The organism is Winogradskyella wichelsiae (genome assembly GCF_013403925.1).
GTDB lineage: Bacteria > Bacteroidota > Bacteroidia > Flavobacteriales > Flavobacteriaceae > Winogradskyella > Winogradskyella wichelsiae.
Map to the genome: position 1 here is coordinate 1 of NZ_JABFDJ010000007.1, position 57534 is coordinate 57534.

The following is a 57534-nucleotide window of genomic DNA, read 5'->3' on the forward strand; positions in this document are numbered from 1 at the left end:
TTGAGCGAGAGACCAGGTTCGAACTGGCGACATTCAGCTTGGAAGGCTGACGCTCTACCAACTGAGCTACTCTCGCAGTATTGGTAAGCGGTGGCAAATATAAGACTATTTTATAAAAAATCCCTAATTTTTAGCTCTAGAATTTTAAAGTGATTAAATGTTTATTGTATTAGAAGATTAATCTTTTAATTCTAAGATAATTACAAAAATTGAATAATGCTGCTTGTTTAGCACAATTTATAATTCAAGGTAAAGACTAAGTGATTTATTTGCCTATTTAAGTATTGTTACTCTTTAAGGCTTAAAAAGGAAGAAGTAATTTGTAAACGTATAATAATCCTCCCCTTTATAAATAAAGGGGAGGTGTGTTTTTTATTTTTTTGACTCTGCAACAGAAACCTTACGGAATTCTTTTAAAAGTTTTTCTAATGCTAAAGATGATTTTCTAGCTCTAGTTCCAGCAGCTTTGTTACCACTTTCTACTTGTAAATTTGCATCAGTTTGAAATGATTCAATTGTGCTTTGGATGTTTTCGATTAATTCTTTCATATGTTCTTTGTTAAAATTTTAATTTGAAAAGGCGAAAATATAATTATTCCGTTGAATAACATATAAACAGGGGTTAAAATATATCTAAAAATTCATTTTGAATAACTGATGCTTCTAGGAATTAAAGATGTTTTAGCATGTTTATTTAATTCTATTTTTTTTAGTCTGTTTATTTACAGTCTTATAGGCTATTTATATAATCTGTTTAAGATCAATAATGATAAATAATATAGATATCTAAATTAAAAGCCCTAGCAGAGAATCTGTAAGGGCTTTTGCTATTATATATAAATATTTAGCTTTAATAAAAATAGAAAACAAACTATTTTTTACTTTTTTCAGATTGATTTTTAGTGCTAAACTTCCACACTAAAGCAACCAAAGCGATTGCTGGTATAACCAACCATGCCCATTCTCCCATAAAAGAGTCATGAGAATGATGATCAGATCCTGGGTGAGCTAATAAAATTTGCGAACTTATTACGAATAATAAAATTGAAAATACTTTTTTCATTGTTTAGAGTTTTATGAGTTAATATTGAGTTTGTTTATGATTTGAAAAGGCGTTTTGCCTGTTTCTTTAGCTAATCTTTGTATATCATCAAATTCAGGCTTTATCTTAATGTGTTGATTAGGTGTGGTAGTTTCTTTAACTGTAACCTCACCTAAATTGGTTTGTTGTTTATGCTGTGATCTAGGAAGTTCTATTCGATCTATAGGGAAATGTCTAAGACCAATTGTACTTGTATTATCAAATAGGTAATTAGATACATTTTTTAATTGATCTTTTGGGAGAATCACACTTAGTAAAAAACCAAATCTACCTTTTTTCATCAGTTGTTGTGTAATGCTAAAATCAAGAGCTCCTGAAGCTAATAAACCATTTTGAAAATCATTCCCAAGGTATTCTGGAGACATATCATCTATGGAAGTTTCTAGTTGAATGTGAGTGTCTTTTTCAACTTTCTCTTTAATTAAAGAAATACGGACTACGTTGGCGTTATGAAAATTCTTTTTACCAGGACCATAAGCCGTTTTTATTGGTGTGTAGGCTTTACTTTTAAAATCGGGATTAAGATATCTTAAAATAGCTGCACCTGTTGGTGTAATCTTCTCACCTTCTTCATTACCTGGATAAATAGGCATACCTTGAAGTAATTCTGCCGTAGCAGGTGCAGGAACTGGTAGCATACCGTGTTGTGTTTTTACAATTCCAAAACCAGTACAAACTGGTGTACAATAGACCTTCGAAATATTAAGTTTATCAATTAAAACTGCATTTCCAACAATATCTATAATAGAATCAACCCCACTTATTTCATGAAAATGAATGGTTTCTAATGGCATATTGTGAATTTTAGACTCGGCTTTTCCTATCATTAAGAAAATTTCGTGTGCTATTTTCTTTGCATTAGTACTGATATGCGCGTTATCTATTATTTTTTGAATATCACTTAAATGTCTATGTGCTCCATGATGGTGATCGTGAGAATGATCATGTGGATGCTCATCGTCATCATGGCTGTGCGAATGATCATGACTATGTGAATGATTATGAGAGTGTCCATGATCGTCATGTTCATGGCTATGAGCTGTGTCTCCTTTAACATTTAAATCTAAGACTTCAACATACTTACATGTAATCCCATTTTTATCGGCCTCTTGGATTTCTATTTTACCATCAGGTAAATGTAAATCTTTAGGTAAATTTAGTAATTGGTCGTAATCACCGAGCAATTCACTAAAAGCACTCAAAAACATGTTCCCTGAGAGTCCCGAAAAAGCTTCTATATATATTGTTTTCATTTTTCTATTAGTTTTAGCATTCTAAAAGCACTCATGGCGGCTCCATAACCATTATCTATATTTACTACTGTAATTCCGTTGGCACAGCTAGCAAGCATAGCACGTAATGCCGTCTCTCCATCTTTTGCTGTTCCATAACCTACAGAAGTTGGTACAGCAATAATAGGTTGGGGGAGAAGTCCTCCAACAACGGTTGGTAATGCACCTTCAAAACCTGCGACGATAATTAAAATATCAAATGTTTTTAAGATTTCTAATTTATCTAACAAGCGGTGTAAACCTGCAACGCCTACATCATGAATTATACGAGATTTAATTCCCATATATTCTAAAGTATAAAAGGCTTCATTGGCAACACCAATATCTGAACTTCCTGCGGAAACAATTCCTATTTTAGCAGATGTGTCTTTTGATATTTCTATGTGAGAAAGCATAAAAATTTCAGATTCCTCATCATAAAAGGCTGTTTTAAATGTTTTTAATAACACTTTTGCTTTTTTAGCTTGCAGCTTTGTTACGAGTACGTTTTTATTTTTTTCAACATAATCTTTCAATAAATCAGAAAGTAATGCCACGCTTTTTGAGGCTCCGAAGATGACTTCTTCAAAACCTAAACGGCGTTTTCTGTCTTCATCTATGATAAAGGCTTTATCCATTTAATACTCTATTTAATTTACCAGAAACAAATCCTTCTTCATCTATTGTGACTTTAGAGAAACCTAAGGCTTTTATTTCTTTAGTGATTTGGTTAAATTGACTTTTTAGTGCTTCTAATTCTGATACAGGAACTTCTATGGAAGCTTCTTCTCCTTTATATCTGACTCTAACATTATTGAAGCCAAATCTGTTTAAAACATATTCGGCATGCTCAATTTGTTTCAGTCTTTCATTATTTACAGCAGTTCCATAAGGAATTCTAGAACTTAGACACGGACTTGGTGGCTTAAAAGCGGTTTCTAAACCTAAGGAGTTGGCCATTTCTATAACTTCTGCTTTTGTAATATTAAGTTCGGCTAAAGGAGACTTTATTTGGTGATTTTTAGCGGCTTCTAAACCGGGACGATAATCTCCTAAGTCATCTAAATTAGTGCCGTTTAAAATGGTGTATTCAGGATAGCGTTCCTGAATAATATCTACCATAGCTTCGTAAAGATGCGTTTTACAGAAAAAACAACGATTTGTCGGATTTGCTGTATAATTAGGATCTTCTAATTCGGTTGTTTTTATAACTTCTAAGTTTATATTATGCGACTTACAAAAGTCAGTTGCAACTTTAAAATCCTCAGATTTTAGACTTTCTGAATTAGAGATTAACCCAATAGCAGCATCACCAAGCACTAATTTTGAAACATACAAGACAAGGGAAGAATCTACACCTCCTGAAAATGCTGTAACAGTTCCTTTATGGTCTTTAAACCATTGTTTTAGCAATGCTAATTTTGACATATATTAATTTTTTATTTTACTGAATGGTTAAATGATTAAGCTTTATTACCGTTTTCATCAACAGTATAAACTTTAAAACCATCTACATTTGATTGGTCTATCTCAAAAGTAAAAGGCTTATCTTTTAGAACTTGGGGTTGATGTTTAACGGTACCTAAAACGTTTCCATTAGAAACAATTTCGTAATGAGAAATTGGGTTTTCTGCTGCATAAGCGGTTTGCCATGTTATTTTGGTTGTTCCGTTAACGGTTTCTTGCTTAAGGTCTCTAGGCCCTGTCATGTCTATTCTATCAAGCTGAAAGAAATTTGTTCGTTCTCCTGCTGCCTTTGCTGTTTTTGCCTCTATTTCAAGTCTTCTTTCTTTTGACATTGCATCTGGTTTTACTTGAGATGCATAATAATTTTGAGTTAACTGACATTTAAGAGGATCTTCATCTATTTGACCAATTCCTATAATTAAGGTATCTACACCAGGTGTGGTTAATACGTATTCTATAAGCTCGCTACTTGGTAAATCTGTAGAACCTACTTTACGATAAATTTGATCTGGATCTCTAGAGAATCCAGGCACTTCTTTATACATGGTTCCTGCTCCAAATACTTTCATTCCGATAACTCCCAAACCTTTAGCCTTGGCAAGTGGAATTACATTGTGTTTCATATTAAAATATAAGTGATCATTCGAGTTAATTGATACTAATAAAGCATCTAGTAATCCATATTTATCACGTTGCATAAAATCAATCATGGCTTCAGGATTGTTATGTCCTGAAAAACCAATATGCTTCAATAATTTTTCGTTTTTAGGATTTGTTCCGGTAAGATTGGTGCCATCTCTAAAATCTTTTAACACCACTAAAGCTCCAAAGTTTTCATCGGGTTTAATTGGTGTTTCAATACCTTTGTATAATATATCGTTCTCTTCAATAGCTTGTAAAGCATGAACCATAACGATATCTACGTATGAGCCTTCTGGATAGTTTCCTTTTCCATCACCAAAAAGCTGAGTCATGGTTCTTCTTATATCATCTGCAGCTGTTTGCACATCTTCACCATTAGACTTGTTTCTTACATTTTCAACTTCTTTCCATCCTGGTTTTCCCCATCGCATCAATGTTTTACTTGTAATGGTAATAGATTCTCTGAGCTTTTTATCGTAATTCGGTTTCCCCGGAATTAGGTTCATTTTTTCGAAAGCAGAGTGATAGTGCATTTGGCTTAGATCGTAAACATTTGAAGTATCAAAATAATTAATACCCAAATCAAAAGCTTTGGTAATAATTTGAACGGGATCAACATCATCTGGTGTCCATTGTATAGATGCTTGACCTCCTAATCCTAACGTAGTTACTTTATTTTTTATACGACCAAAAGGTCTCATCATAGGTGCTGGTGCTTTATCAGAGAAACTAGTTCCTAAAGGTAAAAACATTGCTCCAGCAGCAGCCATACTTGATAGTCTTATAAAATCGCGTCTTGAAACTGGGTACTTACTTTTCATGTGTTTAGGTTTTCGATGAGGTTCTAAGATAACAATACTTAAAGTGAACACGGATCAATTAAAACCTATTAAGTTTTTTTTAACATGATGTTTAGAGTAAAGGTTAATTCTATAAATATTTGGGTTAATATTGTAGATGTAAAGTGTTTTGAGTCGTGCTATATCGTTTAAGCATTAAGATTGTTTTAAGATTGTTTTAAGAGTGTTTTTTTCTGGTTTTATAGATGTTTGTTTTTGTTATTTAATTTTTAATTAGATCACTTTGAAATAAAACTTGTTCTTATCAGTTTAAATATTGAATCTAACAATAGGTGGGCTGAGATATTGAAATAATTGAAAACCTAGATTTAAAATTCGGATTTCTATTAGTGATACTGTATATTCACGCCCTTAATAATAAATTGAAGTTTTAAGATTATTTTCTAAATGTATTTTTTAGAATAAAAAGCCTTAAATAAATTGCTTTTAAAAAAATAAAATAAATGGATTTTACTAACCCTTTAGTATACGGAGTGCCGTGTTTTTTAGGTCTTATTGCTTTAGAACTTACTTATAGTAAGGTTTTAGATGATAAAAAAAACCTTTATAATTGGAAAGATTTAACTTCTAGTGTATTACTTGGTTTAGGTTCTGCAGTACTAGCTGCATTAATAAAAACACTTTCTATTATAGCAGTTTTTCATTTTGTAGATGAATTATTTAACCCGATAGTAAATGGAGTTAGAACTAATATTTTTGGATATGAATCGTTTGGTTATGCTTGGTATATCTGGCTATTATGTATGTTACTAGATGATTTTAGTTATTATTGGTTTCATAGACAAAATCATATGGTTCGATTTTTCTGGGCAGCACACATTGTACATCATTCTTCTGATAATTTTAATTTAGGAACTGCTGTTCGTAATGGTTGGTTTACTCTTTTTTATAAGCCTTTCTTTTATGTTTGGATTGTAATGATTGGTTTTCCTCCTGAAATGCTTGTTGTTTGTTTGGGGATTGAAGCTTTATGGCAATTTCAATTGCATACACAATATATAAAGAAGATGGGCTTTATAGAGAAAATTCTAAATACCCATACAATGCACCAAGTTCATCATGCTCGTAATTTAGAGTATATGGATAAAAATCACGGTGGATTTCTAAATATTTTTGACCGTATTTTTGGTACATGGAAAGAACTAGATGAATCTATTGATATTGAGTATGGTGTTTCTACACCACCAGATTCTTATAATGTATTTGTTATTTTAACACATGAATACAAGAACATTTGGAACGATATGAAGAAATCAAAAAACTGGTATCATAAGTTTAAATATATATTTGGACCTCCAGGCTGGAGCCATGATGGGAGCTCACTTACCGTTAGGCAAATGAGGCGTCAAATAGCAGATGAAGCTAAAAAAGGAAACGTACAAAGCGCCTAAATTGATTTTATAACTTTATTGATAGAAGTAGAGTACCTACAATCCATAATGTAGCGGATAAGATACCCCCAATAATTAGAAAGTGCTTAAATTTATAAGCTCCAGTTCCGTAAATAAGTGTATTGGTTTGATAGCCTACAGGTGTGAAAAAGCTAAAATTAGAACCAAACATTACGGCAAGTAAAAAAGCCTTAATATCTAAATTTAATCCGCTTGCTACTGCAATAGCAATGGGAGCCATGATTATTGCAGTGGCATTATTAGATATAACTCCGGATAAGAGTATTGTAATTCCGAAAAGTAAGCCTAGAACTATTGTTGGGTTCTGATTACTCATTAACGTTAATAAATGCTCTGATAGCCAAATGTCTGCTCCGCTATTAGTCATAGCAGTTCCAAGAGGAATCATGCCAGCGAGTAAGAATATAATTTGCCAATTTACTTTTTGATAAACACTCTCAAGTTTAATAATATTAGTTAAAAGCATAATAGCAACACCTAGCAAAGAAGCTGTTAATATCGTAACTACACTCGTCGCTGCTAATGCAATAACACCAAGCAATATTAATAAAGCTATAGCTGTTTTAGACTTAGCAATATTGGGCTTAAATTCATGTTCATTTAATATAGCAATATTTTCAATATTATAAAGATCAGAAATCTTATGTTCTTGCATCTCTAATAGAACACGATCACCAGGTTTTAGATTGATGTCTTCAATGTTTTTTCGTAATAAACGCTCTTTTGTGTTTCTTAAATTTCTTCGCTTTTTAATGGCAATAGGGAATGCACCTTCAAAAGAAATTCTTCTTAAACCTTTTAATGTTTTACCAATTAAGTTAGAGCCAGGTAGAATAAGAGTTTCAATGTAAGTTACATCATTTTCAACAGTGTCATTATCTATTCTATTAACGTTTTCTAATTGTTGCTTTTGTCGTTTTTCATTCAATACAAATCCATTTTTTTTAAGAATAGATTGAAAGTTTTCTAAATTACTCATCAACACCAAATTATCTTTAGCTTTTAATTTGATGTATTTTCCAGGGTCATTAATTACCTGATGATGTCTAATGAGTTTTAGGATTTTAGAATCTTCTTGATTTAGAAATTCAATATCACCAAATTTCTCTCCAATTAATGGGGAGTCTTTAGTTACCTTTATTGTAAAAACATAAGAATCAATATTATAATCTGTGGTTAGGTTATTCTTTTTCTTCTTTGGCAGAAAGCGAGAAGCGATCGTCATGATGACGAGCCCGACAGCTAGAAATATAAGACCATACCATGAAAATTCGAAAAAACTAAAAGATTCAACTCCTTGTTTTTTTGCAATAGCATTTACAATAAGGTTAGTTGATGTACCCATAAGTGTGCAACTACCACCTAGAATTCCAGCAAAAGATATTGGCATTAATAATCGAGAAGAAGAAAATCCATATTTTTCGGATAGTCTTGTAATTATTTTAATAAAAATAATAACTACAGCCGTAGTGCTAATAAAGGCCGATATACTCGCAGAAATAATCATAAACGCTGGCGTCAATAGAATAAGAGGTAATATCTTTAATTTTTTAATACCATCGGAAAGTAATTGAATGACTCCGTTTTCCTCGAGCCCAACAGCAAGTATCATTAAAGCTAAGACAGTAACTGTTGCAGGGTTAGCAAAGCCGCTAATAGCTTCTTCAGGTGTTGTTAATTGAAGCAACACCAAAGCAACTATTATAAAAAAAGCAATTTTATCTACAGGAAAAAACTCCGTGACAAATAAGATGATACTTATACCGATAATAATAAAGACTAAGATTATTGATAGCTCCATAGGTTTTAATGCTAGAATTTAAATTTAGTGACAGAAGAAGTAGAAGAGGTGCTCATTAAGATATTTGATTACTTTGATTACAAACCAAAAATCTTTAGGTGATTTTCTTTTTTAGATTAGTTTAAGCTGTATATGAGTTAATGAAGCTCAGTTCAATTATGGACCTTTGTGTTTTCAATCTAACATGATCTAAAATTTCGCGATTTCTTATGATTAAATTAAGCTACAACCACCGATTAATTAAAACAATAGCTTTCATTGTTCTGTCAATTTTTACAATATCTACAATTCAATCACAGGCATATACCAAACAAGAATTGCAAGATTCTATAGCTACACAACCTTATTTCTCAATACACAAGGATAATTTTTTTGTTACTGGTGTACCGACAAATAAGACCATAAATAGTACAACAGCAAATGCTAAATATCAAATTAGTTTTAAACAGATATTAACTCGAAGTAGATTACCATTAGATACTTATTTATATATGACATATACCCAAAAAGCATTTTGGAATATTTATGAAGAATCTTTCCCTTTTAACGACATAAATTTTAATCCATCGATTGCTTTAGGTAAAGTTTTTTATGATAAAGAAGAGCGTTTAAAAGGTATTGGAACTTTATCTTTTGAGCATGAATCTAATGGAAGAGATAGTCTTGCATCTCGAAGTTGGAATCGTATAAGTTTAGAATACATTACTGGTATTTCTAAAAATACAGTAGCAAGTTTTAAAGCATGGTTACCATTTTCTCACAAAGAAGGGAATCCAGACCTTTTAGAGTATGTCGGTTTAGGCGAGATTAATGTATCTCATACTTACCAACCAGATAAATTAATTTTTGATTTAAGATTGCGTAAAGGGTTAAATTTTGAAGCTAAAGGCTCCGTTAGAGCAAGGGTTTATTATAATCCTTTTGGAAACAATATTTCTAATCAATACTTAATGTTAGAATGGTATGTTGGGCAAGCAGAAGGGTTGTTAAATTACGAACAATCACAAAGTATGATTAGGGTTGGTTATGTGATTAGAACTAATGAATTTAAGTGGTTTAACGGTAAAAGTAAAAAGACTATAAATTAATTTCCTTTAATACGTTTCCATAAATCTGACATTAACTTTTTACCATCGCGCTGTGTTTTTTCTTGTTCAATAAAGTCAACATTTCCTGAGGCATCTACATCAATTAAGTATTTAAACACAAAGTTTTGAGATTTAGGTTCCATACTTAATACTCCAAAACGCAAATCGTTATAATATAATTTGTTATTAGATCTAGTAATAGTGTACCAGCCTTCAGATATCGCTATCATTTGTTTTACCTTTTTATTATGAATAAGATCTCCTAGTAATTCATGATTTTTAGGATACGTTTCAAAGGTGATCGGTTGTGTGTCTAAAAACGAATATGTGCCTAATAAATAAGTGTTTTCAGTTTCTACATTGGCATTCCATAGAATAGTATTTAGAGCAGATGGTCTCGTATCTATTTGCTTATAATTTATATTTTTAACTAGGAGCTCGTCTTCAAATTGTGTTAGGGCTAAATCTTTTAGAATAAATGTGAATGCTAAATAAGTTGTACTTAAGGTAAGACCGATTCCGTTGTATAAACGTCTTTTTTCTGAAGTTCGCTTTTGAAACATAGTCAGAATTAAAAATATTAAAAAAGGTAGTGTGTACAAGGGATCAATTACAAAAATGGTTTTGAAGGCTAATCTTAAATCTAATGGCCAAAAGAATTGAGTTCCCCACGTTGTATGAGCATCCAGCATTGGGTGTGTTATTAATGCCCAAAAGAATAACCAAGACCAACCTTTAAAGTTTTTGTATTTTTCATAACGTGAGATGATCCAACCAAAAATTGGAGCAAAAATTACAGAAAACAAAATAGAATGTGTAAATCCACGATGAATAGCCAAAGCAGAAACGGTATCTGTAAAGTGAGAAGCAAAAACATCTAAATCTGGAATTGTACCTGCAATAGCTCCATATAAAATAGCCTTATTACCTACTTTTTTTCCTAAAAGAACTTCGCCAATTGCGGCACCTAAAACTATTTGTGTGAGTGAATCCATAATATAACACGAAGATAATGTTTAGTATTAAGTTATACTAAAAAGTCATACAATAGGAAGGAGCAGACTAGATTATGAGTTTTAGTTAAGTCATATGCTTTAATATTTTGATTAAAATTTTAATAGGGAAAGAAGTAGCAATAGAAGCGTTTAAACCTATATTTAGAAAGAAGGGAAATCTTAGATACTATTTGTTTAGCTTAAAATTTGTTATTTCGATGGCTGCTGCTAGTGGTACTGATCATAATTATGAGTTAAACCGAAACTGAGAGCTTAATGTATAAATACTATCAATCTCTTAAAATTCCTCTTAACTTTTTGAAAATTATGTTTAAGTAAAAATTCTAATTAAATCTTTGAGTATATTAGAATTACCTTTTGTCATTATCATTAGACCAAGCTTCGTAGTTCTCATATTGTTCCTCATCTAGAATATTTTTTAAAATTTTAGATTCAGTTTCAATTCTGTGGTCCGCTGACAGTTTTTTGTAAGGGTCATCCATTTCAGAATCCCACCACTTTTGTAATTCTGTTTCATAACGCTCTTGCTGAGCATCACTCATTTCAAACCTAGAGTATAATTGCATTTGCCTTTCGGGATCATTAAGATTCCAATTTTCATTAATACTATCAGTTTTTGATTCATAAGTATAAGTGTCTTCTTCAAAATTACCATCTTCTTCGTAATTTTGAGTGTCAGTTAGTTCTTTATTCATTGGGTTTCTTGTGTTTATTTCTTTTTTTGAAGATTCATTTTTACAAGAAAAAGAGACTGCTAGTAATACCATGGCTAAGAATTTGTAATTCGTTTTCATTAAGATCAATTTTAAAATTCAATATAAAAATAATAGTATTAATTTTATTACTTAGCTCAAAACATCTAGATATTAACTCTTAAAAATATTTTCACCTGCTACATAGTAAACTTATTTATTCTTTATTTTAGGTATTAGCCGTTTAGTGGTGATACCATGGAGTACAATCGATAATAAAATAATAAAGGCGACTATAGAAAAAACAGGATTTATATCATTAAAATCACCATATTTAATAGCGTAGGTTAGATAGAATACAGAGCCAATGCCTCGAATACCAAAAAAGGAAATAGCCCATTTCTCTTTAGAGCCTAGTCCTGATTTATAGAGACTAATGTACCCCATTAATGGTCGCGCAACGAGGACTAAGAAAATACAGAATAATAGAGTAAGAATTGAATTGAAGTTTAATATACCGCCAATTATGGAACCTCCGAAGAAAATCATCCAAAAAATAATAAGAAACTTCTCCACATTAGTAATAAAACCTAAGCTTGGCTCACTTTCTGTCGTTTCGTTATTGGTGTGCTGATGATAATGAGCAAATAACCCTGCTAAGAAAACACTTAAAAATCCATAACCATCCAAGATTTCTGCTAGACCGTAAGAAATTAAAGTTAACGAAATCGCTACAAAAGCTTGGTGGATTTTTAGTATATTATATTGTGCCAATTTTTTAGTAAAATAACTATATGAAAACCCTATTACTATGCCAACAAGGACACCAACGATGATTTTGAAAAACATATAATACCATATCCACTCTTTCCATTCGTTAATCCCTAAGTTTTCATTTTTAGACCACAAAATAGCCAAAAAGACAAATGGAAATGCTAAGCCATCATTTAATCCTGCTTCAGCCGTAAGATTATATTGTATACCTACGTTTTTAGTGGCTACAGTTTGTTTTTTGTTAAGCTGTATTTCTGAAGCTAATGCAGGATCGGTAGGTGCTAAAATGGCTGCTAATAATAATGCTACTGGCCCATTAAAATTTAAGAGGTAATAAGAAATTAAAAATACAATGAGCATAAATAAGGGCATGGTAATACAAAGGAGCCTCAAAGGGTTTCTCCATTCTTTCCACGAATAGTTGAGTCCAATTTTTAAGCCAGCAACCATTAAGCTAATAATAACAACTAATTCTGAAAACTTTAAAGTCATATCAATATCCCAAACAGGATCTGGCCAAGGTAATGGTGTTTCTAAAAAAAACAAAAATCCTCCTAAAAACAATAAGGGAATTGTAAAACTAATTCTGAATTTTTTTAATAATATTGGTAGAAAACTAGCAAAAAGCGATGTGATTCCAACAATGAGCAGTATCGTGTAATAGGATTTCATAACTTATATCTTAAAAGGTAAGTAGTAGGTTATTAAAAGATTGCGAAAACATTGAATGTAAGCGCTAAAGTCATTGTTTTTCTTCTTTAATATTAATTCATAACAATTTATTTATAACTTATTTAAATTATCTAATCTGTTGATAATTATTTTAGTAACAGTTAAAGTGAATTAAAGTTTTTTTGTAACTAAGAAATAAAAAAACATAAGATGCAATAATGGAAGCTCTAAATTATTTTAGTAGCAAGGTGCAATATCAATTAATGGATGACCATAAACCTTATATAGAGTTGTAGAAGTAACCTTTATGAGCAGTTCAGAAGAAAGATTTAGAACTGCTACAGAAAAGAAAAAGAAGCCTTTTATAGCATCATTTGTTTTAAAATATTTAAATAATAAAGAATGTGAAGTGATGACTGTCTCATCACATACAGATTATTGTTAGGGTTAGGCATTCTTAAATAGTATCAGAAACCATCTAACTAACAAGAATTAAATGATCCTTTATCTAGTACTAAATAGCTTATGCTTTTAAAATAGAGCACAAAAAAAACCCAGAACAAAAGTTCTGAGTTTACTATTGTAGCGAGAACGAGATTTGAACTCGTGACCTCTGGGTTATGAATCCAACGCTCTAACCAACTGAGCTACCTCGCCATAATTAGCAATTTACATTTATAACTTCAAAATAAAGTATTTGAACATACCCGTAATTGCGGCTGCAAATATATAAAGTTTTCTGGATTCAGCAAATAATTAAATGCAAAAAAAATTAAATTAATTTTAAGTTTAAAACTCAAGTATATTTGTATATATTGAGCACATAATACAATGACTAATATGGACGACAAAGAAAAATTTGAAATGGAGTTTGTGATTCAAGCATCACCAACACTTATATACCAATATATATCGACACCTTCGGGGTTATCAGAATGGTTTGCAGATAATGTTAATTCTCGTGGAGAACTATTTACATTTATTTGGGATGGATCAGAGGAACAAGCAAAGTTACTCAGTAAAAAAAGTGGTGAACGTGTTAAGTTTCGCTGGTTAAACGACGATGAAGAAGGAGCAACATGTTATTTTGAGATTAGAATACAAGTCGATGAAATTACTAAAGATGTTTCTTTAATGATTACAGATTTTGCAGAAGAGGATGAAGTTGAAGAAGGTAAAATGCTTTGGTCTAACCAAATCTCTAGCTTAAAACAAGTTTTAGGCTCAGCATAAGAACTAAATAACTATTCTATTATATCTTTGTCTCGATTTAATTTCAAAATTAAATCGAGACTTTTTATTTAAACTTTTAACTTATTTGTTTTAAAAACAGTACAATTATAACGTTCTTAATGGATTAAGCAATAAGTATAAAGTGTTCTATTCTGTTAATCAATGGAGAATACTATTATTGAAAGGAAGAAGGATTATTTAAAAAGAATAATGAATAGATACAATTGTAAATAACCAATTTTATATGGTAAATTTTAATGGAACCCTACTATCGGAATCAGATGCTAAGCTCTCAATTGAGAACAGAGGTTATAAGTATGGTGATGCTCTTTTTGAAACTTTAAAAGTAGTTAATGGTAAAATCTTTTTTTGGGAAGATCATTATTTTAGACTGATGTCTTCAATGCGTATTCTTAGAATGGATATTCCTATGAGTTTTACAATGGAATTTCTTGAAGCAGAAGTTTTAAAGACTTTAGAAGTTAATGATTTATTGCAGTCTGCAGCCCGCGTTAGGATTAATGTAGATAGAGGTGAAGGAGGTAAATACTTACCTTCAGATAGTACGCAAGTTCACTTTAATATTATCACAGAACCACATAATGATCCATTTTATACTATAGATACTAATGCGAGCTGTATTGTAGATTTATATAAAGATTATTTTGTTGCGCCAGGATTTTTATCGGGACTGAAGTCTAATAATAAAGCCGTCCAAGTCATTGGAAGTATTTATGCAGAGGAAAATGATTTAGACAACTGTTTAGTACTAAACACAAATAAGAGTATTCTAGAGGCTTTAAATGGGAATTTATTTTTGGTTAAAGGTGATAAGATTAAAACACCACCGCTTGAAGAAGGCTGTCTTAAAGGGGTAATGAGAAAACAAATATTAGAGCTTTTAGCTAAAGATGTAAATGTTGTTATAGAAGAAGCAAGTATAAGTCCATTTGAACTTCAAAAAGCTGATGAATTATTTATTACTAATGTAATTAAAGGAATTGTGCCGATTACTAAATACCGTAAAAAAACTTACGGTAGTGAATTTGCACAGCAACTTCTTAGTAAAATTAATGCTAAACTGAGACTAATGTCATAAAATTAGTTAATTTAAATTTATTAATATTTTTTATCGCATTGATTTTATTTGTTAATTGTAGCTAGGGTTTTCTGGTGCATTAGACCATATACTATAATCTCCACCAAGTTCTAGCATTTTTTCTTTCCAGAAAGAATTACAAGATTTTGAAATGATTTCTTTATGATATATATTTTCAGATATTAACCAAGCATTAGATTTTAGTTCGTTATCTAATTGTTGCTCATCCCAACCTGAATATCCCAAAAAGAAACGAATATCATCGGTAGAGATTTCACCAAGGTTAATTAAGTTTAGCACAATTTTAAAATCACCTCCCCAAAAAATACCATGAGATATTTCTACACTATTGGGTATTAATTCTGGCGATTTATGAATAAAATAGAGATTGTCTTGTTCTACAGGTCCTCCATTGTACACAGGGAAATTAGAATCTGTACCTTCAATTAGGTCTTTAAGGTTATAATCTAGCGGTTTGTTTAAAATAAATCCAACGGAGCCTAGTGCGTTATGATCTGCTAAAAGTATCACAGCACGATTAAATGACATATCACCGATAATGGATGGTTCAGCAATTAGCAAATTGCCTTTTTCGGGTTTGTTCATCTTTGCTTTCTATTGTTTAGATTACTAAAGCTATGTTTTTTTTCTTAAAAAAGCAACTAATTAGCTTTTAAATTAAAGCAAAAAAAACCTGCTCATAGAGCAGGTTATGTATTTTGAGTATAAAAATAGCTTAGTTTACAGCGCTACTTAAGTCAGAACCTGCCTTAAATTTAACTACATTTTTAGCTTGGATTTTTATAGTTTTTCCAGTCTGTGGATTTCTTCCATCTCTTGCAGCTCTTTTTGAAACTGACCAAGAACCAAAACCTACTAAAGAAACTCTGTTTCCTTTTTGTAAAGATCCTTCGATGTCAACTAATAAAGAATCTAAAGCTTTTTTTGCAGCTGCCTTTGTAATTCCAGCATTTTCTGCCATTCCATTGATTAAATCTGTTTTGTTCATAAATATTAAGTTTAAATTGTTAAAATTTCGGATATCAGAATAAAAACTCTCTAAAAGCCGTACACAAAATTATTAGGAAAATTAAGCTACACAAGTAATAGCAAGGGAAATACGGGTTTTTGTTAATAACTTATGATATTTGTTAATAAACGACATGTATTTCATCTGGTTTTTTGTAAAACCAATGATTATAAGGGGTTACAGCAGTTTTGAACCATCAGAAAATTCAAACCCATTTAATAATGATTTTGTATCCATTTTTTTCTTTCCAGGAAGTTGAATTTCTAATATTTTTATGTAACCTCCTTGACACGCGACTTTTAACTCGTTTTTAGAGGAGAATAGCTGTCCCGCTTCAAAATTGTGCTCATCTTCAACTTTTTCTACACCGTAAATCTTTACAGATAAAGGCTTGTCTTCGTTGTTATCTAAATGGCACCAAGCTGTGGGAAATGGGTTTAATCCTCTAATTTTATTATAAATAGTGTCTATTTGTAGTGACCAATCAATTTTACAATTATCTCTATTTAGCTTATAGGCTGTTTTTAAATCTTCAGTTTGTGGTTGTATAGTGGTCGTTATGGAGTTTGTTTCAACTTGTTCTACAGTCTTAATTACAAGTTGACTTCCTATTGTCATTAAATTATCGTGTAATTCACCTACAGTTGTACTAGCATCTATATTGGTAGTTTCACTTTTAATAATGGCTCCAGTATCAATTTTTTCATCTATAAAAAAAGTGGTAACTCCTGTCTTAGTTTCTCCATTTATAATAGCCCAATGTATAGGTGCGGCTCCTCTGTACTGAGGCAGTAGAGAGGCATGAAGGTTAAACGTACCGTATGCTGGCATTTGCCAAACAACCTTAGGAAGCATCCTAAACGCTACTATAATCTGCAAATTAGCTTCTAGCGCTTTTAGCTCTTCTAAAAAAGCTTCAGATTTTAGGTTTGTTGGCTGTAAGATATTTAGATTTTTTACCAATGCAAATTCTTTAACTGCAGAAGCTCTAAGTTTTTGTCCTCTTCCTGCAGGTCTATCTGGTGCCGTAATAACCCCAACTACATTGTAATTATGGTCTATTAATGCTTTTAATGTGGCAACGGCAAAATCTGGCGTTCCCATAAATACAATTCTTAAATCACGTTTATCTGTCATGCTAGTGTATAAGTGTTAGCTTGTGTTAGTTTAATTTTTTTTAATGCTATAAGTTCTGAAAGGCTCTGTAAAAGATTTTGTTCTGAACATTTAATTTGATATAATAATTGTCTTGATGTTAAAGGATTTTCTTTTAAAGCTTCTAAAATTTCAGCTTCACTACTTTTAGGTGGATTATTTTTTAATTTAGAAGTACAAACAGAACATATACCACAGACTTTCTTAGGTTTTTCACCGAAATAGAGTAGAAGTTGCTGACTTCTGCAGACGGAATCATTCTTAATATAGTTAATGACAGATTCAATTTGCTGATGTTTTAAAGTATGTTGATGATTTATAGTTTTTGCAATAGGGTTAATAGTAACATCATCTTCGCGAGGTTTTAAAAATGTAACTTCAGAATCCGTATCTGCCATTTGTAGACTAATGACTTCATCTTTTTCTAAGCGCTGTAACTGGGCAATTACTAGTTTTTCTGGGGTTTTTGCTTTAGTTATAACTAAGTTGAGGTCTACTTTGGTATCGTAATCAAAAATTCCTCCATAAGTTCTCAATAATACTTTAACCAAAATATTTAAGTCTAAATGTGTTTCTAAATATTGAAATAAAACAGCATTAGTGGTTATAAACTGAATTTTAGTTCTAAAATTATAATATTGGTTAAGAGTTATAATAGCATTTCTATCTAATATTAATAGTGAATTATAAGTCATGCTAGTGTTTAACTTATAATGACTACAAAAGGATCTAAAATCGAATTGATGAACCGTATTCTCACCTTCACCATAAGAAACCTGAAAGTAGTTACACAACCTATTATAAACCGTTTTTACAAATTTCACGGAGGGAAGTGTGCTTAAAAATTGACTGCGTAGATGCTCTTCGTCAATATGTTGCTTTAAAATAAAAGCATGTGCTAATTCTTCATTTCTTCCAGCGCGTCCTGCTTCTTGGTAATAGCTTTCTAAACTTTCTGGTAAATTAAAGTGGATAACAGTTTTTACATCTGCTTTGTCAATGCCCATTCCAAAAGCAGTTGTAGCCACTATAATTTGCTTTTGTCCGTGACTCCATTCATATAGACGTTCTTGTTTTTCTTTATTTGTAATACCACCATGATAAAACGTTGAAGAGAATCCTTTTGAACTTAAAAAATTATGAATATTAGTGGTTGCTCTGCGGTTTCTTACATATATGATTGAAGAACCAGGATAAGTTTTTAGTAAATATTCTAATTGATATAGTTTATCATCGGTATGCACAACATTATATGCGATATTTGGTCTTGCAAACGAAGCTTTAAATATTTTAGGGTTTATAAAGTCGAGGTTAGCAACAATATCATCAACCACATTATGCTTTGCGGTTGCTGTTAGTGCAATGCAGTTAACGTGAGGGTGCATTTGTCTCAGTATAGTGATATCTTTATATGCAGGTCTAAAATCATTACCCCATTGACTAATACAATGCGCCTCATCTACAGCAATTAGATTTACTTTCATCTGCTGTATACGATCTTGTACTAATGTCTGCTGCAAACGTTCTGGTGAGAGATATAGGAATTTGTAATTTCCATAGATACAATTATCTAATTGTGTATCTAAATCTTTATAAGATAATCCAGAAGTTAGCGCAATAGCTTTGATTCCTTTTGCTTTTAAGGTATTGACTTGGTCTTTCATTAAAGCAATTAATGGAGATACTACAATACAAATGCCATCTTGTATAAGTGCAGGGATTTGAAAGCACACTGATTTTCCACCTCCTGTTGGTAAAAGCGCAAAGGTGTCTTCACGGTTTAAAACCGCATTAATAATTTCTTCTTGATACGGTCTAAACGAAGTGTGATTCCAATACCGCTCTAAAACTTCTAATGGATGCATTACCGCAAGTTTAAGGACTCTAAAATAAAATTAACTCTCGTATCTACATTACCAAAAGGAACATCAATTAATTGATAGCCAAAACGCTGATATGTTTTTATTAAATGATCATGAATTTCAATAGCTTCTTCAAAACTTTCATAACGTTCGCTATCGCTCGTAAAAATCTCTTGCCAAGGGGCTAATATAAATATGGCATCATATTTATGCTTATTGCAAGTAGTAACAAAATGGTTAGGATAGGTGTCACCTATATAATCCATATATGCAATAACGTCAGGCAGTCCTCTGTCTAAAAAAACGTTAGATTCTTTTTCATTAGCAGCCTCTTTAAATTGTTGTGCTCTGCCCTCTAAAAGTTTTTCGCTAAATAAGAGCGGTTCAGTTAGAAAAAGTTGTTCAATACCATCTGCTCTAGCTTGTAATGTAATTTGCCTCGATATTTCATCGTAACAAACATGACTACGTTTTTTTAATTCATCTATAATGGTAGTTTTTCCTGTTCCAGGTCCACCTGCAATAACAATTTTTTTTGGATTCAAATTGGCAGTATTTTTGATGTAAAAAATAAAATATAAAAATGTAAAGTTAAGCGTATCTTTACAACTGAAAAATTTCATTATGGATAATTCTAAAAAAACAGAAGAATTTTACGAAAAATTAAAAGCTCAATTATACGATACAGCCACTTGGCCTTCTGAATATTTATATAAATTTATTGTATTAACAGACAGTTCTGGTGTTAACCATATTGATAGTCTTTTTGATAATTTAGGAGCAGTCATAACAACTACAGCGTCTAAGAAAGGGAAATATACAAGTGTGTCTATCAACGTTAAAATGAAAGACCCTGAAGCTGTAATTACTAAGTACAAGGAAGTAGCAGAAAATGTTGAAGGAGTAATTTCCTTATAAAATATCTTTTTAGCTTAGTATTTTTTTGTACTTTGCAACAAAACCTAGAAGACTACAGGTTTAAATTTATACACTACACTTTTTTACATTTATAATTTTGATTGACGATTTAGAATACAACACAGAGCGCGAGCATTTAATTATTCCAGAGTATGGACGTCATCTTCAAAAGATGATCAATTATGCTAAATCACGTGAAACAAAAGAGGAGCGCAATAAAGTAGCTAAAGGTATTATCTCTGTAATGGGAAATATACAGCCGCACTTAAGGGATGTGCCAGATTTTCAACATAAATTATGGGATCAGCTATTTATTATGGCCGATTTTGAAATTGATGTTGATGCACCTTACGGAGAGCCATCAAAAGAAGAAATACTTGCGAGACCTGAGCCGTTAAAATATCCTCAAAATTTTCCGAAATATCGTTTTTATGGTAATAATATAAAAACAATGATAGATGTTGCAGTGGGTTGGGAAGATGGTGAGTTAAAGGAAGCTTTAACTTTTACAATCGCTAATCACATGAAAAAGTGTTTTTTAAACTGGAACAAAGACACCGTTGAAGATGCTGTAATTTATAAACATTTATATGAGCTTTCTGATGGGAAAATAGATCTTAAAGAAAGTAACGAAAATCTTAGCGACTCAACTAGTTTAATGCGTGCCAAGTCTAAATACGGTAGTAAAAGTACTTCTAATAAAAAGACGAGTAGTACAACGAAGAAAAAATATACTAATAATAGAAAACGTTATTAAAACGTATGAGTACATTTAAAATTGAAGGAGGTCATCGCTTAAAAGGGAAAATTCAGCCTCAAGGAGCAAAAAACGAAGCCTTACAAATCTTATGCGCAGTACTTTTAACTGCCGAAGAAATTAAAATTGATAATATCCCTGACATCATAGATGTTAATAAGCTTATTGCTTTATTAAAAAAACTGGGTGTTAAAATTAATAAATTAGATAAAGGGTCTTATACGTTTAAAGCGGATGAGGTTAATTTAGAATATTTAGAATCAGCAGAATTTAAAGAAGATGGAAAAGGCTTAAGAGGTTCTATAATGATTGTAGGTCCTTTATTAGCTCGTTTTGGTAAAGGATATATACCAAAACCAGGTGGAGATAAAATTGGTCGTCGCCGTTTAGATACACATTTTGAAGGCTTTATTAATTTAGGAGCAAAATTTCGATATAACAAAGAAGATTTATTTTACGGAGTAGAAGCAGATAAGCTAAAAGGAACTTATATGCTTTTAGATGAAGCTTCCGTGACTGGTACAGCTAACATTGTTATGGCTGCAGTTTTAGCAGAAGGAATAACAACTATTTATAATGCAGCATGCGAACCTTATTTGCAGCAGCTTTGTAAAATGTTGAACCGAATGGGCGCTAAAATTTCAGGAGTAGGTTCAAACCTTTTAACCATTGAAGGGGTTGATAGTCTTGGTGGAACTGAACATAGAATGTTACCTGATATGATTGAAATTGGTAGCTGGATAGGTTTGGCTGCTATGACAAAAAGTGAATTGACAATTACCAATGTAAGTTGGGACGATTTAGGGGTTATTCCAAATGTATTTAGAAAAATAGGAATTACTGTTGAGCGTCAGGGAGATGATATTCATATTCCCGCACACACAGACGGTTATGAAGTTCAAAGTTATATTGATGGCTCTATTCTAACGATTTCAGATGCACCATGGCCTGGTTTTACACCAGACTTGTTAAGTATTATATTAACCGTTTTAACTCAAGCAAGAGGTAGTGCTATAGTACATCAAAAAATGTTTGAAAGTCGTCTATTCTTTGTCGATAAATTAATAGACATGGGCGCTAAGATTATTCTTTGTGATCCACACAGAGCGACCGTAATTGGTCATGATTTTAAATCAACTTTAAAAGCTACAACAATGACATCTCCAGATATTAGAGCTGGGGTTTCTTTATTAATTGCAGCATTATCAGCTAAAGGAACTTCTATAATTCATAATATAGAACAAATTGATCGTGGCTATGAAAATATTGACGAACGCTTAAGAGCTATTGGTGCAAGAATTGAGCGCGTAGAAGGTAATTAAGGAATTAATTTAATAGAATAAAAAGCTTCAAGTTTAAACTTGAAGCTTTTTTTTGTAATTATAATTTTGAAAACGAAAAAAGCTCTGAAGACTAAACAGAGCTTTTTAAAATTGTTGTTTTGAAATGGTTATTTCGCTAAGACATTAATCGCCTTATTCTTATAACGCTATATTTATTGTTTTATTGTATTTTGTTTATTTAAAATGTAAATACCCTTTAAATATTGTTAATTTAATGCCGATTTATAAGTGCTTAAGCAACGTTCTCTTGCTTCTTTATGATCTACAATTGGCTGTGGATAAGTCAATTCTTGATAGTCAGGAACCCACTTTTTTAAGTACTCATGTTTTTTGTCAAATTTCTGAATTTGTGTTGTAGGATTAAAAATTCTGAAATAAGGTGCTGCATCAACACCACAACCAGCAACCCATTGCCAGTTGCCAACATTACTAGCCATTTCATAATCATGAAGTTTTTCTGCAAAATAAGCTTCACCAAGACGCCAATCCATTAGTAGATGCTTACATAGAAAACTACCAACAAGCATACGAATCCTGTTGTGCATAAAACCGGTTTCGTTAAGTTGACGCATGCCAGCGTCCACTAGTGGGTAACCTGTTTTTCCTTCACACCATTTTTTAAATTCGGTTTCGTTATATCTCCATTCAATACGTTCGTATTTCGGTTTAAATGCTTTATTCGTTGTATGTGGAAAATGCCATAAAATTTGTATAAAAAACTCACGCCAAATTAATTCTTGCCAAAATATTTCATTGTCTTCAGCAATGGCTTTTTTTAGCATTTTTCGAATACTTACGGTACCAAATCTTAAATGAGGACCTAATCTAGAAGTTGAATCTTTGGCAGGAAAATCTCGAGTACCTTCATAATTTTGAATTAATGTCGGTGTCACATTATATGGTACTATTTTTTGTATTGATGTTGTAAAACCTATATCAGTTAAAGTTAAATTAGGTAATCTGCTATTTTTAATTAAATTATTTAAATAAGAATTTGTGTAATATATTTCTAAATCAACGGTTTTAAAGGTTTCTTTCCACTTACGCATATATGGGGTATAAACCAAATAGGGATCTCCATCTTTTTTTACGACCTCGCTTTTTTCAAAGATAACATGATCTTTAAAAGTTTTTAAATCAATATTATGCTCTTCTAGTAATATTTTAATTTCACCGTCTCTATCCTTTGCATAAGGTTCATAATCATGATTGGTATAAACAGTATTAATATTATAATCTTTTATGAGTTGTTTATAAATAGCATCAGGTTTTCCTTTAAAAATTGCAATACTACTGCTATGTTTATCTTGAAGAGTTTGTCTCATTACCTGAAGTGTGTCATGTATAAATGTAACACGAGCATCATCTTTTGGTAAGTGGTCTAATATTTCTGTATCGAATATAAAAATTGGTAGTACAGGAAATTCGCCTTTTAAGGCTTCTTGAAAACCAAGATTGTCATCTAATCTTAAATCGCGTCGAAACCAAAAAATATTTACCTTTTTACTCATAGAATATATGTCTTATTGAACTTATTTTTATCCTTCATATTTACCAAAGAGTTCTTCTAACTTCTTGGTTCTGTAATTAAAAATTTCTTCCAGTTTAGGTTTCACTAATATGGGATGGACAAGTTGTCCTAAAATTCCCATAGGTACTTTGTAATCGATAATGTCTTCCATCTCAACTCCCCCTTCTATTTGTTTAATAAAATGTTTGTGATGCCAAAGTGCGTAAGGCCCAAAACGTTGTTCATCTACAAAGTATTCTTTGTCTTTAACGTGGGTTATTTCAGTTACCCATTTTGTTTTAATACCTAAAACTGGTGTAACAATATATTGAATAATTTGACCTGAAAACATGGGTTTATCTGCCCCTGAAAGAATATGGAATCCCATATAATCAGGTGTAATAGTTTTTAAATTAGCAGGGCTAGATAAGAATTCCCAAGCTTGCTCTACCGAAATTGGTAAATTTTGTTTTTTATGTAAGGTGTATATCTTCATAATAATGAAACAGAGTTAAATGATATGAAATTGAATGGGGTTAATTAATCTTTTGCACCAATGAATAATGCACATTAATTGTTAAAAACAACGTATGTATTTAAAGAAGTGGCAATACAAAGCCAAATGATATATGGTAATAAGAGATACTTTAGATATCGTAATTTATCGTCTCTAAACGTTATAAAAAGATAGAAGATTACCAAAGTTAATGATGCTATGTTTACCAATGCAAAAGTTGTTAATTGTTGATTGAAAAATAAGTAATTCCAACTAACATTTAAAACTACTGCAATTGCATATACAAACACTACAACTCTTGAATGTCTAATAGAAAAAAGAAAACTGAGATATACCGAAAAACAAAGCATAATTAAGGTCCATTCGAATCCAAAAACCCAACCAGGCGGTGTCCATGGAGCTTTATTTAAATTAGAATACCATTCTCCAGATATTGCATCTCCCATAAGCCAACTGCCAATTGCGAGGCCACCAAAATTGATGATAAGAAATAATATAAAGAGGTAGATTTTTTTCAATTTAAAGTTGTTTTAGTTTTTCTATTTTATCACCTATTATTTGAGCTTCAGCATACACTTTGTCACTCTCAGTTCTATTTGTTGTTGAGAGTTTATGCCATTGTGCCATGAGTTTTTCGTATTGCTTTTGAAGTTTATCTACTTCTGATGTTTTTTTAAATAGTCCGAACATTATGAGCAATTTTAATTATTAATACCTTTAGAATCTTATAACTTAAAACTAACAATTCCACAATCCATTTCAAATATCTGACCAGATTGAGAGGCTGCTTTATCAGATAATAAGAAGGCTGCCATATCTGCAACTTCTTCGGGTTGTAAATATTTTTTTAGCGGGTGGCGCTCGTTCATGTTTTCAATCATGCGCTCATTCCGTAAAAGTTTAGAAGCTAATTCTGTATCAGTTACTGTTGGTGCTATGGCATTAACTCTTATAGTTGGTGCTAATTCTGCTCCTAACGATTTTGTTAACCCTTCAATAGCAGACTTTGATGCTGCTACACTTGCATGAAATGGCATCCCTAATTTTGTTGCAACTGTACTAAAAAGTACAATAGAAGGTTTGCTGCCTTTTTTTAAAGCAGGGATGTATTTTTTTATCGCTTTTACAGCTCCAATAACATTGATTTCAAAGTCATCTCTAAAATCGTCAATGCTTAATCTAGTTATAGGCTTAAGATTAATACTACCTGGGCAATATACCAATCCATCTGCTTCTTCGATATTTGGTAATTCATCCGTTAAAATATCACATTTGTAATGTTTAAGATTGGGATGAGATTCTTCTAAATCCGTTCTGCTAATGTTTACGATTTCATCGTAAAAAGAAAGCAAAGATGTAACAATTGCTTTGCCAATACCTTTGCTTCCTCCAATAACTATTAACCTTTTCATCTTGTATAGATTAAGATGTTGCTGTTAAAGGTCTACCTTTTAATCGTTTTTCTATTTTTTGTTTGATAACAGTTAAACGCTTCATAATATCCATAAGTTTAGCGTCCTTTTCTTTTTTATATAATTCGTTGACTTCTAATATTAAGTCTTTGGCTTCTCTAGCTGCTAAAATTCTGTCACTTGTTGTTTTAAATGAGAATTTTCTGTTTTCAAATTCTAAAGCTTTTTCTACTGTTTTCATAGCTTAATTGTTTATATAGTTTTGTAATTCGACAATTTTTGAGACATTATTAAATTCGCCTCCATAATATGTAGTTACTGTGGTAGAAGCATCGTCTTTAACTCCTCTAGAAGAAACACATAAGTGTTTAGCATCTATGATTACAGCAACATCTTCGGTTTCTAAAACCATTTTTAGTTCATTTGCAATTTGGTTTGTTAAACGTTCTTGAACCTGAGGACGTTTAGCATAATATTGTACAATTCGGTTTAATTTTGAAAGTCCAATAACTTTCCCCGAAGATTTATAAGCGACATGAGCTTTTCCTATAATAGGAACAAAATGATGCTCACAATTAGAGTATAAGGTAATATTTTTTTCTACTACCATTTGATTATATTGGTATTTATTTTCAAAAAGAGCCACTTTTGGCTTATTTTTAGGGTCCAAACCTGAAAATATTTCTTCAATATACATTTTAGCAACGCGATCTGGTGTGCCTTTAAGAGAATCGTCGGTAAGATCTAACCCAATGACGTCCATTATTTCTGAAAATAATATTGCGATACGGTTTTTCTTTTCCTCGTTAGACATTTCAAAAGCATTTGGCTTCATTGGTGTATCTAAACTGGTAAATAAATGATCGTCTCCGATAGCTTCAGGAGAGAAACTATTAATAGAAATTTCATTTGTATTGGAAGTTGTATTTGTATTCATAAAATCTTTTTAATGTGCTGTCTTTAAGTACTCCAAACTTAAATCAAAGCACGAATTATCGTTTTGAAATAGAGTTATTTGATATTGTTTTTTGACGAGAGCATTTAAATCTACCTTTGTCAAAAGTTCTTTTTTTACTATGTTTAGTAGCCCTTCCTTGCACCCGTTTTCTCCACAATCTGAAGCTACTCGGCTTTAATTCTTTTCTCATTAAAGTAATCACCTCCTGTTCATTCAAATTAAATTGAAAGGTAATAGCATCAAAGGGGGTTCTATCTTCCCATGCCATCTCGATAACGCGATCTATAGTTGTTAAATCTAAATTCATAAGCTGTTAGGCATTGCGTATTTAAGATCATAACGTACTTTTAAATCAAGTAACTTATTAAAGAATTTTTTATTTTCTTTAAAGGTTTTACTATTTCTAAAATGAACAAAACGCCCTTGTGCATGTATGCTAGAACCATTAGTTTTATAGATAACAAGCTGATAAAATGGTATAATCCAAGTAAAGTTTTTTAAGCCTTTATTAATCCTTAATAAAATACCGTTTGGTCTTAATTCAATATTACCATAGTTAATATCTGCCACAGTATTCATTACAGATTGCATATTTGGACTTACGTCATCAATAATCATACGCTTAGAACCTATACCTCCCATTCTCAACTTCTGTACCAAACTAAACGACCTGCCAACTATGTCAGCAATAATTTGCTTATGATCAGAATTATAATGTGTTGTGTTTAATATCATATCTACTCAAATGTACAAAATGTTTAACTTGTAGCCGGAATAGTTAAACAAAAATTAACAGATTATTATGAGTGTAAAAGGAAGTTTTAAATAGCTTCCTTTTAGTTGTTTCTTAGCATACGCCTTCTATCGTTTAATGTATGTCGTTTTAAAATCCTTTTACTTTCAAAAACGACATCTGCATCATTTTTCATATTCCAAAGAATTTCGCTTGCGCGTTTCCTATTTTCTTTAATATCTACAATAGGATAGGGGTAATCTTCACCAAGTTTAAAGTTGTAAAAGTTTTCTTCTAATTTCGTCATTAAGTAAGGTTCATGAATAAAAACGGTATCTAGTTCAGCTAATTCTGGAATCCATTTTTTGATGAAGATAGCATCCGGATCATGTTTTAATCCATTTATGGTAGGATTGTAGATTCTAAGGTTATTAATTCCAGTTTCTCCAGCTTGCATTTGTAATTGAGGAAAGTGGATGCCAGGTTCAAAATCTAAAAACTGTTGAGATAAGTGTGTTGTTGCAAATTGCCATGGTTGCCAAAGAATATGTGTAAAGAAGGAAGCTAACATAGCACGCATTCTAAAATTAACATATCCTGTTTCAATTAAACAACGCATACTGGCATCTACTAAAGGAAATCCGGTTTGTCCTGTTTCCCAAGCAATTTTATAATCTTCTGAAATGTTTTTCTTTAATTTATGGTAGCCTTTGTTTACGCTTGCGTTTTCCATGGTATGCTCCATTTCAAATTTTTGAATAAAATGAGCTTGCCATCTTAATCTAGAAATGAATGCTATAATATGTTGTTTACCTGCCTTGTTTGTTTTTAATTGTACAGCCTTTTTATAAACTTGCCTAATCGATAAATTACCCCAAGCAATATATGGTGATATTCTACTACAACTGTATCTTGAAGCTTCGGGTTTAGAGATATTTGTGATGTAAGTTTCATGACGACTTTCAAAAAAGGAATTTGCATATTTCCAAGCTGTAGAAGGTCCTCCTTTTTGAAAACTAGTTTCTATTGGTGTCGTTAGCGAAGGAATTGCAAATACTTTTTCTAATTCTTCTATTTCATCTTTAAGTAATAATTGATTTTCAGTAGGGTGAAATGATTCTAAGTCTTGGTTCATGTAAGTTTCCCAATTTTCAAACCAATTCTCTCTATTTACAAGTCCACGTTCTACACCATTATTTTTAGATTCATTCCATTTTATAAAATTATTTCTGCAATACCTAGCAAATTCTTTATCTCTATTATAAGTGACTAATAGGCCTGTTTCTACGTGTGAATATATGGCGTCTACTTTATAGAACTCTTGCAACATATTAAACGTACTTGTTATGTCGCTAGTAAGGCTTAATACTTTAGAGTTGTAATCTGCTAATTTTATATTTATATCGCATATAGATTGTTTAATAAAGTTGAAATGTCGTTCATTGTAATGAGCATCATTTAGTAAAATATTTTCAAAAACATAGAGTAGTAAAGTCCGTTTACCTGATTTTAAAGCGTTGGTAATAGCCTCGTTATCCTCAATTCGTAAATCACGCTTTAACCAAACTACATTTATGTGTTTTTTAGTTTCCATTATAATAGGTTTAAAAACTGTTCTGCATTTTTAAAGTGTTCTTCTTTCTTGTTTTGCTTCATTTTATCAAAAGTTCCAATAAGCATCCCTAATCTAGGATTACTTAAAAAGAAATCTCTGTGTTTATCCATAAATGTCCAGAATAAACCATCCCATATAGGTTGCCAATCTCCTTTAGAATAATTACTCATTTTTAAGATGTAATTACTACTGCTTATATATGGTTTTGTAGACATTAAGCCTCCATCAGCAAAAAGACTCATACCATACACATTTGGTACCATCACCCAATCATAAGCATCTATAAAGAGTTCCATAAACCATTTGTAAACCTCATCTGGATCGAATTCACAGAGTACCATAAAATTTCCAAGAAGCATTAAACGCTCTATATGGTGTGCATAGCCTGTTTTTAATATTTTTTTAATTACGTCATCAATTGGTGGAATTCCTGTTGTACCATCATAGAAAGATTTTGGAATTTTTCTATTGAATTTCCAGAAGTTTTTATTGCGCTCTTCAGTGCCTTTTACCTCATAAACGCCTCTAATAAATTCTCGCCATCCTAATATTTGTCTCACAAACCCTTCTGTAGAATTCAAGGGGGTGTTATTAGATTTGGCATATGCAATAGCTTCATCAATAACTTGTTTAGGATTTAATAGACCAACATTAATTAAAGGTGAAAGTAAACTGTGATTTAAAAAATGTTCTTCTTTTACAATAGCATCTTCATAGATGCCAAATTCATGAAATCGTTGTTCTAAAAATTGTTGAAACCAAGCTTCTGAAGTTTCAAAATCGATTGGATAAATAGAAAAATCGGTGAGTTTACCATAATGATCACTAAAATTTGAATTAACATAGTTTGTTGCTTCGGCATGAAAATCTGATGTATCAGGAAATTGAATACTCGGTGGTGTTTTATCCTTTGGGTATTTCTTTCTGTTGTCAGCATCGTAAGACCATTTTCCGCCTTCAGGTTCATCAGAAACCATTAAAACATGATGTTTTTTACGTTGTTGCTTATAAAAAGAGGTTTGAAAGAATTTCTTTTTTGAAGCTTTAAAAAAAGTGTTTAAGTCTTCTTTTGAATTTATAAATAACGGATTAGTGTACCATTTAACGTCTAAGTTAATTGTAGCAGAATCAATTCGTTTTTGAAGCCAATTATCTGTAGGGTCAATAATGTGAAGTTTATTAATGCCTTCCTTAATCAATTCTGGAATTAGTTTTCTAATATCGCATAAATCGGAAATGGCTTCGATATAATTTACAGTTTTCCCCTTCGATTCTAAATAGGAAGCATAGGCTTTCATTGTAGCACGATGAAAAGCAATTTTCTGCTTATGAAACTTGTAGTGTTTAAAGAATAGTAACTCTTCAACAAGATAAATTTCATAATCTAAATCTAGAATCTCTGAAGACTTAAATAGTTGATGAGGAAAGATAATTATAGCTTCTTTATTCTTCAATTTTATAAGTTTTAGTTTCTAATTACGTCTAATAAATTTCTATGAAATGAGAGTCTCAAAGATTATAAGTTCAGATAATATCAAAGAGATTTAGTTTTTTGTTTTCGACATTTATCACTGCAATACTTTACAGTTTTCCAGTTCTTTTCCCATTTTTTTCGCCATATAAAAGGACGTTTACAAACAGGACAGATTTTAATGGGAAGATTTACTTTCTTTACCGTTTTCATTTTTCAACCAAAGCGTTAATCATTCCTTTAAAAACAAAGGCATGAAAAGGTAACACAGAATACCAATATAATCTGCCCCAAACTCCTTTTGGTCTAAATACAGCACGCTGGTACAGCTGACCTTTTTCAATTTTAAACTCTAACCAAGCTTCACCTGGTAATCGCATTTCAGCAAATAATAACAAACGTTTTTCTTTTTTGTCAGCGAGTAATACACGCCAAAAATCTAAGGGGTCACCTGCTTCTAAATCAGTATCGTGCGTTCTACCACGTCTTAAACCAACACCTCCAAAAAGCTTATCCATGTAACCTCTCAGTTTCCATAATTTATTAAAACTATACCAACCATTTTTACCGCCAATGCTCCAAATTTTCTCTAATGTATAGGCTTCATCTATAACAGCTCTTTGTCTTGTGTCTTTAAAACAACCGAATTGTGGTAACTCTATATGTTTAGAAAGTTGGTCTTTAAACCTTCCGCTACTTACGGCATCTTTCCAACTAGAAATAACTGCATTTTGTTCTGTTTTTTGAAATGCTAAATCCACAGCGGTTTTATAATCCATAGGTTTAATACCAATAACGTCATTAATGTTACTAGGTCTTCCTATGACTTCAACCTTCATACTATCAACCAATGCGGCTGCTAATTGAAACGAAGTAGAGGTTACAAAATATAACCAGTAGGACGATAGCTTTGGTGTTAACACAGGAAGCGTTACGATGTAGCGTTTTAAACCTCTTACTTCAGCAAATTGAAGTAACATTTCTTTGTAAGTTAGAATTTCTGGTCCAAAAATATCATAAGCATTGTTGTACAATTCTTTTTTACCTAAACCACCAGATAAAAAAGCAAGCACGTCTCTAACGGCTAGGGGTTGTGTCTTTGTGTTTAACCATTTTGGGGTAATCATAAATGGTAATTTTTCTACAATATCTCTTATAATTTCGAAAGAAGCACTTCCGCTACCCACAATAATTCCTGCTCTAAATGTTGTTAAAGCATAATGATTAGACTTTAGGGTTTCTTCAACTAAAAGTCTCGATTTTAAATGTTTAGAAAGTGTTTCTGCATTGACGATTCCGCTTAAATAAATGACTTGTTCGCATTGTGTTTTTGAAACTAAGTTTTTAAAATTAGAAGCACAACGCTCTTCTAAACTTTCAAAATCGTTAGAAGATGTTGCCATTGAATGAATAAGATAGTAGGCAGCATCGATATCTTTAGGAATTTGAGCATTTTCTGGTTTTAAAAAATCTACTTTTACAAAGGAACAATTAGAATGCTCTTCTAGTTCATCTGGAATTCGATTAAGGTCGCGAACGCAACAAACTAATTCGTGATTTTGCTCTAATAATTGTAAGGCAAGTCGTTTAGCAATATAACCTGTTGTACCTGTAATAAGAATTTTCATAAACCATCGATGTTTTTAAATCTAGCTTTTAGGACGTTGATAGTCTAATCGCGTTTTTAACTTTGGTATGCTGTAACCGTCTAAACCGTTTATAGTGGCTATTTTAGCTTTGGCTAAGTTAATAAAACCATCGTTTTCTATCAGATTATCAGCAACATATATTTTTTTAATGGCACCAATAATCAAAATTGTATTATTTGCTTTAATAGGATACTCTTCAACATATTCCATGGCTAATTGCAGTGGTGCACCTTTAACAAAAGGGGCAAAAAAATCACCTTTATATTCTTCTTCTAAATTGGTAACATCAAATTCTGAAATTTCACCATCATATTTAGCAGAAGTATGGTGTGCGTCTTCTAAAATAGCTTCAAAAATTGGGTTGATTGTATAACAACCTGTTGTTTTTAAGTTATGATACGTATTGCGCGTCACTGTTGTTGGTCTCATAAAGAAGCCTAACAACGCAGGATCTGACCCCACATGGGTTACGGAACTAAATACAGCAACATTGGAAATTTCATCTTCACTTTTAGTTCCAATTAGATTGGCAGACTTGTATCCAGAACAACTGTTTATAAGGTTTATTTTATATAAATGTTCTAGTTTGTCAATGTCTTCTTTAGAAAATTCTGCCACTTATAGATTTTTGAAGTTATTTATTTTTACGTTTTCAGCTTTAAGATCAAACATTAAATTATAAAGTCCGAAAAAGGTTCTATTGATATAAATAAAGTGGGTAGAACCTCTATTTCCATTCATATTTTTAAGCTCAGTACTTTTTGAATAGCGTTGTCCCATTTCTGAAATCTGATTAAAGAAATCCGAACTTGAAAAATCAAATTCTTCAACATGAAATGGTTTAGTAAATAAACTTAATAACTCATGAAACATCGCGGTAAAGAAGGTGATTTCTTCTTCAGAATCATCTTTTCGTAATATTTCAAGTTCATAAAGTTTTTCTGTAAACAATTTAGGATTCTGAATACATTCTGGTTCCGCTAATTCAAAATAAGGAATATAGAAGTCTTCCGGAATGGTTTTCATACAACCAAAATCTAAAGCAATTAAGTCTGCGCTATCTGAAATTAAAAAATTACCAGGATGCGGATCTGCATGTACTTTTCTTAGATTGTGAATTTGAAACATGTAAAAATCCCATAAAGCTTGTCCTAATTTGTTAGACTTTTCTTGGTCTGTATTATGTGCTACAAATTCTGAAAGATGTTCCCCTTTCATATAATCCATAGTTATAATGCGCTCAGACGAAAATTCTTCGTAATACTCAGGAAATTTTAAATTCGGAATGTGTTTACAAGCCTCAGAAATTTCTTTACTCTGGGCAATTTCTAAGATGTAATTAGTTTCTTCTGTAAGTTTATTTTCAACTTCTTTAAAGTACTTATCAGAATCTTTTCCTTTAATATTAAACATTTTAATAGCAATAGGTTTTACTAAAGCCAAATCAGAAGCAATACTTTCTGCAACTCCAGGGTATTGAATTTTCACAGCAAGTTTTTTCCCATCCTTTTCTGCCATATGGACTTGTCCGATGCTGGCAGCGTTTACTGAAGTTGCGTTAAAAGTATCAAATATATCTTCGGGATGTTTTCCGAAATATTTTTTAAATGTTTTTATAACTAATGGTGGTGACAATGGTGGCACAGAAAATTGAGATAAAGAAAATTTTTCTACATAGGCCTGTGGCAATATGCTTTTCTCCATGCTTAGCATCTGTGCAACTTTAAGTGCACTTCCTTTTAATGTTTTAAGACTATCATAGATGTCTTCTGCATTATTTTTATTGAGGCGATTTTTAGCATCTTCTTCAGAATTTACTATTTTATCGCCATAATATTTCAAGTAATTAACTCCAACTTTTGCTCCTGTAGAAACAAGTTTAGAGGCTCTTGATATTTTTGAAATCGGAATACTGTCTAATGTTTTCATCCTAATTAGTTTTTGTGGATTTTTTCTTTGTATAAAAATTTACCAAAATCAATTAGGCTTTTGATAGGTGTTGTATCTATTAAATCGAAACTAGCGGTTACCGATTTTTCTATAAAAATGTCTGTTTTTTCAAAAGAAGTAGAGGTGTCGTCTAACCAGAATTTCATGGTAATTAATAATTGAAACCAGGCAGATTCTTTAAGTGTTTTGTCCTTAATTTTCTCTAATTTTTCTTGTTTAAGATCTAACGTCTTAATATCTAAAGACGCAATGTATTTGTTAAAGCTATGTCTTAAATGTGTAAGTTGTTTTAAAGACTTTAACGGCTGTTTTTCTTTATTTAAAGCGTAAACCACATAACTTCTGTTAGCGGTTAAAACTTCGAAAAAAGTAAAATAAAAACTTAGTAATTTATTGCGGGCATCGAAAGATTGATACTCTTCGCTTTTTTCTAAAACATGTATTGCATTGCTAAAGAAAATTTCGAATATAGATTGCTCTAAAGCTTCAAACGAACTAAAGAATTCGTAGAATGTCTGCTCTTCAAAATTATTGTCTTTAGCAAATGCGTATACTGTTTTTGGATTATGATTGTGAGTTAACACATAATCCATATAAAATGATATTAAATCCGCTTGCTTAATGTTCTTCTTTTTTGCCATTGTACTTTATTTACAATGTAAAGATAAATAATGTTTAACTATTTTTGATTAAAGTTAAACAAAGTTTAACATATTGAAAAAGAACATTTTTAAACTAAGCCTTTTTAGGTAAATAATACTTTTTACGTAACCAAAAGGAAACACGAACTAAAAGTATAAGTGCTGGTACTTCTACTAATGGACCAACCACGCCAGTAAAGGCCTGACCAGAGTTTAAACCAAATACTGCAATGGCAACAGCAATAGCTAATTCAAAGTTATTACCCGCTGCTGTAAATGCAATTGCTGCATTTTTGTCATAAGTTGCTCCCATAGCTTTACTGACAAAAAAGCCAATAAGAAACATTAAAGAGAAATAAATAAGCATTGGTACGGCAATAATTAAAACATCCATTGGGATTTCTACAATCATTTCACCTTTAAGAGAGAACATTACAACAATTGTAAATAGTAAGGCAATTAATGTCATTGGTGAAATTGTCGGAATAAATTTCTTAGTATACCATTCTTCACCTTTAAGTTTTACTAAAATAACACGAGAAAGAATTCCTAATAAAAATGGAATACCTAAATAAATAGCCACGCTCTCAGCAATTGTTCCTATCGAAATATCAACTATAGCACCTTCAAAACCAAAATAGGGTGGAAGTACGGTAATAAATAGGTAGGCATAAAAACTATAAGCAAATACCTGAAAAATACTGTTTAGAGCGACTAAACCAGCACCGTATTCGCTACTGCCTTCAGCTAAATCATTCCAAACTAAAACCATGGCAATACAACGGGCTAAACCAATTAAGATTAAACCTACCATATATTCAGGATAATCTTGTAAAAAGATAATCGCTAAAAAGAACATTAAAACGGGACCAACAATCCAGTTTAAAACTAAAGAAATGGATAAGACTTTTACGTCTTTAAAAACCTTTGGTAACAAAGCGTAATTCACTTTTGCTAAAGGCGGATACATCATTAAAATAAGTCCTATGGCAATAGGGATATTTGTAGATCCACTGCTGTAAGATTCAATATACGCAGGGAATTCGGGAATAAAATTGCCGATACCAACACCAACTAACATGGCGATAAATATCCATAACGTAAGGTAACTATCTAAAAAGCTTAATTTTTTTTTAATTGCACTCATAATAATTATTATTTAATATTAGAAAAGACATATTTCATTTCAGTAGCAATTTGAAGACTACGTTCATTATATTTCTCTAATTGTTGTGGTGTATTATCAAAGGCTTTTGGGTCTTCATACGTAATAGGAATACGTTTTTCAGCACCAGAAATAAACGGGCAACCTTTATCTGCACTAGAACAGGTCATAATAGCACCAAACTCTGAAGTTGGGTTAAATTCTGAAGTAATCGTTTTTGAAAAACATATCACCGGATGTGAATTTTCTGCATATTTAATACTGTAAACAGGATTGTTTCCTGTTGAAAGTGTATGCACTTCAAAACCTGTGTTTTCTAAAGTTTTAGCAGCAACAGGAAATAAAGCTGTAGCCTCTGTACCTGCAGAATAACAGAATACATTATTGATTTCGTAATATTTAGCAGCAACTTGTGCCCATACTTGAGACAAATGACTTCTGCGTGAATTGTGCGTGCAAATAAAATCTAAATTAACTGACTTTTTTGCTGCTACTTTACTTTGAATAAAGTCTACAAGTGGTTGCAAAATAGTTTTACGTTCAGCTGAAATAGAATCCATATCTAAGGCTTCTATTTGATTCTTTATATTTTGGTATAGCATGATATTTTCTAAAATTTAAGAATTAACAACATCCAGAGCCTGGTTCACAAGACGGAGCATCATTTTGTAAATCTGAAAATTTAAGTTTTGGTTTTTGCTCAGGAATACCACATTTATCTTTTGCTAAACAATCTGTAAGCTTGCTAGTTAATAAAAAGTTTGTACCGTCAAAATCTAAACCGTATTTTCCAATAGTATCACTTTGGTATTCTACTTCGATTTCTAAGTCTTCAATGTTTAAGACCTTCTCAGAAAGCTCAATAATGCTTAATAATTTTTCAGGATGTAAGCGGTGATCATAATCATCTGCTTCCCATAATTGAAAGTTAGCGACGTTTTCAGACCTTACAGTTCCACCACAATCAATAAAGTTTTTGGTTATTTTACCGACTTCAGTAACATGAAAATGATTTGGAACTAAAGTTCCGTTTGGTAATTGAAACGCGATAGTTTCTAACGATCTTAATTTTGATTTAATTGCTGAAAGTTTCATATTTATATTTACTTTTTTAATTATTATTTAGCAACAATTGCCATTATCGTTTAAATCTTGATCCAGAAAAACATGTAATATGCTTTTCATTTTAGTCCAATTTTCTTTATTTATACAATAACAAACACTTGTGCCTTCAATATTTCCTTTAATAAGGCCTGTTTTTTTTAATTCCTTTAAATGTTGAGAAATTGTGGGTTGTGCTAGACCAATTTCATTAACAAGATCTCCGCAGATACAAGAATCTGTTTTAAATAAATATTGAAGAATTGCAATTCTTGCTGGATGACCAAAGACTTTAGCAATGCTAGAAATTTCATTTTGATCTGGTGAAAAAATTTCGGATTTAGTAACTCCCATAATTTTAATATATTATTATATTGCAATATTACGATTAATGAGTGAGATTACAATTATTAATGATTAAAAACTTGTATTAAATAATTGTTAATTGATTTTAAGGAATCCTTAACATATACATTTTTATGAAGTTGTAATTTTACGATTCATAAAACAACTATAACACAATTAAAAATGAAGAAATTAGTACTTTTTACATTTGCTTTAACTTTGATGTTTTCAGTAAATGCACAAATTGAAACTCCACAACCGAGTCCTTTTACTAAAATAGAGCAGAAGGTAGGTTTAACAGACGTTACGTTAGAATATTCGCGTCCAAGCATGAATGGAAGAACCATTTTTGGCGATTTAGTACCTTACGGTAAAGTTTGGAGAGTTGGAGCAAATAAGAATACAACGATTACATTTAGTGATGCTGTAGTTGTTGGAGGTCAAGAATTAAAAGCAGGTGCTTACGCCATTTTTATTACACCTTCTAAAACATCTTGGGATGTTGTTTTTTACAGCGATACTAATAATTGGGGAATACCAAAAACGATTGAGGCGTCTAAAATTGCAGCAAAAGTGACTATAGAGACTATGGAGTTGCCGATGAATGTTGAGACTTTTACGATTACTTTTGATAATTTAACTAGCGGTTCGGCTGAATTAGGTTTTATTTGGGAAAGCACAATGGCCAACTTAAAGTTTGAAGTACCAACAGACAAAACAGTTACCGCGGCTATTGATAAAGTAATGGCAGGACCATCTGCTGGTGATTATTATGCAGCTGCTGTCTATAATTTAGGTGAAGGAAAAGATTTGGAAAAAGCAAAAGAATGGATGGATAAAGCAATGTCTATGACTAAAGATCCTAAATTTTATCAATTAAGAAAACAATCTTTATTATATGCTGCTTTAGGGGATAAAAAGAATGCTATTGCTGCAGCAAAAAAATCTTTAGCTAAATCGGAAGCTGCAGGAAATGCGGATTACGTAAAAATGAATAAAGATTCTTTAAAAGAATGGGGAGCTAAGTAATTATTTTTAGATTTCAGAATATATAATAGAAGCGCAACTTATTAAGTTGCGCTTTTTGTATTTAATAATCTAAACCAATTAGCTGTCGAATAGTATCTAAAGTGCTAATTAGCTGTTTACTTTTATCAAAAGTCATAATGTCACTTTCAGTCTTACCAGTTCTAATAAGTTGATTAAAATGCTCTATTTCACAGCTGTACCCAATTGTTTTACAATCAAAAGTTTTTGTTACCGAATTCCCTTCTTTGTCTGTTAATACAACAGTTGAAGGTTGATGAAAACGACCATTAATTTTAATCGTTCCGCGTTCACAGTGAAATAAAGCTTCGGTATTTGTTTGCGCTAATAATGTACTTTTTAAATTCGCTTTTGCATCTGAATAATTGAATACAACCTCACATTCTGAATCTGCTCCTGAATCGAAAAATTGTGCTTCTGCTTCAATAGAATCAGGTTTTCCTAAAGTTGATAAAGCCGCAAAAACAGGATAAATGCCGATATCTAATAAACTGCCGCCTCCTACAGATTTATCGAAAACTCTTGAGGTTTCGTTATATGTAGGATGAAAACCAAAATCAGCTTCAAGCGTAGTAAGATTTCCAAAATGTTTACTTTTAATTAACTCTAAAACATATTGATAATGTGGAAGAAAAAGTGTCCACATGGCTTCCATTAATAAAGTCTTTTTTTGTTTTGAAAGCTGAATCATGGCTTCAACTTCTTCTAAATTTATTGCGAATGGCTTTTCGCATAACACAGGTTTTTGCTGATTTAAGCACAATATGGTATGCTCCTTATGAAAACTGTGTGGTGTGGCAATATAAATAGCATCAATATTAGGATCTAAAACTAAATCCTCATAACTACCATAAGCAATATTTGCGTTAAAATTTTCTTTAAAAGCTTCAGCCTTTTCTATATTTCGTGAAGCAATGGCATAAAAATTACAATTAGAAACTGTATTTAAGTCCATAGCAAATTTAGTTGCAATTTTACCTGCACCTATTATACCCCAATTAATGATTTTAGATTTCAATAGTCGTTTTTTTAGGTGTCATGATTTGTAATAGGTTAGCGATAAAAATAACAACAACACAACCAAATAAATTGAGCCACAGATAAGGCATCCAATCAAAATACCAACCAATAACAACGATAGCTTGAGTTATTAATGCACCAACAAATACAGCATTTCCTTTAATGTATTTAAAGAAGAAAGCCAGTAAAAAGATACCTAAAACATTACCATAGAATATAGAACCTATAATATTTACAAGCTGAATTAAGTTTTCAGCCAAATCAGCAAAACATGCAATAATAATGGCTACGATTCCCCAACCTAAAGTAAACCACTTGGTCATTTTTACCATATGGTCATCGTCCTTTTCTTCTTTTGTATTTCTACCATACAAATCAATAGAGGTAATGGTTGCTAAAGCATTAATTTCTGAGGCCGTAGAAGACATCGCTGCCGATAAAATAACAGCTAATAACAAACCAATTAATCCCGTAGGCAATTGATTTAATATAAAGCGAATAAACATATAATCTCTATCATTGGTCTGCGTATCCTTTGCAGCATCTTTATAAAGCGAAGTTAGAGCTGCTGATTTTGCTAGGTAAACTTCACTTTCAGGATTCTTTTCTAAAGCTTTAACTTCAGAATTAAGAGAATTATATGCCGAAGTATATTCTGGGTCTATTGCTTTTTTTATTAAAAACTTAGACTCTAAACGGTATGTTTTTTCAATACTATCTAACTGAAATAAGTCTTTTTTAATACTTGAATCTTTTGTCTTGGATAGGGCTAAACTTAATTCCTGTTTTTTATTAAATAAAATGGTTTGTTTATCTTGAAGTGCTCTGTAGTCATCACCGTATTGGGAAGCCAAAACGGTTTCTGTAGATTTGTCTATAAAGTTTAAAGGTGAAGGACTAAATTGATAAAAGACAAATACCATAACACCAACTAATAAGATAAAAAACTGCATTGGCACCTTAAACAAGCCGTTAAAAAGTAAACCCATTTGCATTTCTTTCATTGATTTACCCGAAAGATAGCGCTGTACTTGACTTTGGTCAGTTCCGAAATAAGAAAGCATTAAAAATGTACCACCAATTAAACCTGTCCAAACGGTATATCTATTCTCTAAATCGAATGAAAAATCTAAGATTTCCATTTTACCAGAAGCGCCAGCAATATCAATAGCATCTTTAAATGAAACTTCTTCAGGAATTAAATTTACAATGATAAATAAGGCCGCAATCATACCACCAAAAATGACAAACATTTGCTGTTTTTGAGTGACAGTAACGGCTTTAGTTCCACCAGAAACGGTATAAATAATTACTAACACACCAATAATAATATTAAGCGTTACAATATTCCATCCTAAAACAACAGAAAGAATAATTGCAGGTGCAAAAATGGTAATTCCAGCAGCTAATCCACGTTGAATTAAAAATAGAATCGCTGTAAGACTTCGAGTTTTTAAATCGAAACGATTTTCTAAAAACTCGTAAGCAGTGTAAACTTTAAGACGATGATAAAGCGGGATAAAAACCAAACAAATAATTACCATGGCAATAGGCAGTCCAAAATAAAATTGTACAAATCCCATTCCATCAGAAAACGCCTGCCCTGTTGTAGATAGAAATGTAATTGCACTCGCTTGGGTTGCCATCACGGATAAACCGATAGTCCACCATTGTGAGGTATTACCACCTTTTATATAATCTTGAGCATTTTTTCGTCCTCTTGTTTTCCATGTTCCATAACCAACAATAGTAGCAAGTGTCGCTATTAAAACCGTCCAATCAATCCAATCTAAAGTCTGTGTCATAAATTAAGAGAATGAAGCTGTTATAAAGTAGAATATTATAATATAAAGTACATTAGCTAATAGTACAGCTGTGTACATATGGCTCCATTTTTGTTTAGGCTCAGGTCGGCTTTGGTTATCCATTCAGTTCTGTTTAAGCGGTTTTAGTTTTGTTTTATTTTTTAAGACTGATAGTGTCTTCTTTTTCAGCAGAAAGTAAGTTAGCAAAAAGGCGGTAAGCACCAGAAACTCCTGCAGGAAATTCTCTAAAGAAACTTAAACCTGTATAGATATAGTTTCCTTTGCCATATTTTGCGACTAATAGTGATCCTTTTTTAGATTTTTCACCTTTATCATGTGCAGCGAGTAGGGGGGTAAATTCTTTAGACCATTCATTTGGAAAATATAAACCACGTTCTTGTACCCAACCTTCAAAATCTTGAGATGTTATTTTGTTTGGATAATTAAGAATAGGATGATTTGGTTCTAAAATTTTAACTTCTGCGTTTTCGTCAGTAACACGATCTCTAGATAATTTTAAATTATAAGGTGCTAAATTATCAATTTTAATACCTCTGCTTGTATTGTATTGCACCACTAAATTTCCACCTTCTTTAACATATTCTAATAAGAATTTTTGTTTGAATTTTAAATCTTCAACAATATTATACGCTCTAATACCAACAACAATAGCATCAAAATTAGCAAGGTTTTCTGGTGATATTTGTTCGGGCTTAATAATGGTAACGTTGTAACCGATTTGTCTTAAACTTTCTGGTACAACATCTCCTGCACCTTCAATATAACCAATATTATTACCGCGTTTTTCAATATTTAGTCTTACCACTTTACTTTCGCTAGGTATTAATACCGTTTGAAAAGGTATATGTGCATAATCGATCTCTATTAATTCATCGGTATAAAATTGCCCATCAATATTAACCATTGGTGAGATTAAACCTTCACTCTGATTTTTAGGTGGAATAACGGTGAAAACAACTTTTTGGATATCTCCTTTGTTTGCAATTTCAATCTTTTGCTTTTCAGGAAAAATACTCCAGCCTTTAGGGTAAGCCATTTGTACGTAACCACTAAGATTATTTTTACCAGCTTTTACAGTAACTTCAATTTCTTTTTGTTGATCATTTTCAAAAATAAATACCTTATCACTAATACTTGCAGATACGATTGGTATGATTTCGAACGGTCGGTATAATTCGCCCTTATCTGGTTTAGAATAGCGATAAACAACAGGCTTTTTAAAACTGATAGGTGTACCTTCAATTAATAAGTTGAAATCTACAAAAATAGCTCTTGGTGTTTCTGGTAAACCTATTAATTTTTGATCTTCAACGTGGTACATTCCTAATGAAGCCTCTTTGTTTAACCAATAAGGCGTTGTATAATCACTATTTTGAGGAATAGTGATACGTTCTTCAAAATTTAATTTTTGATTATTTTTTAGAGTTATTTTTTTAGAAGTCCCGTTTTGTAATGTTGATAAATGATAAGATAGCAATTCGATTTTTGAAGTACTTCGGTTTATAACTTCCATGTCTAAAGTTACCTCAGAGTTTGGTGCTGCATTTGGACTTATAGCTGAAACTTCTAAATATAAACCTGCACAAGCTTCTATGATTTCTTTTAATTCTTTAGATTTAACCGTTTTCCAATGTTCGTCTTTTAAATTTTGAACCAGCTTGTAAGCTTCTAATAACTGTGGTAAATGTGATGCTGGATTTTTAAAATTGAAATTAGTTTCAACAGATTTTAATAACGTTTCAATGGCTTGTCCGCCTTCAACACGATTCCATGATGTATCGATACCTTCAAAAATATTTTCACTTCCGTTTAAGTCATCTCCTTTTAAAAATTCTATATATTCTTCTTGTGTACCGCGCTGTGTTAAACGACCAAAACCTTGGCAAAGGTGTTGACTGCTCGCTAAAGCTGCGACCTCATTGTTAGACATGCCTTTGCTAGGGTAATAAACCCCAACATCAAAATTAAGCATGTTACTTTTATCTAGTTTATCAAATTTTTCTTGACTTCCATAACGCCACCAAGAGGTGTTGTAAAACAAACGCTTTGGTTGCCAAATTTCTGTATCCGTTAACTGTGATTTGTATTTAGAAGGATCATTAGCCAAATCAAAAGCTTCTACGCTTAACATGGCAGAAGTAGTATGATGACCATGTGTTGTACCTGGTGTTCTGTGATCGAAACGATTGATAATAACATCGGGTTTAAACTCTCTAATAGCCCAAACAACATCTGCTAAAACTTCATCTTTATTCCAAATTTCTAAGGTTTCATCGGGATGTTTTGAATACCCAAAATCATTAGCTCTAGTAAAGCGTTGTTCGCCTCCATCAACACGTCTAGCGGCTAATAATTCTTGAGTTCTTATTACTCCTAAAAGTTCTCTAATTTCTGGACCAATAAGATTTTGACCTCCATCTCCTCGTGTTAATGATAAATACGCTGTACGTGCCTTAACTTCATTAGACATGTAAGAAATAAGACGTGTATTCTCATCATCGGGATGTGCGGCAATATAAAGTACAGAGCCTAAAACATTCAGTTTTTGAACGGCTTCGTAAATTTCTGAGGACTTAAGTTTTTTGGGTTGTTGCGCTTGTAAGGATACAATTGTACTTATAAAAAGCAGTAGACAGAGTCTAATTTGGAACATGAGGCTATTAGTTAGTTGGATTCCAAATATAGCCAAGTTTGATACTTTTAGACTTTGTTTTAGATTTTTTTAACGTTGCGTTAATTTTAAGAAATCCTTATATTCTAAGTATTCAATAAGTATTTTACCTATAACCACTTCTTTCTTTTAAAGTAAATTAGCAGTGCAATAAAGATCACTAACATGACTGCTAAAAGTACAAAATAACCATTGCGATATTGTAGCTCAGGAATGTACTCAAAATTCATTCCGTAGATACCCGCAAGAAAAGTTAAAGGGATGAAAATAGATGACATAATAGTCAGCACTTTCATGACTTCATTCATCTTATTACTAATGGTGGTCATATACATATCCATTAAACTCCAGATCATTTCACGATAGATGTCAATGTTTTCTGAGACTTGAATAAGGTGGTCATAAATATCTCTATAGTAGGTAATTGTCTTTGGGTAAATTAATGTGTGCTCGCCTTTTTCTACACGATTTATAATTTCACGAAGTGGAAAAATAGCACGACGCACTTTTAAGATTTCTCGTTTTAATTGTTGTACTTCAATATTTATGTTTTCCCTAGAATTCCCTGCAAATAAATCAGTTTCTAAATCTTCTATTTTATTACCTAAAGTCTCAATAATACTAAAGTAATTATCTACAACGGCATCTATTAAAGCATAGAGTAAATAGTCAGATTTTAAGCTTCTAATTCTTCCATTTCCAAGACGTAAACGATCTCTTACATTATCAAATACATCACCTTCAGATTCTTGAAAAGACAAGACGCAATTTTCACCTAATACAAAACTGACTTGTTCAATAACAATGTTTTCATCAGTATCATAATAAAGCATTTTAAGGACAATGAATAGATAATCATCGTATTCATCAATTTTAGGGCGTTGAGTTGTGTTTACAATATCTTCTAAAACAAGTGGATGTAATTCGTATTGTTTACCGATGTTCTCAATTTCAGTAATAGCATTTAAACCATCAATATTAATCCAGGTTACTGAATCATTATTTTTAAAGGACTTGGCTTCTTCAATATTGGTTAATACACGTTCGTTTAATGTGTCTTTTGTATAGTCGAAAGATTCTATTTGAAGTAGTTTATCTGTTTTTACACCGGTATAAACTAAAGTTCCAGGGGCTTTTCCAGTATGCTTTTTATGGTTTTGTGTACGTTTTTTAACAGTCTTTTTCCTCATCTTTATAAAATACTAGAATCGTCTAGAGCATCCTTTTGCAATAAAGTTACGGCTTTTTGAAGAATTAGGTTGTTAGGGTAAGTTACTAAGTTACCATTATCATCTCTAAGAATAAGTTGAAAAGCTCTAATGTCTTCAATAATAGCTTCTACAGGATAATCTTTATCGTGAATTTTTATTTTATCACCGACCTTATATGGAAACGAAAAAAACATAATAACGCCTGAAGTAATATTACTTAATATAGACCAAATAGCAAAAAGAGCAATACCAATGACAGCAAAAACTGAAGAAAAAACAAGAGTAACATCTCTAGTTTGCGCACCAAGAATAAAAGCCTCAATTAATATTGCTATCAGAACGAGTGTTACCGTTGCATAACGACCTATTAAACCAGCGCGGGCTTCAGTAGTACCACTTTTCCTTCCGATTCTTTTTACAGTAATTACAATGATGGCTCTAATTATAAAAAGTACAATTAATAAAATTGTTGTAGAAATTATTTCATCTTGATAATTCGACAAAATTGTAGTCATAAAAAAGAAGCTTTGTATTTAATATGATTTGTATTATTTTAGTTTTAAGTCATCTCTTAAATTTGAGTCAGACGTACTTTTCTTGTTCCAGTAATCAGATTTTATAGTTTCTAATTTTGTTGCTTTGGTTGTTAAAGTCTTAACTGAGTCGCCACGACCTGAAGTTGTCGTTTCTTCCCATCCTAAAATTTCAAATGGAAAATTAGGACTGAAATTAATTTTTAGAGTTCTGCTTAAATTGTCATAAGATAATGTATAACTATCGTCCTTTAGAGTAGCAAGTGCCTTATGAGGCTTAAAGTCTACGTTATTTAATCTGATGAATTCCATTGCCGGAATAATATCTATCTGTCCTACAGGAAGATTTTTAGGATTGATTCTTAGCTTAGCCCATAATTCATTTTCTGTAAGTGCTTTTTCAATTTCAAATGATTTGTCAGCTTGGTTCTGAAAATAAGAATGCGTTAATATTTCAAAATTATCGCGGTTATTTAATTGCGTATACGTTTGACCGCACCATTCTTGAACAGAAGTCGTGATTTTTATCGCATGTTGGTTGTCTGCTACAGGGTAAAAAGTACTCTGCATTATAGAATAAGGGTAAATACCGGTAATAAAATTTTTGGTTGCATTTACTTTTAAAACAGGAGTGTTTTCTTTACTATAATTATCCGCTTTAACTTGAATGTCGGGTAAAAAATCTTCAGTTACAAATACTAAAACGGCTTCTCCTTCTCGGATTTCTCCATAGCGCGCTTGCTCTAATTTGAAAGATGTTATTTCTGCTTCTCCATTGTACCAATATTCTTTAAAATCTTTAGATAATTTGGTTTTTGGTGCTAGAGGTTTTGTTTTAATTTTTTCTGCTGAAACCACAGGAGCTTCAGTTGTATTTGAAGTGCTGGTATTCGATTTGTATTCGTTGCAAGCAGTAAAAGTTGTCATTATTCCTATTAGCAGAACGACAAGTGTTTTGGAGTGTAAAATCTTTATCATAATAAGCGGTTATTTTAGAATCAGATATTCATGAAGTTAGTGTTCTGAATAGTGAAATGTAATCCTATGATAAAGATAGTATTCTAAATACCTTTAGCAATGGTATTTAACGTTTTGTATAGTAAATGAGTGGGTAAGCCAACCACATTATTATAAGAGCCTTCAATACTTGTAATTCCAATGGCTCCAATCCACTCTTGTATGCCATAAGCACCAGCCTTATCTAAAGGTTTGTAAGTCTTAACATAGTACCAAATTTCTTCATCAGTTAAAGCTTTAAATGTCACTTTTGTAGTGGTATTAACAATTTGCTGAGTTGTCTTTAAAGTGAAACAAATAGAAGTGACAACTTGATGCGTTTTATTGCTTAAGGATTTAATCATATTAAAAGCATCAGTTTCATCTTTAGGTTTGCCAAGTGCTTTATTATCTAACCAAACAATGGTATCGCTTGTAATAAGAATGTCTTTATTTTGAATGTTTTCGAGGAAAGGTTCAGCTTTTAGTTTCGCTAAATAATCAGTTATCTCTTCACATTTTAAATGCTTAGGGAAAATTTCTTTAATAGGTTTAAGTTGTATTTCAAAATCGAGATTCATTTCTTTTAAAAATGCATGACGACGTGGCGAACCAGAAGCCAGAATAATATTGAAATCTTTAAGTTTATCGTTTAACATCTTATTTCAATATAAAATTATACAGTAATAACGAAAGCATACCTGTAAGCATTACAATTTTAAGAACTAAGCTTATATGCTTGTATTGCGCTTTTTGTTTAGCATTAAATAGTTTTATAGTAACGTAAATTAGTGGTGCAATTACAAGAATTAAAAAATAACCAACAACAATTTGCTGTTTAAATAAATAGGTAATCACATAATAAGTAATAGAAAAAATAGGAATCAGAGACAATATTATTATCAATTTATTAGCCCGATCTCTACCAATTAAAATAGGAAGTGTTTGTATGCCTGCTTTATAATCTCCATCTATATCTTCAATATCTTTTATTAATTCTCTTATAAGATTAATCATAAAAGCAAAAATAGCGTAGTCTTTTATAATATTTAAAAATGTCATTTGCACTGCTTTGTTGTTTATGTTTATTGCAGGGATTATTTCATAAATTCCAACCAACAAAATACTTAATGCAACTACTAAGGATACAACAATATTACCAACTATAGCAATCTGTTTTAATGAAGTAGAATAAATATAAAGTAGTGCTGATGCAATAAAAAAAGCAGTAAAAAAAGTAGGCTTACCAATACCATTAGCTAAGTAGAACCCTAATCCAACTCCGATTATATTAAGAATAATGAATAATGTTGAAGCGTTTTTCTCTGTAATATGTTTGTTAATAATAAGTTGGTTTGGCTTATTAATTTTATCTGTTTCCACATCATAAATATCATTAATAATATAACCACCAGCAGCGATACACAACGTAGCAAAAACGAGAATAAGAAAGTTGAAATCGCTTAATGTTGTTGATACACCATGACTTTCTTTAAAAGGAATTAAAAGAGCGTATTTAATTAAGTATTGCATCAAAGCAATCATTAATAGGTTTTTCCAACGAATTAATTTAAGTATATGAGTCATTTGAAGTTTTAGTGAGATAAAATTATAGTAACTAAATAATAAGCACTTATTGCAATAATAGTAAAAACTGCGCTACCAATAATAGCCGTTTTTTTTAAGATCTTGCGTTCTTCTTGTTTAATTTTAGCTTTAATTTTTTGTTTGTCTTCTTTAGTTAGGTCTTTATGCAAAAAATGCATTTGATAGTTTAAGTGAGCTTCAAGATCTAATTTTTCTTTGTATCTAGAATAAGGTGCAGACGATCTTTGGTTAAAGGTCGCTTGACTATTACCAAAACCAATATACCCAAATCCTGTGCTATGTCTTCTGCCTTTAGCTGACATGTTTATTGTGTTATTTTAAACCCCAATTGCTAATTTATTATTAATCGTATTTAGCGCTAAAGTTTTTATTCCATTTGTTTTGAACTTTAAGCACTTGCTCAATAACATCTCTAACAGCACCTTTACCACCATTTTTATGAGAAATATATTTTGAAATAGCCTTAATTTCTGCAACAGCATCTTGTGGACAGCATGGCATGCCTACTAGAGTCATAACAGGGTAATCAGGAATATCATCTCCCATATATAATACTTGAGACTTTGAAATATTTTTCTGATCTAAATAGGTCTCAAGTTGTTCTATTTTGTTGTGTGCTCCTAAAAAAATATCTTTTATACCTAAACCTGCTAAACGTTTTCTAACACCTTCATTAGAGCCTCCAGAAATTATACAAAGATTAAAACCGTTATCAATAGCAGTTTTTAGTGCAAAGCCATCTTTAATATTCATGGTTCTTAGCATTTCACCATCAGTTGTCACCGTTATAGTACCGTCCGTTAAAACACCATCTACATCAAAAATAAAAGTAGTTATGTCTGCTAAGTATTCTTTATAACTTTTGTCGTCGTTCATTATTTATTAACTTTTTTTGTTGGTGTAGAATTAAATCCGTGGGTTCTTTTTATAGAAGATGTCAGTAATTTATAAATCGATTCGTGTTCTTCTTTTTCTATGAGTTTCAACTGTCTTTTTATCGTTTTTTTGTCGTTCCGTTTTGCTGGGCCTGTTTGTGCCATAAAAGGTGACATTTCTTGAATTTTTTTTGCTGTTTCTTCAATTAAAGGATGTAAGATGTTAAATTCAATATTTTTAGTCTCACAGATTTCGTGCCCAATTCTATACATTTGATTAGTAAAGTTATTTACAAATACAGCAGCTAAATGAAGCGTTTGGCGTTGCTCTGTTGTAATTTTATGAGGTTTACAATTTACTGCTTTGGCTAAATCTTTTAATAATTGAAGGTTTTCTTTTTCATATACCTCAATACAAATAGGAACTTCTGCAAAGTTTATATCTGCATTTTTAGAAAACGTCTGAAGCGGATAAAAAACACCAATCTCATTTTTTTTATCAATATCATGCATAGCAACGCTTCCTGAGGTATGCACTACAAACCGATCTTTAAATGGTAATGTTGTAGAAAACTCTGCAATACTGTCATCGCTAACGGCAATAATATAAATATCAGCTTCTTTTAATTCTTCTAAAGAATCTGTTATAGCGACCTCATTAGCATAAGAAGAAATTGAGGATCGTGTTCGATTATACCATTGTATAATCGAAATATTTTCAGCATTAGAAAATGCTTTATATAGATGTGTGGCAACATTGCCAGCACCAAGTAATACAACTGATATCATGCTGTAAAAGTAATAAGATTTCTTATTTTAGTAACATAATAAAGCACTATTTTAGTGATAGCTTTATCTGAATTAATTGTTACAATAAAATAAAATTTATGGAAAAACTAGATATAAAAACAAGAGAAGATATATTTCAACTCGTTTCTAAATTTTATGAAAAAGTAAGAAAAGACGAGAAATTAGGTCCTTTTTTTAATGATACGATAAAGAATTGGGATGCCCATTTACAGCATTTAACTACGTTTTGGGAATCTAGTTTATTCTTAAAAACCAAATTTTCAGGGAATCCTTTAGAAGCCCACACTAAGGTAGATGCAGCTTTTAATCACACCATAACAGAATTACATTTTGGTATTTGGTTAAATCTTTGGTTTCAAACTATAGACGAATTACACGAAGGAGATTATGCAGAGAATGCCAAACGAAGAGCTCGTAAAATGGGCACCTTTATGTACATGAATATTTTTGCGGCGAGAAAATCAGAATTATAATAGACATCTTTCTAAATTTGCACCTATAAGCTATTAAAAAAAGATAATTATGGGATTGTTAAAAGAATTTAAAGAATTTGCTGTAAAAGGAAATATGATGGATATGGCAATTGGTATCATCATTGGTGCGGCATTTAACAAAGTGATAGATGTATTAGCTAAACAAGTTATTTTACCCCCTTTGTCTTTATTAACAGACGGGGTTAATATTGGAGAAAAGAAGTTAGTTTTAAGAGATGCCGTTTTAGATACTACAGGTGCTATTACAACAAGTGAAGTTGCTGTAGCTTACGGAAAATTGTCTGAAGTATTTTTAGACTTTTTAATTATTGGCTTTACCGTTTTTATAATAGTAAAGTTTATGAATCGTCTTAGAACTAAATCTCATGATGCTAAGGATAAGACGGTAGTGACTCCCAAAGATATTCAGCTGTTAACCGATTTAAAGGAGTTAATGGTAGAGCAAAATAAAATGTTAAAAGCTAATACCACAAAATGAACCTTTTTTTACTAGAACTTTAACATCTTTACAAGCGTTAAACTCACTATGTAAATCGTTAAAAAACCATATCTTTGCGCGAGCTTAAAAAAGCCTATTGTTATGCAAAAGAAAATCGCTAATTTACTATTCTCCACAAAACTTACTGCTTTCTTATTTATTGCCTTTGCCGTTGCCATGGCAGTGGGTACTATTTTAGATAGAAACATGGATACTTCTCCAACACCATACACCAGAACATTAATTTATAATGCGTGGTGGTTTGAAGCTATAATGGTGTTTTTTGTGATTAATTTTGCGGGTAATATATTTAGATACCGTTTATATAAAAAAGAGAAATGGGCAACGTTAATTTTGCATTTATCTTTTGTTTTTATACTGCTTGGAGCTTTTATAACACGTTATGTTGGGTTTGAGGGTATGATGCCAATAAGAGAAGGAGAAACACAAAGTGAGTTTTTCTCACAAAAAACATATATATCAGGTCGCATTCTAGGCGATTTTAAAGTGAATGGTCAGTTACAACAACGCCGTATAGAAGAAGCTGTAGACTTTTCACCACGCTTAAATAATACTTTCAGCGAAACTTTTGATTATGGAGGTGTTGATGTTCATATTGAATTAAAAGAATTTATTGAAAGTGCAGAAAAAGATATTATTCCTAATGAAACAGGAAACCGTTATTTAAAAATAGTTGAAGGTACCGAAAACGGGCCACACAATCATTTTTTAGAAGATGGTAAAGTTACCAATCTACATAATACTTTAATCTCTTTAAACAAGTTTCAAGAAGGTGCTATAAATATATCAGAAACTGAAAAAGGTTTATTTATTCAATCTCCTTACGAAGGTGATTATATGACTATGGCTACAAGGGCAACCGGTAAATTAGTAAAAGATAGTTTACAACCTTTAATTTTAAGATCTAGGTACGTAATAGGTAACATGCAAATTGTAATGCCAAAACCTATTGCAAAAGGTGACTTTGGAGTTATAGAAAAACCAGAATTACTTAAAACAAATAATGATAATGATGGGCTTGTTTTAAATATTACAGCAAATGGTGAAACAAAAAAAGTAGATTTATTAGGAGGACCTGGTGCAAATAGCGAATTTGAAGAAATTGAAGTTGGTGGATTAGAAATAGCATTAAAATATGGCCCTAAAGCATTAAAATTACCTTTTGAAATTAAATTAAACGACTTCATTGCCGAAAAATATCCTGGTACAGAAAAAGCCTATTCATCTTACGAAAGTAAAATAACTGTTTTAGATAAAGAAGATGGTGATTTTGATTATCGAGTATATATGAATCACGTATTAGACCATAAAGGCTATCGCTTTTTTCAAGCAAGTTTTCATCCCGATGAAAAAGGGACAGTGCTCTCTGTAAACCATGATTTTTGGGGAACAAATATCACTTATGTAGGCTATATGTTATTGTATTTTGGATTGTTAGCGATTCTTTTTGCTAAGCACACACGCTTTGATGAAATTAGAACAAGACTTGGTAAAATAAAGCAGAAGAAAGCTAAGATGATGACTATGATTTTGCTTTTAATCAGTTTATCTGGTTTTGCACAAGAACATTCAGAAGATGATGGTCATAATCATGGAAATCAACCAGGAAAAGAACAAATAGATTCTATATTAAGAGTTCACATTACACCTAAAGAACATACCGCTAAGTTTTCTAAAATGGTAGTTCAAGACTATAGTGGTCGTATGATGCCAATGCATACTTATGCTTCAGAAATGTTAAGGAAGTTGAGTAAAAGTGATGTTTACGAAGATTTTGATGCCGATCAAGTCTTTTTATCTATTCAAGAAAGTCCGATGCTTTGGTATAATGTACCAATCATTTATTTAAAACCACGTAAAGCAGATTCTATTAGAACTATAATAGGAGTTGATTACGATGATGATTATTCTAAACTTGTAGACTTCTTCACACCAGAAGGACGTTATAAACTAGCACCTTATTTAGAAGAAGCATATAAAACAACTGAGCCAAACGGATTTCAGAAGGAAGTAAAAGAAGCTGATTCTAGAGTTAATTTACTATACAATGCTATAGAAGGTCGTACAATTAAAATATTTCCTGTTCCTGGTGATGAAAATAACAAATGGATTTCTTCTTTAGAGTTTAGAGAACAAGAATATAGAGAAAAAATAACAGATACTTTATATGGTAACTTTATAAACAATGGTTTTAGCGCTTATTTAGTAACGCTCAATAACGCGAAACAAACAGGAGATTATTCTAAAGCAGAAGAATTACTTAACGGAATTAAAAAAACACAACAACGCTACGGTAGTGAGGTAATGTTATCGGATGATAAGATAGATGCTGAAATTCTATATAACGATTACGATATTTTTAAGCGATTATTTAGCTGGTATATGTATGCTAGTACGGTATTGTTTATTCTTATTATTATTCAGATTTTTAAATATAAAAGTAAATGGTTAAGTATTGCCATTAAAGCATTTATAGGGGTAATTATAGCATTATTTGTAATGCACTTGGGTGGTTTAATATTACGTTGGTACTTGTCAGGTCACGCACCTTGGAGTGATGCTTATGAGTCTATGATTTATGTAGCTTGGTCTGTAATGTTATTTGGGTTGTTGTTAGGTTTTAAAAAGAGTAGTTTAACCATTGCAGCATCAGCATTTGTATGTTCTATGATTTTAATGGTAGCACACTGGAACTGGATGGATCCAGCAATTGCAAATCTTCAACCAGTATTACAAGGCTATTGGTTAATGATTCACGTTTCTGTAATTGTAGCAAGTTATGGTCCTTTTGCTATCGGAATGATCTTAGGTGTAGTGTCATTATTTCTTATGATTTTTACAACTAAAGAGAATAAGGAACGTATGCTAATCAACATAAAAGAATTAACCATTATTAATGAAATGGCTTTAACCGTTGGTTTAGTAATGCTTAGTATCGGAAACTTCCTTGGTGGTATGTGGGCTAATGAAAGTTGGGGACGTTATTGGGGATGGGATCCAAAAGAAACTTGGGCACTTATTAGTATTATGATTTATGCTTTTGTAATCCACATGCGTTTGGTGCCAGGACTAAGAAGCCGTTGGATTTATAACTTAATGTCAATTATTGCCTTTGGGAGTATTCTTATGACTTACTTTGGCGTAAATTTCTACTTATCAGGATTACATTCTTATGCTAGTGGGGATCAAATTTTAAGTTTCCAGTTTATTGCGATTACTTTAGGTGTCATTGCTATATTAGGAACTTTATCATATGTACAGTATAAAAAGCACTATAAGAAGTAAAGAGAAACTTCATATATTGTATAATAGAATAAATTGGTTGATGAACGCTTATGTTTGTCAACCAATTTTGGTTTTATATTAACATCACTTACTTTCATTTTTATTAATTTTAGGATCTAAAAATAAAAGCAATGTCAAAGAAGAAATTAGGTTTAAATACCATTTGTACACATGTAGGTGAAGTAAAAGATGAACAATTTAAAGGGGCAGTATCTCCTATGTATCTAAGTTCTTCCTATGAGTTTTTAGATGTTGAGGTAAAACGTTATCCGCGTTATTTTAATACACCAAATCAAGCGTATTTGGCAAAGAAAATAGCAGCTTTAGAGCATACTGAATCTGCATTGATATTTGGTTCTGGGATGGCTGCCATTAGTACCATGTTTTTAGCTTTTTTAAAACAAGGAGATCATTTAGTGGTTCAAAATACTTTGTACGGTGGAACGGTTAATTTTATAAAAGAAGAATTTCCTAAATATGGAATTGAATTCACGTTTACCAATGGTTATAAAGTTGAAGATTTTGACGAAGCTATAAAACCAAACACCAAATTAATTCATATTGAAACGCCTTCAAATCCTTTAATGACTATTACGGATATTAGAGCGATTGCTAAATTAGGAAAGGCTAGAGGTGTCTTAACTTCTATAGATAATACATTTGCTTCGCCTGTAAATCAAAACCCAATGGATTTGGGTATAGATATGGTAATGCATTCTGCAACGAAGTATTTAGGAGGTCATAGTGATATTCTAGCAGGAGTTGTGGCAAGTACAGAAGAACATATAGAACGCATTTGGAATGTCGGTAAAAATTTAGGTGGAAACTTAAGTGATATGACCGTTTGGATGTTAGAGCGTAGTATGAAAACTTTAGGCTTACGTGTTAAAGCCCAAACAAATAATGCCGTGAAATTAGCCAAATGGCTAGAGAAACACCCTAAAGTAGCTAAAGTTTATTATCCAGGATTAAAATCGCATCCAGAGCACAAATTAGCTAAATCTCAAATGAGTGGTTATGGTGCGATGTTGTCTTTTGAGTTGTTAGAAGATTTAGATGCTTATCAATTCCAAAAACAATTACAGTTAATTAAATCATCTATGAGTTTAGCAGGAGTAGAAAGTACGGTAATTTCACCGCATTTAACCTCACATGCCTTATTAACCCAAGACGAACGAGATGCTGTTGGTATTAGTGATCAGTTAATTCGTTTTTCTGTAGGAATAGAAGAAGTTAAAGATTTAAAACAAGACATCAATCAAGCGATTACTGCATTAAAGTAGTTTTTTAGGTTTTCTAGAATCTGTCTGAATGCTGATACCCACTTGAATTCTGTTAAGATTATTTTTTCTAATATGATGTTTCATATAACCCATTTGAAGTTGTGTATGTTTTAATAGATTGAATCCGATAGCAACATAAAATCGGTTTTCATGAAATACTTGATCTTGAAAATTAACAAAAGGCTCTTCGGTTAATCCTAAGAATAAGGTTTTATTCAAAGGATATTTTAAGCTTAAACGATAACGAAATCGGTGTTGTAATTCATTTCTATCAGTGTATTTTAAGAAGCGTTGCTCTACTCTAAGGCGATGCTGAATATTAAGTGAACCAAACTTATGTTTTTTTGAGTATTGTTCCATAATCCGATGCTCAATAGTGTTAGGGATGTTGTCGTTTCCTAAATAACTATCAATATCTAAATATGCGACAGCAAGCGTTAAGGTTTGGCTATTTTTAATATGATAATTAGCATTTAAACTTAAAAACGTAAGATTGTAATTTGATGAAGGTTCATAGAACCTTAATTCAGCATAAGGCATTAAGCTAAAGTGTTCTGTAAACTGATGGCTTAAACCTAAAGTATACCAAGATCCTAAATAATCTTCAGTAGTATTTTGAGCTTTTAATGTGGTGCTTACAAGAAGGATTAAAAATATAGTTAAGATTTTTTTCATAATATTTAAAACAAAAAAAAGAGCCCTAATTAGGGCTCTTCTCAATCATGGTAACTATTAAACGTGATCGTTTAAGTGATGGTGTTCATCAATTAATGGACCACCTTCTATGATTTGTTCAGAAGCTTCACTAGCAAATTTTTCAAAGTTTAAGTGGAAAGAATGTGCTAATTGAATTGACTTACTGATGTAATCTCCTTTTTGATCCCAAGTGTTCATTGGATCTAAAATTTCATTAGGAACGTTAGGGCAAGTTTTTGGCATGAACAATCCAAATATTGGATGTTGTTCAAATTCAACATTATCTAATTCTCCGTCTAAGATTGCCGTGATCATAGCTCTCGTGTATTTTAATTTTATACGAGATCCTACACCGTAAGGTCCTGCGCTCCATCCTGTATTTATCAGCCAAACATTAACGCCTGCATCTTGCATTTTTTTGCTTAACATCTCAGCATATACAGTTGGGTGTAATGGCATAAATGGTTCTCCAAAACAAGCAGAGAATGATGGTACTGGTTCTGTAATACCTGCTTCTGTACCTGCAACTTTAGCTGTATAACCAGAAATAAAGTGATATGCAGCTTGCCCTGGTGTTAACTTAGATACTGGGGGTAACACACCAAATGCATCTGCAGTTAAGAAAAATATATTTTTAGGATTTCCTGCGTAAGAAGGCACTTGAATATTATCAATATTATAGATAGGATAACTTACCCGTGTATTTTGAGTGATGCTACTATCCATATAGTCAACCTCTCCGTTATCTTTAAAAACTACGTTTTCTAATATTGCGCCTGGTTTAACAGCTCTAAAAATATCTGGTTCTTTTTCTTCAGATAAATCAATCACTTTAGCGTAACAACCACCTTCAAAATTGAAAATATTATTGTCAGCAGTCCATCCATGCTCATCATCACCAATTAATTTACGAGTTGGATCTGCAGATAAAGTGGTTTTTCCTGTACCAGATAATCCAAAGAATATGGCAGTATCACCAGCTTCACCAACGTTAGCAGAACAGTGCATAGGTAAAACGTTTTTCTCAACAGGTAGAACAAAGTTAAGAGAAGAGAAGATACCTTTTTTAATTTCACCTGTGTAAGCAGAACCACCTATTAGTGCTACTTTTTTAGAAAAATTAAGTATAGAGAAGTTGCCTTGACGTAAACCAACAGCTTTTGGGTCTGGAGCTTCATAACCTGGTGCACAAAGTACCAACCAATCTTCTTCAAAGTTTTCTAATTCAGATTCATCTGATCTTAAAAACATATTATATGTAAACATGTTAGACCAAGGTAATTCAGTAACAGTTCTAACGTTTGTTTTGTATTCAGGATCAGCACAAACATAAGCGTCTCTTACGTAAATTTCTTTACCACTTAAATACTTTGTTATTTCTGCTTGTAAGATTTCAAAATTTTCAGGAGATACAGCTTT

At 31.7% G+C, this 57534-nt stretch carries 61 protein-coding genes and 2 tRNA genes (1 of these 63 only partly in view); 13 read left to right on the forward strand and 50 right to left on the reverse strand.

What is annotated here, in order from left to right:
• Positions 1-3: 3 nt before the first annotated feature.
• The 7 genes from HM985_RS13775 to HM985_RS13805 all read right to left on the reverse strand — a co-directional run bounded on the left by HM985_RS13775 (position 4) and on the right by HM985_RS13805 (position 5303).
• Positions 4-76 (reverse strand) — tRNA-Gly (locus tag HM985_RS13775).
• Between the two features lie 296 nt (positions 77-372).
• Positions 373-549 carry a histone H1 gene (locus HM985_RS13780; protein ID WP_179376813.1) on the reverse strand — a complete coding sequence of 59 codons (177 nt, stop codon included), beginning with the start codon at positions 547-549 and terminating at the stop codon, positions 373-375.
• A 322-nt stretch (positions 550-871) separates the two neighbouring features.
• Positions 872-1063, reverse strand: a complete 192-nt coding sequence (locus tag HM985_RS13785) for a hypothetical protein (protein WP_179376814.1) — start codon at positions 1061-1063, stop codon at positions 872-874.
• Positions 1064-1074: 11 nt separating this feature from the next.
• Positions 1075-2355, reverse strand: a complete 1281-nt coding sequence (larC, locus tag HM985_RS13790; protein ID WP_179376815.1) for a nickel pincer cofactor biosynthesis protein LarC — start codon at positions 2353-2355, stop codon at positions 1075-1077.
• Positions 2352-3011 carry a nickel pincer cofactor biosynthesis protein LarB gene (gene larB, locus HM985_RS13795; protein ID WP_179376816.1) on the reverse strand — a complete coding sequence of 220 codons (660 nt, stop codon included), beginning with the start codon at positions 3009-3011 and terminating at the stop codon, positions 2352-2354. The genes larC and larB overlap by 4 nt, the downstream gene beginning before the upstream one ends.
• Complete coding sequence (gene larE, locus HM985_RS13800; RefSeq protein WP_179376817.1) at positions 3004-3801, reverse strand: ATP-dependent sacrificial sulfur transferase LarE; 798 nt, start codon at positions 3799-3801, stop codon at positions 3004-3006. The genes larB and larE overlap by 8 nt, the downstream gene beginning before the upstream one ends.
• A 35-nt stretch (positions 3802-3836) precedes the next feature.
• A complete protein-coding gene (locus HM985_RS13805; protein WP_179376818.1) occupies positions 3837-5303 on the reverse strand; it encodes an aldo/keto reductase in 1467 nt (488 codons plus the stop codon).
• 482 nt (positions 5304-5785) lie between these two features.
• Here HM985_RS13805 and HM985_RS13810 point away from each other — a divergent pair, with 482 nt between their 5' ends.
• Positions 5786-6733 carry a sterol desaturase family protein gene (locus tag HM985_RS13810; protein WP_179376819.1) on the forward strand — a complete coding sequence of 316 codons (948 nt, stop codon included), beginning with the start codon at positions 5786-5788 and terminating at the stop codon, positions 6731-6733.
• A 7-nt stretch (positions 6734-6740) separates the two neighbouring features.
• Here HM985_RS13810 and HM985_RS13815 read toward each other — a convergent pair whose 3' ends face one another.
• On the reverse strand, positions 6741-8555 hold the full coding sequence (locus HM985_RS13815) for an SLC13 family permease (protein ID WP_179376820.1): 1815 nt from the start codon (positions 8553-8555) through the stop codon (positions 6741-6743).
• 209 nt (positions 8556-8764) lie between these two features.
• Between HM985_RS13815 and HM985_RS13820 the strand changes: the two genes are divergently transcribed.
• Positions 8765-9643, forward strand: coding sequence for a phospholipase A (locus tag HM985_RS13820; protein WP_179376821.1), 879 nt, complete (start codon positions 8765-8767; stop codon positions 9641-9643).
• On the opposite strand, the gene HM985_RS13825 is transcribed toward HM985_RS13820, so the two are convergent.
• From HM985_RS13825 to HM985_RS13835, 3 genes are all read right to left on the reverse strand, one after another.
• A complete protein-coding gene (locus HM985_RS13825; protein WP_179376822.1) occupies positions 9640-10638 on the reverse strand; it encodes a metal-dependent hydrolase in 999 nt (332 codons plus the stop codon). The two genes, HM985_RS13820 and HM985_RS13825, sit on opposite strands and share 4 nt — an antisense overlap.
• Before the next feature lie 371 nt (positions 10639-11009).
• Complete coding sequence (locus HM985_RS13830) at positions 11010-11453, reverse strand: hypothetical protein (protein ID WP_179376823.1); 444 nt, start codon at positions 11451-11453, stop codon at positions 11010-11012.
• A 111-nt stretch (positions 11454-11564) separates the two neighbouring features.
• Positions 11565-12797 carry a cation:proton antiporter gene (locus tag HM985_RS13835; protein WP_179376824.1) on the reverse strand — a complete coding sequence of 411 codons (1233 nt, stop codon included), beginning with the start codon at positions 12795-12797 and terminating at the stop codon, positions 11565-11567.
• A 307-nt stretch (positions 12798-13104) separates the two neighbouring features.
• On the opposite strand from HM985_RS13835, the gene HM985_RS13840 reads away from it, so the two are divergent.
• A complete protein-coding gene (locus tag HM985_RS13840) occupies positions 13105-13242 on the forward strand; it encodes a hypothetical protein (RefSeq protein ID WP_179376825.1) in 138 nt (45 codons plus the stop codon).
• 138 nt (positions 13243-13380) lie between these two features.
• Here the strand turns inward: HM985_RS13840 and HM985_RS13845 are convergent.
• Positions 13381-13454: transfer RNA gene (locus HM985_RS13845), tRNA-Met, on the reverse strand.
• 183 nt (positions 13455-13637) lie between these two features.
• Between HM985_RS13845 and HM985_RS13850 the strand changes: the two genes are divergently transcribed.
• Together HM985_RS13850 and HM985_RS13855 are read left to right on the forward strand one after the other, a co-directional pair.
• Positions 13638-14030 (forward strand): START-like domain-containing protein, encoded by a 393-nt coding sequence (locus HM985_RS13850; protein WP_179376826.1) that lies wholly within the window; start codon positions 13638-13640, stop codon positions 14028-14030.
• Between the two features lie 244 nt (positions 14031-14274).
• Entirely contained in the window at positions 14275-15129 is an 855-nt protein-coding gene (locus HM985_RS13855) for an aminotransferase class IV (RefSeq protein ID WP_179376827.1), read from the forward strand.
• Positions 15130-15180: 51 nt separating this feature from the next.
• Here the strand turns inward: HM985_RS13855 and HM985_RS13860 are convergent, their stop codons facing one another.
• The 5 genes from HM985_RS13860 to HM985_RS13880 all read right to left on the reverse strand — a co-directional run bounded on the left by HM985_RS13860 (position 15181) and on the right by HM985_RS13880 (position 19721).
• The gene (locus HM985_RS13860; RefSeq protein ID WP_179376828.1) at positions 15181-15735 is read right to left on the reverse strand and encodes a YqgE/AlgH family protein; all 555 of its coding nucleotides are present in this window, start codon (positions 15733-15735) and stop codon (positions 15181-15183) included.
• Between the two features lie 130 nt (positions 15736-15865).
• A complete protein-coding gene (locus HM985_RS13865) occupies positions 15866-16138 on the reverse strand; it encodes an HU family DNA-binding protein (RefSeq protein ID WP_179376829.1) in 273 nt (90 codons plus the stop codon).
• Between the two features lie 198 nt (positions 16139-16336).
• Positions 16337-17296: a methionyl-tRNA formyltransferase gene (fmt, locus tag HM985_RS13870; RefSeq protein WP_179376830.1), complete on the reverse strand. Its 960-nt coding sequence runs from the start codon at positions 17294-17296 to the stop codon at positions 16337-16339.
• Positions 17293-19179: a RecQ family ATP-dependent DNA helicase gene (locus HM985_RS13875; protein ID WP_179376831.1), complete on the reverse strand. Its 1887-nt coding sequence runs from the start codon at positions 19177-19179 to the stop codon at positions 17293-17295. Before HM985_RS13875 ends, fmt begins: the two co-directional genes overlap by 4 nt.
• On the reverse strand, positions 19179-19721 hold the full coding sequence (locus tag HM985_RS13880; protein WP_179376832.1) for an AAA family ATPase: 543 nt from the start codon (positions 19719-19721) through the stop codon (positions 19179-19181). The genes HM985_RS13875 and HM985_RS13880 overlap by 1 nt, the downstream gene beginning before the upstream one ends.
• 79 nt (positions 19722-19800) lie before the next feature.
• Between HM985_RS13880 and HM985_RS13885 the strand changes: the two genes are divergently transcribed.
• The 3 genes from HM985_RS13885 to murA all read left to right on the forward strand — a co-directional run bounded on the left by HM985_RS13885 (position 19801) and on the right by murA (position 22173).
• A complete protein-coding gene (locus HM985_RS13885) occupies positions 19801-20094 on the forward strand; it encodes a DUF493 family protein (RefSeq protein ID WP_179376833.1) in 294 nt (97 codons plus the stop codon).
• Positions 20095-20191: 97 nt separating this feature from the next.
• On the forward strand, positions 20192-20851 hold the full coding sequence (locus tag HM985_RS13890; RefSeq protein WP_179376834.1) for a DUF4290 domain-containing protein: 660 nt from the start codon (positions 20192-20194) through the stop codon (positions 20849-20851).
• A gap of 5 nt (positions 20852-20856) precedes the next feature.
• Positions 20857-22173: a UDP-N-acetylglucosamine 1-carboxyvinyltransferase gene (gene murA, locus HM985_RS13895; protein WP_179376835.1), complete on the forward strand. Its 1317-nt coding sequence runs from the start codon at positions 20857-20859 to the stop codon at positions 22171-22173.
• A gap of 227 nt (positions 22174-22400) precedes the next feature.
• Here the strand turns inward: murA and HM985_RS13900 are convergent, their stop codons facing one another.
• From HM985_RS13900 to HM985_RS13995, 20 genes are all read right to left on the reverse strand, one after another.
• Positions 22401-23705, reverse strand: coding sequence for a cryptochrome/photolyase family protein (locus HM985_RS13900; RefSeq protein WP_179376836.1), 1305 nt, complete (start codon positions 23703-23705; stop codon positions 22401-22403).
• Between the two features lie 27 nt (positions 23706-23732).
• Entirely contained in the window at positions 23733-24200 is a 468-nt protein-coding gene (locus tag HM985_RS13905; RefSeq protein ID WP_179376837.1) for an SRPBCC family protein, read from the reverse strand.
• Between the two features lie 74 nt (positions 24201-24274).
• The gene (locus HM985_RS13910; protein ID WP_179376838.1) at positions 24275-24739 is read right to left on the reverse strand and encodes a TspO/MBR family protein; all 465 of its coding nucleotides are present in this window, start codon (positions 24737-24739) and stop codon (positions 24275-24277) included.
• 1 nt (position 24740) lies between these two features.
• Positions 24741-24911 carry a Lacal_2735 family protein gene (locus HM985_RS13915; protein WP_179376839.1) on the reverse strand — a complete coding sequence of 57 codons (171 nt, stop codon included), beginning with the start codon at positions 24909-24911 and terminating at the stop codon, positions 24741-24743.
• A 35-nt stretch (positions 24912-24946) separates the two neighbouring features.
• Positions 24947-25633: an SDR family NAD(P)-dependent oxidoreductase gene (locus HM985_RS13920; protein ID WP_179376840.1), complete on the reverse strand. Its 687-nt coding sequence runs from the start codon at positions 25631-25633 to the stop codon at positions 24947-24949.
• A gap of 10 nt (positions 25634-25643) precedes the next feature.
• Positions 25644-25874 (reverse strand): hypothetical protein, encoded by a 231-nt coding sequence (locus HM985_RS13925; protein WP_179376841.1) that lies wholly within the window; start codon positions 25872-25874, stop codon positions 25644-25646.
• A gap of 3 nt (positions 25875-25877) precedes the next feature.
• Entirely contained in the window at positions 25878-26570 is a 693-nt protein-coding gene (gene folE / locus HM985_RS13930; protein WP_179376842.1) for a GTP cyclohydrolase I FolE, read from the reverse strand.
• Between the two features lie 55 nt (positions 26571-26625).
• Positions 26626-26898: a TIGR03643 family protein gene (locus HM985_RS13935; protein ID WP_179376843.1), complete on the reverse strand. Its 273-nt coding sequence runs from the start codon at positions 26896-26898 to the stop codon at positions 26626-26628.
• A complete protein-coding gene (locus HM985_RS13940) occupies positions 26895-27326 on the reverse strand; it encodes a hypothetical protein (protein WP_179376844.1) in 432 nt (143 codons plus the stop codon). Before HM985_RS13940 ends, HM985_RS13935 begins: the two co-directional genes overlap by 4 nt.
• 101 nt (positions 27327-27427) lie before the next feature.
• Entirely contained in the window at positions 27428-28918 is a 1491-nt protein-coding gene (locus tag HM985_RS13945; RefSeq protein WP_179376845.1) for a cryptochrome/deoxyribodipyrimidine photo-lyase family protein, read from the reverse strand.
• Complete coding sequence (locus HM985_RS13950; RefSeq protein ID WP_179376846.1) at positions 28918-30393, reverse strand: cryptochrome/photolyase family protein; 1476 nt, start codon at positions 30391-30393, stop codon at positions 28918-28920. The genes HM985_RS13945 and HM985_RS13950 overlap by 1 nt, the downstream gene beginning before the upstream one ends.
• Before the next feature lie 80 nt (positions 30394-30473).
• Positions 30474-30623 (reverse strand): DUF2256 domain-containing protein, encoded by a 150-nt coding sequence (locus tag HM985_RS13955; RefSeq protein WP_179376847.1) that lies wholly within the window; start codon positions 30621-30623, stop codon positions 30474-30476.
• Positions 30620-32038, reverse strand: a complete 1419-nt coding sequence (locus tag HM985_RS13960; RefSeq protein WP_179376848.1) for an SDR family oxidoreductase — start codon at positions 32036-32038, stop codon at positions 30620-30622. The genes HM985_RS13955 and HM985_RS13960 overlap by 4 nt, the downstream gene beginning before the upstream one ends.
• 21 nt (positions 32039-32059) lie before the next feature.
• The gene (locus HM985_RS13965) at positions 32060-32677 is read right to left on the reverse strand and encodes a flavin reductase family protein (RefSeq protein ID WP_179376849.1); all 618 of its coding nucleotides are present in this window, start codon (positions 32675-32677) and stop codon (positions 32060-32062) included.
• On the reverse strand, positions 32678-33988 hold the full coding sequence (locus HM985_RS13970) for an ABC1 kinase family protein (RefSeq protein ID WP_179376850.1): 1311 nt from the start codon (positions 33986-33988) through the stop codon (positions 32678-32680).
• A 5-nt stretch (positions 33989-33993) separates the two neighbouring features.
• A complete protein-coding gene (locus tag HM985_RS13975; protein WP_179376851.1) occupies positions 33994-34650 on the reverse strand; it encodes a TetR family transcriptional regulator C-terminal domain-containing protein in 657 nt (218 codons plus the stop codon).
• Between the two features lie 94 nt (positions 34651-34744).
• Positions 34745-35797 carry an ACR3 family arsenite efflux transporter gene (arsB, locus tag HM985_RS13980; RefSeq protein WP_173588866.1) on the reverse strand — a complete coding sequence of 351 codons (1053 nt, stop codon included), beginning with the start codon at positions 35795-35797 and terminating at the stop codon, positions 34745-34747.
• Positions 35798-35805: 8 nt separating this feature from the next.
• Complete coding sequence (locus tag HM985_RS13985; RefSeq protein ID WP_179376852.1) at positions 35806-36417, reverse strand: arsenate-mycothiol transferase ArsC; 612 nt, start codon at positions 36415-36417, stop codon at positions 35806-35808.
• 22 nt (positions 36418-36439) lie between these two features.
• Positions 36440-36910, reverse strand: a complete 471-nt coding sequence (locus HM985_RS13990) for a DUF6428 family protein (RefSeq protein ID WP_179376853.1) — start codon at positions 36908-36910, stop codon at positions 36440-36442.
• A 27-nt stretch (positions 36911-36937) separates the two neighbouring features.
• The gene (locus HM985_RS13995) at positions 36938-37270 is read right to left on the reverse strand and encodes an ArsR/SmtB family transcription factor (RefSeq protein ID WP_173588863.1); all 333 of its coding nucleotides are present in this window, start codon (positions 37268-37270) and stop codon (positions 36938-36940) included.
• Positions 37271-37444: 174 nt separating this feature from the next.
• Here HM985_RS13995 and HM985_RS14000 point away from each other — a divergent pair, with 174 nt between their 5' ends.
• Positions 37445-38290, forward strand: a complete 846-nt coding sequence (locus HM985_RS14000; protein ID WP_179376854.1) for a DUF2911 domain-containing protein — start codon at positions 37445-37447, stop codon at positions 38288-38290.
• 61 nt (positions 38291-38351) lie between these two features.
• Here HM985_RS14000 and HM985_RS14005 read toward each other — a convergent pair whose 3' ends face one another.
• The 11 genes from HM985_RS14005 to HM985_RS14055 form a co-directional block, all read right to left on the reverse strand.
• On the reverse strand, positions 38352-39326 hold the full coding sequence (locus HM985_RS14005; protein WP_179376855.1) for a Gfo/Idh/MocA family protein: 975 nt from the start codon (positions 39324-39326) through the stop codon (positions 38352-38354).
• On the reverse strand, positions 39316-41133 hold the full coding sequence (locus HM985_RS14010) for a sodium:solute symporter (RefSeq protein ID WP_179376856.1): 1818 nt from the start codon (positions 41131-41133) through the stop codon (positions 39316-39318). Before HM985_RS14010 ends, HM985_RS14005 begins: the two co-directional genes overlap by 11 nt.
• A gap of 154 nt (positions 41134-41287) precedes the next feature.
• Positions 41288-43807: a PIG-L family deacetylase gene (locus HM985_RS14015; protein ID WP_179376857.1), complete on the reverse strand. Its 2520-nt coding sequence runs from the start codon at positions 43805-43807 to the stop codon at positions 41288-41290.
• Positions 43808-43935: 128 nt separating this feature from the next.
• On the reverse strand, positions 43936-45015 hold the full coding sequence (gene corA / locus HM985_RS14020; protein ID WP_179376858.1) for a magnesium/cobalt transporter CorA: 1080 nt from the start codon (positions 45013-45015) through the stop codon (positions 43936-43938).
• A 2-nt stretch (positions 45016-45017) separates the two neighbouring features.
• A complete protein-coding gene (locus HM985_RS14025; protein WP_179376859.1) occupies positions 45018-45551 on the reverse strand; it encodes a mechanosensitive ion channel domain-containing protein in 534 nt (177 codons plus the stop codon).
• 33 nt (positions 45552-45584) lie between these two features.
• Positions 45585-46547: a septum formation inhibitor Maf gene (locus HM985_RS14030; RefSeq protein ID WP_218843428.1), complete on the reverse strand. Its 963-nt coding sequence runs from the start codon at positions 46545-46547 to the stop codon at positions 45585-45587.
• Positions 46548-46630: 83 nt separating this feature from the next.
• Positions 46631-47224, reverse strand: coding sequence for a Maf-like protein (locus HM985_RS14035; protein ID WP_179376860.1), 594 nt, complete (start codon positions 47222-47224; stop codon positions 46631-46633).
• Between the two features lies 1 nt (position 47225).
• Positions 47226-48152, reverse strand: coding sequence for a geranylgeranylglycerol-phosphate geranylgeranyltransferase (locus HM985_RS14040; protein ID WP_179376861.1), 927 nt, complete (start codon positions 48150-48152; stop codon positions 47226-47228).
• An 8-nt stretch (positions 48153-48160) separates the two neighbouring features.
• A complete protein-coding gene (locus HM985_RS14045; RefSeq protein ID WP_179376862.1) occupies positions 48161-48475 on the reverse strand; it encodes a hypothetical protein in 315 nt (104 codons plus the stop codon).
• A 40-nt stretch (positions 48476-48515) separates the two neighbouring features.
• Positions 48516-49049, reverse strand: a complete 534-nt coding sequence (locus tag HM985_RS14050) for a KdsC family phosphatase (protein WP_179376863.1) — start codon at positions 49047-49049, stop codon at positions 48516-48518.
• A complete protein-coding gene (locus HM985_RS14055; protein ID WP_179376864.1) occupies positions 49049-49837 on the reverse strand; it encodes a Rossmann-like and DUF2520 domain-containing protein in 789 nt (262 codons plus the stop codon). Before HM985_RS14055 ends, HM985_RS14050 begins: the two co-directional genes overlap by 1 nt.
• Positions 49838-49935: 98 nt before the next feature.
• On the opposite strand from HM985_RS14055, the gene HM985_RS14060 reads away from it, so the two are divergent.
• The 4 genes from HM985_RS14060 (at position 49936) to HM985_RS14075 (ending at position 55419) form a co-directional block, all read left to right on the forward strand.
• A complete protein-coding gene (locus HM985_RS14060) occupies positions 49936-50331 on the forward strand; it encodes a group III truncated hemoglobin (RefSeq protein ID WP_179376865.1) in 396 nt (131 codons plus the stop codon).
• A gap of 49 nt (positions 50332-50380) precedes the next feature.
• On the forward strand, positions 50381-50830 hold the full coding sequence (mscL, locus tag HM985_RS14065; RefSeq protein WP_179376866.1) for a large conductance mechanosensitive channel protein MscL: 450 nt from the start codon (positions 50381-50383) through the stop codon (positions 50828-50830).
• Positions 50831-50932: 102 nt separating this feature from the next.
• Entirely contained in the window at positions 50933-54136 is a 3204-nt protein-coding gene (gene ccsA / locus HM985_RS14070) for a cytochrome c biogenesis protein CcsA (protein ID WP_179376867.1), read from the forward strand.
• A 131-nt stretch (positions 54137-54267) separates the two neighbouring features.
• A complete protein-coding gene (locus tag HM985_RS14075; protein ID WP_179376868.1) occupies positions 54268-55419 on the forward strand; it encodes a trans-sulfuration enzyme family protein in 1152 nt (383 codons plus the stop codon).
• Here HM985_RS14075 and HM985_RS14080 read toward each other — a convergent pair.
• Both HM985_RS14080 and pckA read right to left on the reverse strand, forming a co-directional pair.
• Positions 55411-56094 (reverse strand): DUF2490 domain-containing protein, encoded by a 684-nt coding sequence (locus tag HM985_RS14080; RefSeq protein ID WP_179376869.1) that lies wholly within the window; start codon positions 56092-56094, stop codon positions 55411-55413. The two genes, HM985_RS14075 and HM985_RS14080, sit on opposite strands and share 9 nt — an antisense overlap.
• 57 nt (positions 56095-56151) lie before the next feature.
• Positions 56152-57534 carry the 3' portion of a phosphoenolpyruvate carboxykinase (ATP) gene (pckA, locus tag HM985_RS14085; protein WP_246285018.1) on the reverse strand. 228 nt of this gene lie beyond the right edge of the window, so the window shows 1383 of its 1611 coding nt (coding positions 229-1611); its start codon lies off the right edge, out of view; the stop codon is at positions 56152-56154.

Excerpts from the sequence above, each read along its gene's own strand:
- HM985_RS13925 (WP_179376841.1), bottom strand. The coding sequence starts at position 25,874 with ATGAAAACAGTAGAAAAAGCTTTAGAATTTGAAAACAGAAAATTCTCA.
- HM985_RS13990 (WP_179376853.1), bottom strand. The coding sequence starts at position 36,910 with ATGAAACTTTCAGCAATTAAATCAAAATTAAGATCGTTAGAAACTATC.
- HM985_RS13935 (WP_179376843.1), bottom strand. The coding sequence starts at position 26,898 with ATGAATTTAGATTTAACAACTATAGATCGCGTTATCGAGATGGCATGG.
- HM985_RS14000 (WP_179376854.1), top strand. The coding sequence starts at position 37,445 with ATGAAGAAATTAGTACTTTTTACATTTGCTTTAACTTTGATGTTTTCA.
- HM985_RS13975 (WP_179376851.1), bottom strand. The coding sequence starts at position 34,650 with ATGGCAAAAAAGAAGAACATTAAGCAAGCGGATTTAATATCATTTTAT.
- ccsA (WP_179376867.1), top strand. The coding sequence starts at position 50,933 with ATGCAAAAGAAAATCGCTAATTTACTATTCTCCACAAAACTTACTGCT.
- HM985_RS14050 (WP_179376863.1), bottom strand. The coding sequence starts at position 49,049 with ATGAACGACGACAAAAGTTATAAAGAATACTTAGCAGACATAACTACT.
- HM985_RS14075 (WP_179376868.1), top strand. The coding sequence starts at position 54,268 with ATGTCAAAGAAGAAATTAGGTTTAAATACCATTTGTACACATGTAGGT.
- HM985_RS13780 (WP_179376813.1), bottom strand. The coding sequence starts at position 549 with ATGAAAGAATTAATCGAAAACATCCAAAGCACAATTGAATCATTTCAA.
- mscL (WP_179376866.1), top strand. The coding sequence starts at position 50,381 with ATGGGATTGTTAAAAGAATTTAAAGAATTTGCTGTAAAAGGAAATATG.
- HM985_RS13815 (WP_179376820.1), bottom strand. The coding sequence starts at position 8,555 with ATGGAGCTATCAATAATCTTAGTCTTTATTATTATCGGTATAAGTATC.
- HM985_RS14015 (WP_179376857.1), bottom strand. The coding sequence starts at position 43,807 with ATGTTCCAAATTAGACTCTGTCTACTGCTTTTTATAAGTACAATTGTA.
- HM985_RS13805 (WP_179376818.1), bottom strand. The coding sequence starts at position 5,303 with ATGAAAAGTAAGTACCCAGTTTCAAGACGCGATTTTATAAGACTATCA.
- HM985_RS13945 (WP_179376845.1), bottom strand. The coding sequence starts at position 28,918 with ATGGAAACTAAAAAACACATAAATGTAGTTTGGTTAAAGCGTGATTTA.
- HM985_RS14045 (WP_179376862.1), bottom strand. The coding sequence starts at position 48,475 with ATGTCAGCTAAAGGCAGAAGACATAGCACAGGATTTGGGTATATTGGT.
- fmt (WP_179376830.1), bottom strand. The coding sequence starts at position 17,296 with ATGACAGATAAACGTGATTTAAGAATTGTATTTATGGGAACGCCAGAT.
- larB (WP_179376816.1), bottom strand. The coding sequence starts at position 3,011 with ATGGATAAAGCCTTTATCATAGATGAAGACAGAAAACGCCGTTTAGGT.
- HM985_RS14010 (WP_179376856.1), bottom strand. The coding sequence starts at position 41,133 with ATGACACAGACTTTAGATTGGATTGATTGGACGGTTTTAATAGCGACA.
- HM985_RS13825 (WP_179376822.1), bottom strand. The coding sequence starts at position 10,638 with ATGGATTCACTCACACAAATAGTTTTAGGTGCCGCAATTGGCGAAGTT.
- HM985_RS13885 (WP_179376833.1), top strand. The coding sequence starts at position 19,801 with ATGGATAATTCTAAAAAAACAGAAGAATTTTACGAAAAATTAAAAGCT.
- HM985_RS13900 (WP_179376836.1), bottom strand. The coding sequence starts at position 23,705 with ATGAGTAAAAAGGTAAATATTTTTTGGTTTCGACGCGATTTAAGATTA.
- HM985_RS13785 (WP_179376814.1), bottom strand. The coding sequence starts at position 1,063 with ATGAAAAAAGTATTTTCAATTTTATTATTCGTAATAAGTTCGCAAATT.
- HM985_RS14040 (WP_179376861.1), bottom strand. The coding sequence starts at position 48,152 with ATGACTCATATACTTAAATTAATTCGTTGGAAAAACCTATTAATGATT.
- HM985_RS13860 (WP_179376828.1), bottom strand. The coding sequence starts at position 15,735 with ATGAACAAACCCGAAAAAGGCAATTTGCTAATTGCTGAACCATCCATT.
- folE (WP_179376842.1), bottom strand. The coding sequence starts at position 26,570 with ATGAATACAAATACAACTTCCAATACAAATGAAATTTCTATTAATAGT.
- HM985_RS13960 (WP_179376848.1), bottom strand. The coding sequence starts at position 32,038 with ATGAAAATTCTTATTACAGGTACAACAGGTTATATTGCTAAACGACTT.
- larE (WP_179376817.1), bottom strand. The coding sequence starts at position 3,801 with ATGTCAAAATTAGCATTGCTAAAACAATGGTTTAAAGACCATAAAGGA.
- HM985_RS13995 (WP_173588863.1), bottom strand. The coding sequence starts at position 37,270 with ATGGGAGTTACTAAATCCGAAATTTTTTCACCAGATCAAAATGAAATT.
- HM985_RS13835 (WP_179376824.1), bottom strand. The coding sequence starts at position 12,797 with ATGAAATCCTATTACACGATACTGCTCATTGTTGGAATCACATCGCTT.
- HM985_RS13840 (WP_179376825.1), top strand. The coding sequence starts at position 13,105 with ATGAGCAGTTCAGAAGAAAGATTTAGAACTGCTACAGAAAAGAAAAAG.
- HM985_RS14080 (WP_179376869.1), bottom strand. The coding sequence starts at position 56,094 with ATGAAAAAAATCTTAACTATATTTTTAATCCTTCTTGTAAGCACCACA.
- HM985_RS14025 (WP_179376859.1), bottom strand. The coding sequence starts at position 45,551 with ATGACTACAATTTTGTCGAATTATCAAGATGAAATAATTTCTACAACA.
- HM985_RS13855 (WP_179376827.1), top strand. The coding sequence starts at position 14,275 with ATGGTAAATTTTAATGGAACCCTACTATCGGAATCAGATGCTAAGCTC.
- corA (WP_179376858.1), bottom strand. The coding sequence starts at position 45,015 with ATGAGGAAAAAGACTGTTAAAAAACGTACACAAAACCATAAAAAGCAT.
- HM985_RS13850 (WP_179376826.1), top strand. The coding sequence starts at position 13,638 with ATGGACGACAAAGAAAAATTTGAAATGGAGTTTGTGATTCAAGCATCA.
- HM985_RS13970 (WP_179376850.1), bottom strand. The coding sequence starts at position 33,988 with ATGAAAACATTAGACAGTATTCCGATTTCAAAAATATCAAGAGCCTCT.
- HM985_RS13810 (WP_179376819.1), top strand. The coding sequence starts at position 5,786 with ATGGATTTTACTAACCCTTTAGTATACGGAGTGCCGTGTTTTTTAGGT.
- HM985_RS13920 (WP_179376840.1), bottom strand. The coding sequence starts at position 25,633 with ATGAAAAGGTTAATAGTTATTGGAGGAAGCAAAGGTATTGGCAAAGCA.
- HM985_RS13830 (WP_179376823.1), bottom strand. The coding sequence starts at position 11,453 with ATGAAAACGAATTACAAATTCTTAGCCATGGTATTACTAGCAGTCTCT.
- HM985_RS14030 (WP_218843428.1), bottom strand. The coding sequence starts at position 46,547 with ATGATAAAGATTTTACACTCCAAAACACTTGTCGTTCTGCTAATAGGA.
- HM985_RS13985 (WP_179376852.1), bottom strand. The coding sequence starts at position 36,417 with ATGCTATACCAAAATATAAAGAATCAAATAGAAGCCTTAGATATGGAT.
- HM985_RS14060 (WP_179376865.1), top strand. The coding sequence starts at position 49,936 with ATGGAAAAACTAGATATAAAAACAAGAGAAGATATATTTCAACTCGTT.
- HM985_RS13940 (WP_179376844.1), bottom strand. The coding sequence starts at position 27,326 with ATGATATTAAACACAACACATTATAATTCTGATCATAAGCAAATTATT.
- HM985_RS13820 (WP_179376821.1), top strand. The coding sequence starts at position 8,765 with ATGATTAAATTAAGCTACAACCACCGATTAATTAAAACAATAGCTTTC.
- HM985_RS13875 (WP_179376831.1), bottom strand. The coding sequence starts at position 19,179 with ATGCATCCATTAGAAGTTTTAGAGCGGTATTGGAATCACACTTCGTTT.
- HM985_RS13865 (WP_179376829.1), bottom strand. The coding sequence starts at position 16,138 with ATGAACAAAACAGATTTAATCAATGGAATGGCAGAAAATGCTGGAATT.
- larC (WP_179376815.1), bottom strand. The coding sequence starts at position 2,355 with ATGAAAACAATATATATAGAAGCTTTTTCGGGACTCTCAGGGAACATG.
- HM985_RS14055 (WP_179376864.1), bottom strand. The coding sequence starts at position 49,837 with ATGATATCAGTTGTATTACTTGGTGCTGGCAATGTTGCCACACATCTA.
- HM985_RS13905 (WP_179376837.1), bottom strand. The coding sequence starts at position 24,200 with ATGAAGATATACACCTTACATAAAAAACAAAATTTACCAATTTCGGTA.
- arsB (WP_173588866.1), bottom strand. The coding sequence starts at position 35,797 with ATGAGTGCAATTAAAAAAAAATTAAGCTTTTTAGATAGTTACCTTACG.
- HM985_RS14035 (WP_179376860.1), bottom strand. The coding sequence starts at position 47,224 with ATGTTAAACGATAAACTTAAAGATTTCAATATTATTCTGGCTTCTGGT.
- HM985_RS13955 (WP_179376847.1), bottom strand. The coding sequence starts at position 30,623 with ATGAAAACGGTAAAGAAAGTAAATCTTCCCATTAAAATCTGTCCTGTT.
- murA (WP_179376835.1), top strand. The coding sequence starts at position 20,857 with ATGAGTACATTTAAAATTGAAGGAGGTCATCGCTTAAAAGGGAAAATT.
- HM985_RS13915 (WP_179376839.1), bottom strand. The coding sequence starts at position 24,911 with ATGTTCGGACTATTTAAAAAAACATCAGAAGTAGATAAACTTCAAAAG.